The sequence below is a fragment of the Aliidiomarina indica genome (genome assembly GCF_015354615.1).
GTDB lineage: Bacteria > Pseudomonadota > Gammaproteobacteria > Enterobacterales > Alteromonadaceae > Aliidiomarina > Aliidiomarina indica.
The window spans coordinates 173,015-230,685 of sequence record NZ_JACAVQ010000004.1; the positions used below are offsets into that span (position 1 = coordinate 173,015).

Below are 57,671 nucleotides of genomic sequence, written 5' to 3' on the forward strand. Positions count from 1 at the left end.
TTTGCTGCCATGTACAACGCGATTACTCCGTACCGTGAACTCAGCCATTTTAAATTGATATGCGCAGGAGAGAACGAGAAAGTAGTTGGCTTGCATGGCATTGGCGAGGGCATGGATGAAATATTGCAAGGATTCGCTGTGGCTATGAAAATGGGCGCAACGAAAGCGGATTTCGATGCCACGGTAGCGCTCCACCCGACGAGCGCAGAAGAATTTGTTACCTTACGCTAAACCTTACGCCCCGCAGAAAAGAACCCAGTGGCGTCCGCCGCTGGGTTCTCACACGTCCCTGCTATTGCCGAGTTCTCGGGTCGTCGCCTGCATGGATATAATGAATTAACCAAGGCCCCTGAGACGTTAATTGAATGATCGTCTGCCCTTCTGCAATGGCATAGTGGCGCATTTCGGGAGGCATAGAGATATAGGATCCCGCGGTAAACGCGTGCGTTGATTCAGTATCAATAGTGTCTCCTTGACCTAACTTAAAGGTGCCCGACAGCACGGTAACTCGCTCCACGTTTGGGTGCCAGTGTGGGGCGATAATAAAGCCATCGGGTAGCTTCAAGCGCATTGTAAATATGCCTGTTTGCGATGGGTCACCTTCGAGTACGGCGTATTTAGCACCTTGTTCTAACGATGCCGGTCCCTCTAGCCATTGAACAGATTCCGTTGTAAATGTGATGTGATGTTGCGCATCGTTACCGCTATTTTCATGGTGGTCGTTTGCATAACTCGTGAACGCCAACATGAGTAGGGCAATCGCAACTGAGCTTATGCTAGGTTTCATGCTTGTTTCTCCACTGTGTTTTGAACACGCAGGACATGTGTATTCCCTGTTGCAAAACAGCCTGTTTGAAACTACGCAGGATCTAAAATTTAGTTATACAAACCGCTTGCCGCAAGGTGAATACGGGGAATTTGCATTTCACTCGTGCGCCCTTATTCGGTTAGACTGGTGATAATCCCACGAGCTATTCAAGGAAAATTCACATGGCAACGAAAACCAAAATAGAGGTGGTGGGATGGGAGCGTGAACAGCACTTTGCCTTTTTTAATGCTTTTGAAGAACCCTTTTTTGGGCTCACAGCGGAGGTTGAGTGCACCGGGCTATATATCAGTGCCAAACAGAAAAAGCAGTCATTTTATCTGCGCTATTTACATGCAGTGATGACGGTGGTGAATGCCATTGATGCGTTTAAACTTAGAATTGAGGACGGAGATGTTTATCGATATGAGCGCATTGATGTCAGTGCCACGGTATTGCGCAGCAACCATACCTTTGGCTTCTCATATATTCCTTACCATGAACACTTCGAACAATTCGCAGAGGCAGCTAAACGGGAGATTGAGCGAGTTCGTACTAGTGAGGCGTTACTTCCATCGAATGGCACGGATAACGTCGTGCACTTCTCCGCTATACCTTGGGTGAAGTTTACTAGCCTGTCTCACGCCCGCCCGTTTTCACGACTCGACAGCTGTCCGAAAATTAGTGTGGGTAAGTTATTTAAACGAGATGGTCGTTGGTTTCTGCCGGTGGCACTGCATGCGCATCATGCGTTAGCGGATGGATATCATGCGGGGCAGTTTTTTCAGCGCTTAGAAGCGTTACTCTCGGCAGCATAACAAAAACGTCCTTCGAAAAGGACGTTTTTGTTTGGTCAACTTATTCCGGCAGGATGGCGTTGTGGAAGACGCGCTGAACGTCGTCACAATCTTCTAGCATATCCAACAATCGCGTCATCATCGGCATATCGTCGGCGCTGATTTCCATCGTGGTTTGTGGGATGAACTGAATCTCTTGCACCTCAAACTCTAATTCTTGGCCAAAGGCTTCGGTTAACGCATGTTGCGTTTTTGCGTATTCGGTATGTGGCGCGAAGACAGTGATCAGCCCATTCTCAGACTCGACATCAGTGACATCGACGTCGGCTTCCATTAAGGCTTCAAGTACCGCGTCTTCATCGTCTCCGGCAAAACTAAAAATCGCACAGTGATCGAACATATGTGCAACCGAGCCAGGGGCACCTAGTTTGCATTTACTTTTTGTAAAGCAGTTGCGTACTTCGCCGATGGTACGATTCGGATTGTCGGTTAAGCACTCTACAAGCACCATGCAGTTGCCGGGGCCAAAGCCCTCATAACGGGCCGTGGAGTAATCCTCGCCGCCCACACCACTGGCTTTATCAAGGGCATTTTGAATGACATGTGCAGGCACTTGGTCTTTGCGCGCGCTATCGATAAGTCCACGTAAAGAAAGATTCGCGCCAGGGTCGGTGCCTCCTTGCTTGGCAACAACATAAATTTGCCGACCATATTTGCTATAAATCTTACTTTTTGTGGCGGCGGTTTTTGCGATCGATTCTTTACGGTTTTGATAAGCGCGACCCATAATTTCGATTCCATGTCATCTAAGATTGAGAGTAGATGCAGGATTTTACCCGTGCGCGCGAAAGATTCCTACGGTTTCTATAAAATTACTTCTCAAACCAATATTGGTTAAATTATAATCCGCCAACTTCAACGCCACAGCCTTGTGGCAGCTTGATGTTCAATGGGGTCTTCTTAAGTTCCGTACTGACCGATTCGGTCGTCGTTGAGTGTTGAGTAATTGCATGACTACGTTTAATCCATGTGTAACGTGCGGCGCCTGCTGCGCAAGTTTTCGGGTGTCTTTTTATTGGGCAGAAGGAGATGATGCACCAGCGGGTTTCGTGCCCCATGAACTCACAGAGCAGGTGAATTCATTCTACCGGTGTATGCAGGGCACCAATAGTCCGACGCCCCGATGCGTCGCACTCGAGGGTACGATTGGCGAGTCTGTTGGATGCCGGATCTATCATAATCGACCGACCCCTTGTCGGGAGTTTGATGCAAGTATTGATCACTCAAACTTGCGCTGCGACCAAGCGCGGGCAAGATTTGGCATGTTACCGATAATTCAAGTGCAGGAAGTGGCATAATAGGCAGAAACTCGCGCTTTTTACTGTTGTGATAATTCATTACTGCTAGTATGATTTTTGTTCATCCGAGAAACTGTGCTGTTAGTCGTAAACTGAGGGGATTCCCCTTGTTGTCCGACCAGTATGTTTGTAGGCTAGACTGATCATTTTTCGCATTTTGAAGCAACGGACACTGTCCATGTTGCCCAGATAGGGACGGATAGCCCGTTGTACATATATAGCCCACACCTTATGAATCGATTTTGTCGCGTTTCGCTACATTTGATGGCACTTTGCTGTGTTGTCGTGAGCATTACCTTCACATCGGTGCAGGCCAAAGCTAATCCAAACGCGGAAAATCGCGATATAGCGATTGAGCAAGCGCTTGACCAGTTGCTCGGTCCGGGCATGCATCCGTTAGAGTCCGATGAATTTCACCGTCTACTTGCAACCGTTTCCGATTCAACCCCTGTACTAACCTATGTGCGGGCTTGGGGCTACCGAGCTCTTGAATTAGTGCACGCGGAACGTGATTCAGAAGCAGCGCTTGCCTTAGCAGAACATATTCTCGAGCGTGCCTTACCGACAAATAGCAGCGTTGCCATTGCCGAGGCCTACGCCATTAAAGCGGAAGTATTAGCTGAAAGTAACCAGCGCCAACGGGCGATTTCCGCCATTGTCGATTTAGATCAATGGTTGCCAGAGGTTACCGACGAACGTGTATTATTTTTCGCCCACAATGTCGCTGCCCGTATTCTGCATCAGGCCCAGCAATTTGAAGATGCGCTGGTGCATTATCTAGCGGCACAAGATGCTATTGCTCTGAACGATGGCGCTCAAACATTACGTCGAAGACAGTTTCTTAATCTTCATATCGCCCGTTTACAAACGGAGCTTGAGCATTTCGATTCAGCCATGGAACTCGTTGAGGCAACTCTTGAAGAAGCGAAACGAGAGCGCGTATTCCACCGTATTCCTGAATTATTACTATTAAAAGGCTACTTGCAAGGCAACTTGCCAAACCATGGTGCGCGCGCGAGTTTAGCTACCTATGGGCAAACAATTGAATGGGCGGAGCGTTTGGGTGATAGTCGTCGACAAGTGGTTGCTCGCAACAATATGGGCTCGGTGCACATTCAACTGGAAGAATACGAGGAAGCGCGAGCGGTGTTACTTGAAGGGTTAGCTCTGGCTCAGGCGCATGGCTATGTGACGGAAATCTATTTTATAGAATTTAACCTAGCCGATATTGATGTAAAACGAGGCAATTATAGCTACGGCATCGAGCGCATGCAGAGTTTGATTGCCACCATGAAGCAAGCCGATCGTCCTCGAGATTATGCGGAGATGTTGAGCTATTTAGCGACAGCGTACCGCTTAGCAGGCCGCTATCGCGAGCAAGCAGAGGCACTAGAGGAATTACTGCAAATACGTCAGACAATTTTCAGGTCGGAACGTGACCAAGCTCTGTCAGAATTACAAACACGTTTTGAAGCGCAGGAAAAGGCCCAGCAAATCGTGTTGCTGCAACAAGAAAATGAAGTGCAATCACAACGCATCGCGAATGCCAGTTTGCAACGCCTCATTGTGTTCTTGTTTGCGCTGAGCGTTATTTTGGCTGCCCTGATGCTGTTCTTCGCCTACCGTGCGGCACAGCGTACGAATCGCGTTTTAAGCGAAACAAATCAAGATTTAAAAGAACAGAATTTGCGGGATCCACTAACCCAGTTGGCGAATCGCCGAGCATTACAACTGGCGTTGAGTGCGTATACTCAGAAGGCGCCTAGCGATGAATCTGCAGCGTTAATTCTGATCGATATTGATCATTTCAAAACCATTAATGATAGTTATGGACACGCAGCGGGTGATGCTGTGCTAACGTCCATTTCGCAGCGCTTGCTTCGCTTTATCCACAGTGATGATCTTGTGGTACGTTGGGGCGGCGAGGAATTTGTGATCTTTATTCCGAATACCCGCTCTCGGGATCTACAGGCGTTTACCCGAGATTTATTAGCGCTGTTTGCGTCCGAGCCGGTCACATTTGAACATCGAGATATTAAGGTAAGTGCTACCGCGGGTGTGGTTGATTTGCCACTGAGAGGTACCACGCTTGCCCATTGTAGTTGGGAGCAATCGCTCCGCCTTGCTGATTCCTTGCTCTATCTAGGAAAGCTACATGGCCGCAATCAGGCTCACTATCTGCGCGGACTCCATGTGCCTTTTGCAGAGGTCGAGGAGCAGCTATTTAATGATTTTGATGATGCGAACTCTCAAGGCTGGCTTGAAATTGAATCGATTCCAAGCCCCGTTCCAGTAAAACGTTAACTTCTATTCTTTTTCTTGACTCGGGCATAACCGACCAATTCACCCAATGATGGGATTGGCTGCATTGCGTAATTTGTGTTCAAGGCACATGCTAGAGTAATCCCTATCATGAACGAGGTATGCACGATGATAAAAAGAATAATCTGCTTAGTCGCGCTAATGGCGATATCGATTCCCCCCGCCTTTGCGGAAAAAGTGGCACTTGTCGGTGGACGTTTGATTGACGGCTATGTCAGCGCTCCTTTAGTTCGTAGCGTGATTCTAATTGACGATGGCATCATTCAAAAAGTTGGCACGGTAGACACACTACCGGTGCCTGAAGGCTATCGTGAAATCCCCATGTGGGGGCACGATGTTATGCCGGGTCTGTGGGAAAATCATGCGCACTTACAGCTCGTAGGCCACGCCGATTACATTCACTGGCAGGCTGAATACGCAGATCGATTTGTCGACGAAATTATGCCTGCGGCAGCGCTGCAATTATTGCTTGCCGGGGTGACAAGCGTCCGTGATTTAGGGGCGCCTTTAGACGATTCCGCTGAAATGAAGCGAAAAATTGCAAGCGGTGAAATTCCAGGGCCAAACCTATATGTGTCCGGGCCATTCTTGCAACATAAAGTTGATGACTGGCAGGCGAATTACCGCTGGCGCGTTACCAGTGTGAGCGATGCCCGTGCCAAAGTACAAAGGTTGCACGAAGCCGGCATGGATATCGTCAAATTAATTGAACACGATGAAATGGAGTTTGACGTCGCCCAAGCCATTGTTGATGAAGCCCATGAACGGGGAATGGTCGTGGTCGCGCACGCGCATCGACCAAATGAGATTCGCGTGGGCTTAGAGCTAGGTGTGGATAATTTCGAGCATACCGGACTGACAACAGCGCCAGGCTACCCGCAAGATATCTTGGATGCATTAAAAGAGCGCACCGCTCGCGGAATTTTCGACGGCTTGTTGTTCTGGACACCGACCGTTGAAGGTTTGTGGAACTACCAACATACCGTGGATAACCCCACACGTTTAGACGACCCCTGTTGGCATGAAGGACTTGCGGACGACACCATCGCTGATATTCGCGACTCCGTTCGGCACCCAGCTAAGCTAGGTTATACCCAGCTTACGCCGCTACGTCGCGGCACCTTAAAGAATAAAATTAACCAACTCAAAGAAACCGGCGTGGTGATGTTGGTAGGTACCGATTCCGGTATTCCGATGAAGTTTCACTGCCAATCGACCTGGCAGGAAATGGCGTTCTGGGTTGATGAAATGGGCTTTGATGCACAAGAAACGATTCGTGCAGCTACTTACTGGCCCGCAGTTATGATGGGCGTCGCCGACCGCTACGGTACGGTATCGGAAGGCAAGGTGGCGGATATTGTTGCCGTACGCGGTGATGTGTTGCGCTATATCAACCTACTACAACGGGTCGATTTTGTGATGAAAGATGGTGTGGTGTACAAGCAAGATGGACAAGTAAATCGAGCAGCGCTCACGCGATAGCTACACAATCACGCAATAATAATGGGATGTACAATGACGAAAGCGGCGATATTAATCGCCGCTTTTTGTTTGTGATTTCGCAAGCAACTCGTTCATTTTTTCGAGTGCTTGATCAGACACGGATTGCACATGCAGGTCGCGCTGCGGGAATGGAATGGTGATGTTATGTTCTTTCAGTGCACGCCAGATCGCAAGACGAATGGGCGAGCGCACATTCTCAAAGCCATTTTCCGGATCCGCAATCCAAACCCGTAACTCAATAGTAATACCGCTGTCGCCAAAGTCTGTGACCCAGGCGTTCGGCTCAGGCGTTGTGAGTACCCGGGGCGAAGCATGTGCGCATTCTTTAATAACTTCGGTGGCTTTATCGAGATCGGTACTATAGCTCACGTCAACCGGGATACGCAGACGAACATTGCGATCTGCGTAACTCCAGTTAATGACTTCGGATGTAATGAGATTTTCGTTCGGAATGAGAGTATCGACGCCATCTCGGTCGTGTAAAACGATATAGCGCGATTTGAGTTCCTGTACCCAACCGACTTTGTCGTTAATAGAAATGATATCGCCTGGCTTCACCGAGCGATCAAGGATAAGAATAAAGCCGCTAATAAAGTTGGCGGCAATACGTTGCAAACCAAAACCCAAACCGACCCCTAGTGCGCCTCCGAATACGGCTAAGGTTGATAGATCGAAACCAACGCTGCCAAGGACCATCAGGATGGCTATGGTAATTAAACCAAATTTCACGAACTTAATCAGGCCGACGCGGGTTGTCGCGGTAATAGCATTGCTCGCAGACAGACGTCGCTCAAGTAAATGGGTAAGCCAGCCACTGATCGTAAGTGCCACCACGATTAATGTCGCAATCTTGAGGCCTGACAACAGAGAAAGACGGAAATTACCGATATCGGCGCCTACAGCATCCAAGGCTGCGAGAGTATCGGGCAATAAACCAATTAAATGCAGTCCAACAATCAACCAAATTGTGCCTGCGATCACGCTCTCGGATGCCTTGAGGAGAGGACCACCACGAATACCTTTCCGTAAAAAGTAAACGACGAGTCGAATTGCGGCGAACGAGAGAAGTAGGGGAAGCAGAATATCTAATGCCGACGTTACATAATCGAGCGCACGTAGCACTAACTGTCCCAAGCCCAAGACAAGAACCATGCTAATGGGCCAGAGTAAACGCTCAATGGAACGGATAGCGATTCGCCGAAAGCCTTGACTCGCTTCTCCCCGCTGACCTAAGCCAGTACGCAAAATATTCCCAGTAATCAAAGCACTGACCAAGGCCAGTACAATAACCGCACCTTGCGGAATGTTATCAGTGGTAAGGATGACATTGTGAACAAAGCTCAAAACCGTGTCTGCAGGTTGAGATGCTGTCATAGGATACTCTCTTATTATCTATACAACTTTTGGTTATTTTTTTACATTAATTGTTTAATTTCTATGACGGTAACTGTAGTATTTCTGACCAAACATTGATACATCTTGTTACATAATAAAAATTGCCCATTACAATCACATAGCTTCACTACATAACAAAAAAGAAGTGACCATGACAAACGCATCGCAAGTTCGTTCTATTTGCTCCGATGTCCGGCATCGCTACTCTCTAGTATTGGGGCTGTGGATGCTGCTCATTGGGTCTATGCTGCCATTGGCTGTATGGGCTGATAGTACGCCGCTGACCTACCCCCCTTACGAAGAGAAACTCGATCGGTATTTGTCGATGTCGGATCGCGAGGAGCAGAATGCGCTTTTGCGTGAAGTGATCATTGATTTGAATTCGCGCTTTGCTCCCGTAACTTATGTGCGCGCATGGACATATCGCGCATTTGAGCTAGCCGAAGCTGGCGATGTAGAAGGCGCAACCCAAATTATTGAAGATTTAATTCGTTTTGCAGAGCGCAATTCGTACCCAGATGTATGGTGTGAAGTATTGGCGAATAAAGTGGCCTTGCTAACTTGGCAAGGGGAAACCACCGAAGCGCTGTTAGTGGCTGATCAACTAGCTGAACACCTGTTACATGCAAAGGATCCCCGCGTTCGTTATTACGGGAATGTGGTGATTACCGGTATGTTTCGCTCAAATAGTCAGTATGAGCGTGCTTTAACACACGCGCTGTACGCTCAGGATGCATTAAACGAGATAAATAACGAGCGCAGTGCTACGCGACGTTTGAGTTTAAATCGACAGATTGCATTGATTCAGTCTGATATGCGCAATTATGCGTCGGCACTCGATATTGTAAATCGCGCAATTCGTGAAGCCAGAGACGATACCCGCTTGCATGAAGATATTCCGGCCCTGTTGCTGATGAAAGGCTACCTGCATGCGCAAATGGATGAACATCAGGCATCTATTGATGTGCATCATGAGGCGATAGAATGGGCGGAACGCACGAATCAGCCCGGTATCGTGCTGGTGAGCATGAACAATATTGGCAGCACGTTAATTCATCAGGAGCGCTACAGCGAGGCTGATGAAGTACTAAGTTTAGCATTACAACAAGCCATTGAGGCTGAGGATACCGGGACCGAGCACCTGATCCGCTTTAATCTCGGTTATATCCAAGTGATGCTTGGCAACGTACAAGAAGGGATCGCGGCGATTGAAGAATATTCGGATCTTCTATTGGAGAGATACTCAGCTTCAGAACAGGCAGACCTCTTGAATTATGTAGCCAAAGCATATCAACGTGCGCGTATGTTCGAACAACAAGCCGAAGTGCTCCTCGAACAGCGTCGTATCAGTGAAGAGGTATTTCAAAGCGAGCGCGAAAAAAGCATGTCCGAAATGCAGGCGCGCTATGAAGCGATTGAACAAGCACAGCAAATTGAATTACTTGAACAGCGCAATGCCTTACAAGAGCGTGTGATCGAAAATGCCCGTCTACAACGCACCATTTTTATCTTGTTTGGTGTGGTGGTGGTTTTTGGTTTAATTCTGGTAGCGCTGCTTTATCGCGCCGCTCGTCGGGCTAACTTACGCTTGAAGGATGCGAATAAGCAACTGGAATTCCATTCGTTGCGTGACCCGCTAACCCATCTGTTGAACCGCCGTGCATTGCAAGAGCAAATGGCCAAACGGGCCCTTGACGAGCGCCGTGCGCAACCGGGGCAACATCCCGATGCGATGATTTTGCTTGATATCGATTTCTTCAAAAAAATCAACGACCAATATGGGCATGCAGCGGGTGATCAAGTACTCAAAGATATTAGTGAACGTCTGGCAGCGCTGGCGCGCTCATCGGATATGGTGATTCGTTGGGGCGGGGAAGAGTTTTTGATTTTCTTACGCAATAGCGATCCAAACAAACTGGCGGATATTACGGAACGGGTGTTAAACACCATTGGTGAAGAACCTGTTCAGTTTGAAGACATGACGATTCCGGTGACCGCCACTGCAGGTTTCGTATCCTTACCCTTTGCCGGCATTTCCGAAAAAGACCTCAATTGGGAACGGGCATTGCAAATTGCGGATATGGCGTTATATATCGGCAAAGTGCATGGTCGGAACAAGGCTTACGGGATTATGGGCTTGAATGCACCCTATGAGCAGGTGCAGCCGCTCCTTGAACGCGATTTATCGAAAGCTATCGACCAAAACAAAGTTGATTATATTATCGTCAAGGGGCCGCAAAAATAACCGCGTGCCCCTTGAAATCCGGTCTATTCTCCCTCACGTACTATATCATTATGGACAGAATAGGCCGGAATCATGCAAGCAACTGAAAACCCACTGTTAACTCCTTTTTTTCATCCGCCATTTCAATCGATTAAGGCTGAACACGTTCGTCCTGCGGTAGAGAAGGCGATTGCCCATTGCCGCGAAACCATTGCCAAGGTGGTCGCTGAAGAGCAACCCTCGTGGGAAAACTTGGTTGCGCCTCTTGAACAAGCCGACGATGTCCTTTCACGTATTTGGTCGCCCATATCCCATATGAATGCGGTGGTAAGCGAGGAGGGGCTACGTGAGGCCCACGACAGCTGTTTAGAGTTGCTGTCAGAATATGCTACTTGGGTTGGGCAGCACGAAGGGTTATACCAAGCCTACCAAAAGCTCGCCGCATCAACTGAGTTCAACCGATTATCCCAAGCGCAACAACGGGTAATTAGCGAAACGATTCGAGATTTTAAATTATCGGGTGTGGGTTTGCCGGATGATAAAAAGCAGCGTTACGGTGAAATTCAAAACCGACTCTCGCAATTAAGTTCCCAGTTTAGCAATCAGGTGTTGGATGCCACGCATCATTGGTATTGCCACGTAAATGACGAAGCGCGTTTGGCCGGACTCCCAGAGAGTGCAGTGGCCTCGGCGCGTGAGGCGGCTCAAGAGAAGTCGCTCGAAGGATGGGTATTCACGCTAGATATTCCGTCGTATTTGCCGGTGATGATGTATAGCGACGATCGCGAACTGCGCCAAGACATGTATAAAGCCTACACAACTCGAGCTTCTGATGAAGGGCCAAACGCCGGACAGTTTGATAACTCAGTGGTGATTGATGAGACCCTCGCATTGCGTCATGAGCTCGCGAATCTGCTTGATTTCGATACCTACGCCGATGTGTCTTTAGCAACTAAAATGGCGGATAGCCCAGCGCAAGTCATTGCTTTCCTTGAAGATCTCGCTGATCGCTCGCGGGATCAAGCCAAGGCCGAGTTTGACGAGATTAAAGCCTTTGCGAAGTCGAAACACGGGATTGAGCAGCTGGAAGCCTGGGATATTCCCTACTATGCAGAGAAATTGAAACAAGCATCGTTTGCTATTTCCGATGAGCAGTTGCGCCCCTATTTCCCTGAAAACCGAGTCATACAGGGATTGTTTACCGTTGCCCAACGCTTATTCGGAATTCGTATTGAAGAGGCTGAAGCGGAAACTTGGCATCCTCACGTCCGGTATTTCGAAATTTATGATGAAGCGGACAACAAGCGTGCCGGATTCTATTTGGATTTATATGCGCGTGGGAAGAAACGAGGTGGGGCGTGGATGGCCGACTGTGCTGTGCGTCGTCGTTTGCCCGATGGCCAACTGCAATTACCCCTCGCGTATCTCACCTGCAATTTCAATAAGCCTGTAGGCGACAAGCCGGCGTTATTTACGCACGATGAAGTGATCACCTTGTTCCATGAGTTTGGCCATGGCCTGCACCATATGCTGACACAGATGGACGTGGCAGGGGTGTCGGGCATTAACGGTGTTGAGTGGGACGCGGTTGAGCTACCGAGTCAGTTTCTTGAGAACTGGTGTTGGGAACCGGAAGCCCTGGCGTTTATTTCGGGGCACTACGAGACGGGTGAACCGCTTCCTCAAGACTTGCTAGATAAAATGCTTGCGGCAAAGAACTTCCAGGCTGCCATGCAGATGGTAAGGCAGCTAGAGTTTTCATTGTTTGATATGGCGATCCATCAAGATAAGGATGCAGGCAAGCCGGGGCGCGTGCAGCAGATACTTAATCAGGTGCGAGCGCAGGTGGCGGTCGTGCAACCGCCTTCATATAATCGATTCCAACATAGCTTTGGTCATATTTTTGCCGGCGGTTATGCGGCGGGGTACTACAGTTATAAATGGGCTGAGGTATTATCTGCCGATGCATACGCGCGGTTTGAGGAAGAGGGGATTTTTAATCCAGAAACCGGTCGCGATTTTCTAACCAAGATTTTGGAAAAAGGTGGAAGCCGAGATGCAAAGGCATTGTTTGTTGATTTTCGCGGGAGAGAACCGGAGATCGCCGCACTCTTGCGACACTCAGGAATTGCGGCTTAAAGCTGTCTAGTTTAGCTGGTGATAGCCATCACCAGCTTTACAACACCAGCAACGCTCAACACAAAAGCCGCTAAAATAATGATAAAAACGATAATGTAAGCAAGTGGATTGCCGGCGGAAAAATCACGCCGCCGGTTAGCCTCTGTTTGCACACCAAACATCGCCGCTAACACACTCACAACAATCGCAAATAATCCTGGGCGTTCGCTTTGTTCGGACATGGTGTGGTTGTCTTTCCTTTAGCGGGAAGGGCTAGAGCCGCCCTGTTGTTTATTTTTATCATTCGATTTACCGAGCGTGAGCTCAAGTAAATCTAGAAAATGGAATTGCGCTGAACGGCTTTTGCCACTCACCCACGCAAACCAATTCACGCTCCCTGTACATGTTTGGCTAACCGCTCGCGGATCCTTATTGCGAACGTCTGTGCGGCAATCTTCCTGATCGTGAAACGCGGAAGTGTACTGTAATGAAAGTACGCCTACGACTGCCAATGCACACAGGCCCATGGATGTTTTCAACATAGTGAACCCCGGAGCGCTCTTTTCCATAAAAAATACTCGAACAGCTAACTTTATCAGGTAAGAGAAAACCAATCCAGCGTTGTTTTTGGGTGCTTGGTCGCTCAGGTATTGATAGAATGGAAGAAATTCCTATACGTAAGGCTAAAGGATACCCGTATGCGTGATTATCTTATTGCTCCATCTATTTTGTCTGCAGATTTCGCCCGTCTGGGTGAAGAAGTCGAGACGGTCCTGTCTGCAGGAGCCGATGTGGTGCATTTCGACGTCATGGATAACCACTTTGTGCCGAACTTAACTATTGGCCCTATGGTGTGCCAAGCCTTGCGGGATTATGGGGTGTCAGCGCCAATTGATGTGCACCTGATGGTGCAGCCGGTAGATTCACTTATACCGCAATTTGCCAAAGCCGGTGCAACCATGATTACGTTTCATCCGGAAGCCTCAACCCATATTGATCGTACCTTGCAGCTTATCCGAGACCATGGCTGTAAAGCAGGATTGGTGTTTAATCCAGCCACGCCCCTGCACTACCTCGACTACGTCATGGATAAATTAGACATGATTTTGTTGATGTCGGTGAATCCAGGTTTTGGTGGGCAATCGTTTATTCCAACCACCTTGGACAAATTACGCCAAGTGCGCACGCTGATTGATAACAGCGGCCGTGATATTATTCTGGAAGTGGATGGTGGCGTGAAAACAGACAACATTCGTGAAATAGCCGAGGCAGGCGCCGATATGTTTGTTGCGGGGTCGGCAATTTTTAATCAACCAGATTATAAAAAAGTGATTGATCAGATGCGTGACCAGCTTGCGCAGGTGACGGCCAAATAAGCCAAGTACTTATCTTCTTCATTTTTACACGTGTGATTTAAAAAGATTAACAAGGGAAATGCACATGACCAAACCTGTTGTACTAAGTGGCTGCCAGCCGTCGGGACAATTAACCATTGGCAACTATATGGGCGCCTTACGGCAGTGGGTTACGATGCAGGATACCCATCAGTGCCACTTTATGTTGGTCGATTTGCATGCCATTACCGTACGGCAGAATCCAGCCGATTTGCGCGCCGCAACTCTCGATGGCCTCGCGCTTTACATGGCCTGCGGTTTAGATCCTGAGAGAAGTACTCTGTTTTTGCAATCCCACGTACCGCAGCATGCCGAGCTTGCTTGGATCCTCAATTGCTACACGCAAATGGGGGAACTGAATCGGATGACGCAATACAAGGACAAATCGCAGAAACAAGAATCGAATATGAATGCGGGCTTATTTACCTATCCGGTTTTGATGGCGGCAGACATTCTTTTGTATAACGCGAATCAAGTCCCGGTTGGTAATGATCAGAAGCAGCACCTCGAACTTGCCCGCGATGTGGCCACTCGCTTTAACAATATTTATGGTGATGTGTTCGTCGTTCCTGAGCCTTTTATCCCGCAACACGGTGCGCGCATTATGAGCTTGCAGGATGCTAGCAAGAAGATGTCAAAGTCTGACGATAATGCGAAAAACTATATCGGCTTATTGGAAGATCCGAAGAAAATTGCCAAGAAGATTAAAAGTGCCGTAACGGACTCTGAAGATCCGCCGCGGGTTGCCTACGATCCTGAAAACAAAGCCGGCGTTGCGAATTTACTAACATTGTTAAGTGGGGCAACAGGCCGCTCTATCGATTCGCTCGTGGCGGAGTACGAAGGCAAGATGTATGGGCATCTGAAAGGCGATGTCGCCGATGCTGTGGTGGCGTTACTGGAACCTATTCAACAGCGCTACCACGAGTTGCGTGAGGATCAAGACACCTTGGCAGCCGTGATGGAAAAAGGTGCCGCAAAAGCGTCGGCAGAGGCGCAAGCCACACTTCGTCGTGTTTACGACGCCGTTGGTTTTGTGTTGCCCCGATAAATCACGACATAGTCAATCTAGGGTGCGTTTATTGTGATTCTCCTGATCGATAATTACGACTCATTTACGCACAACCTAGCTCGTTATTTTCAAGAGCTAGGGCAACAGGTTCGGGTGGTGCGCAACGATGAGATTGACGTGGCGGACATTGACCGGCTGGCCCCGAGTGCCCTCGTTATCTCACCCGGACCTTGTACGCCGAATGAAGCGGGCATTTCCTTGGCCGCCATTGAGGCATGCGCAGGGAAAATCCCAATTCTTGGTGTGTGTCTTGGTCATCAAGCTATTGGTCAGGTGTTTGGCGGGCGCGTTGTGCGCGCCCAACAAGTCATGCATGGAAAGCGCTCGCTGATACAGCATTTTGGCAGCCCACTGTTTTCGGGCCTACCGGAGACGTTTTCGGTGGTCCGTTACCATTCTCTGGTGGTCGATGCGGGGTCTTTCCCTGATTGTCTACAAATCGACGCCCGGGTGGTCGGTAAACCTATGGACGGTCATGCTGCCGGAGAAATTATGGGCCTTTCCCATCGCGAGTTACCCATTATGGGCGTGCAATTTCATCCAGAGTCGGTATTGAGCAGCTATGGCCATGATATCCTTGAGAACTTTTGTAAGCTCATCGACATAAATTCGGTCGAAAACGGTGCAAAATCACGCATAAGAACGCAGCGAGAACCCCTTCCTTCTGCATAGTTATGCGGCCTATCTGCAATTCTAAATTATCTTTAAAACTCTTTATTTTATAATCACTTAAGAAGTAAGACATTTGATCCGCTTCATGTCATAATACAGCCAAATATGCACTTGTCTGTACAAATTGCTCGTGCGCAAAGAACACACTTAGGAGATCAGTCGATATGTCAGAAGTAATGTCAGTCACTCGCGCTATGTTTGATGAGGTGATGGTTCCCAATTACAACCCCGCCAATATTATCCCCGTGCGTGGTGAGGGTTCGCGGATTTGGGATCAGGAAGGTCGCGAGTACATTGATTTTGCCGGTGGTATCGCCGTAAGTTGTTTGGGCCATTGCCATCCCGCCATGGTGAACGCCTTAACTGAGCAAGCTAATAAACTTTGGCACCTTAGTAACGTGTTAACCAATGAACCTGCACTGCGCTTAGCAAAGAAACTGGTCGATGCGACCTTCGCCGAACGTGTTTACTTTGCCAACTCAGGGGCAGAAGCGAACGAAGCAGCGTTGAAGCTGGCAAGACGTTGGGCGCTAGAAGAGCATGGTGAAGACAAGCAAGAAATTATCGCATTCCATAAAGGTTTCCATGGTCGTACCTTCTTTACCGTAACCGTCGGCGGCCAACCTGCCTATTCGGACGGTTTTGGTCCTAAGCCTGGCGGCGTTTCTCATGTGGAGTTTAATAACTTAGCCAGCCTTGAAGCAGTCATGAATGATCGTACGTGTGCGGTCATGATCGAACCTCTGCAAGGTGAGGGTGGCGTTGTTCCTGGTGATGATGACTTCTTAAAAGGCGTGCGTGAGCTATGTAATCGCCACAATGCACTGCTTATTTTTGATGAAGTTCAAACAGGCTTTGGTCGCACCGGCAGCTTATATGCCTACGAGCAAACCAGTGTGGTGCCAGATATTCTTACCACCGCAAAAGCGTTGGGCGGTGGCTTCCCGATTGGAGCCATGTTAACTACCCAAGCTATCGCAGCGCATTTGAAGCCGGGTACGCACGGCAGCACCTATGGTGGCAACCCACTGGGCTGTGCTGTAGCGGAAGCGGTGATGGACGTGGTGAACACGCCTGAAGTACTGCATGGGGTGAAAGAACGTGAGCAATGGTTCCGCGACGCGCTGACAAAAATTAATGAAAAATACGACGTGTTCAGTGAGGTTCGCGGCCGTGGATTACTCCTCGGTGCTGCGCTGAACGACAAGTTTAAAGGTAAAGCTCGTGAATTCTTAACGGCGGGTGCCGAAGAAGGTGTGATGATCCTTGTCGCGGGCATGGATGTGTTGCGATTTACACCGTCATTAGTGATTTCTGACACGGACATTCAACAAGGCATGGCTCGATTAGAAAAAGCCGTTGCGCGTGTTGTTGCCGCGAATCAATAGGAACAGGCTATGTTAGTCGTAAGGCCAATTGAGGCTCGAGATTACGAGTCGTTGCATGCGTGCGCGGTGGAGTCGGGACACGGCTTCACCTCCTTGCCCGTGGATGAAGGCTTGTTGAAGCGTCGTATTGCACGTGCTGAGCAGGCATTCGCACTGGAAACTATCAAGCAACCTGGAGAAGAGGGGTACCTCTTCGTCATGGAAGACACCGAGACCCAAGAGATTGTTGGGGTCAGTGGCATTGAAGCGGCGGTCGGCTTGTCATCGGCGTTTTATCATTATCACGTCGGTCGAGTGGTGCATCACTCTGCCAAGCATAATGTTTACAATGATTTGCAAACACTCACCTTGTGTAATGATTACACAGGCGTAAGCGAACTTTGCACCTTGTTTCTGAGAGAGCCCTATCGGAAGGGGCGCAATGGCCGTGTATTGAGTAAGTTTCGGTTGCTGTTTATGGCGCAGTTTCGCCAGCGTTTCGCTGAGACAGTCATTGCTGAAATGCGTGGCATTTCAGATGCAGATGGGCGTTCGCCATTTTGGGCCTGGTTAGAAAAGCATTTTTTTACTATGGATTTCCCAAGTGCTGATTACCTCACGGGCATTGGTGAGAAGACCTTTATTGCAGAGTTAATGCCTAAATTTCCGATCTATGTGAACTTGCTTGATAAAAGTGCACAAGAGGTGGTGGGTAAAGTGCATCAAAATACCGTGCCAGCACTCAAACTATTAACTTCAGAAGGCTTTCGATATCGCGGATACATCGATATTTTCGATGCTGGGCCGACGGTTGAAGCGGAAGTAAAACAATTACGGACGGTGCGCAATAGTCGCTTACTGCAAGTGCGCATCGGACGCCCTGAAGTGGCAGAAAATGTGCTCTTATGTAATACCAAACTAAAAGATTTTCGTGCCTGTCAGGCTGATGTGACCTGCACCGGTGATGAGGTGGTCATCACCGAGAACACTGCCTCTGCGCTTGGTGTTGTGGCCGGTGATCACGTTCGTTTAGCTGCATTATAGGCAGCCACACTTAAAAAATTACGAGGAATGAAGTATGTCGGAACAAGTACGTACACACTTTATTAATGGTCAATGGCTCGACGGTGAGGGTGATACCTTTACGTCGATTGATCCAGCAAAGAACCGCGTGGTCTGGCAAGGCAAAAGCGCAACTGCAGCGCAGGTAGACCTCGCGATGCAAGCTGCGAGAGCCGCATTCCCGGCATGGGCGCTGTCGACGTTTGAAGAGCGACTTAAGATTGCCCAGCGGTTTTGCCAATTACTCGAAGAAAATAAAGAAAAAATGGCGCTAATTATGGCCCAGGAAACTGGAAAGCCATTGTGGGAAACACGCACCGAGGTTGGTGCTATGATTGGCAAAGTCGCTATTTCTGAGCGCGCGTACCATGAGCGTACTGGCACGGTTGAAAATGCGATGCCCGGTGCCAAGGCCTTCATTCGGCACAAACCGCATGGAGTAGTGGCGGTATTTGGCCCCTATAACTTCCCCGGTCATTTACCGAATGGCCACATTGTTCCGGCATTATTGGCGGGCAACGTCGTGGTGTTTAAACCTAGCGAGATGACGCCTTGGGTAGCCCAATTTACTATCGAATTGTGGCAGCAGGCGGGTATTCCTGCCGGCGTGATTAATCTTGTACAAGGCTTAGTGGAGACAGGTAAGGCGCTCGCCGCGCATCCTGAAATGGACGGGCTTTTCTTTACCGGTTCATCCACCACAGGCAAGCTTTTACATGAGCAATTTGGTGGCCGTCCCGACAAAATTCTGGCGTTGGAGATGGGCGGAAACAATGCGCTTATCGTGAAAGATGTCGCAGATATCGATGCTGCGGTGCACAACATCGTGCAATCGGCCTTTATTACATCGGGACAACGCTGCACTTGTTCGCGCCGCCTATTTCTGAAAGACGATGACAACGGCAATGCGATCTTAAAGCGCTTGCTTGAAGTGACCAAGAACATTCAAGTGGGCGAATATGATGCGGACGATCAGCCATTTATGGGGGCGATGATTTCAGCAAAAGCAGCCGCGGGCATGGTCAGTGCGCAACGTGATCTTCAGCAGCGCGGGGCGAAAGCGCTCGTGGAAATGACCCAAGCAAATCCAGAATTGGGTTTTGTGACCCCTGGTATTTTGGATGTCACCGATGTCGTCGACATGCCTGATGAGGAGCACTTTGGTCCTTTGCTTAAGGTATATCGTTATACAGACTTTGATGATGCCATTGACGCAGCCAATGCCACGCGCTTTGGATTGTCGGCAGGCTTGTTGTCAGATGCACGCGCCGATTGGGAGCATTTCTTCACTCGTATTCGTGCAGGTATCGTGAACTGGAATAAACCCATCACCGGTGCTAGCAGTGCGGCGCCGTTCGGTGGTATTGGTGACAGCGGTAATCATCGCCCAAGTGCCTATTATGCGGCCGATTACTGTGCCTATCCGGTTGCTTCGGTAGAGGCTGAAACCATTGATTTTCCAGCCACGTTGAATCCGGGACTTAAATTCTAAGGAGTGAACCATGGCTAAGCCGATGTCTGCGAAGGTTCGTTGGCTCGAAGATCTGAAATTCGTCGCTACCTCAGGTAGCGGCCATTCGGTAGTAATGGATGGTGATGGTGGTGCGCACGCGCCAAGCCCCATGGAAATGGTGCTCATGGCGGTGGGAAGCTGCTCTTCCGTTGATGTCGTGGGTATATTACAAAAAGCAAAGCAAAATGTGCGCAGTGTTGAGGTTCTGCTTGATGGGCAGCGCGCGGAAGGAACTCCTGCCGTGTTTACCGATATTCATGTGACCTTTAGGGTATATGGACACGACGTATCAGAAAAGCATGTCGAGCGGGCGGTTCAGCTGAGCGCAGAAAAATATTGCTCAGTGTCTATCATGCTGGGTAAAAGCGTAAACATTACCCACAGCTTCGAGATCGTGAACGACGCACCGTAAATCTAAACGTTACAGCGGGTTTGTTTCAACAAGCTCGCTGTAAGTGCCCACAAACTACCCTTCCTGTGATTGAATGATGGCGCGCTGCTTGCGATCCATCAGGCGTTCAATCAGCGGTGAAAGAATCAGCTCCATGGCCAATCCCATTTTGCCCCCCGGCACCACCAGCGTATTAATGCGCGACATAAAAGAACCGTCGATCATCTGCAAGTAATAAGTGAAGTCGGGACTTGGAATGCCGCGAAAGCGGATGACAACAAAACTTTCATCCATCGATGGAATGTCTTTTGCGCTAAATGGGTTCGAGGTGTCTACCGTAGGTACCCGTTGAAAATTAATATGGGTGCGAGAAAATTGCGGCACGATATGATGAATGTAATCATCCATGCTGCGAACAATGCTCTGAGCAACGCTTTCGCGCGAGTGCCCGCGCTCTGACGTGTCGCGAATAATCTTTTGAATCCATTCTAAGTTCACAATAGGCACCATGCCGATCATAAGGTCAACATGGGATGCCACATCGTAATCGTCTGCGGCAACGGCACCGTGCAACCCTTCATAAAACAATAAATCGGTATCCGTTGGCAGATTTTCCCAGGGCGTAAAGGTTCCTGGCATTTGATTATATGGCACAGCGTCATCGAAGCTATGAAGATAACGACGATGGCGCCCAGAGCCGGTATTTCCATAGGTTTTAAATAAGGATTCAAGGGCCTTAAAATCGTTTGCCTCTGGACCGAAATAACTAATATGCTTTCCCTGTTCTTGCGCTTTGCGAATGGCGACATCCATTTCCGGACGGGTATAACGATGGAAGCTATCGCCTTCAACAAAGGCCGCGTTCAGGCGCAAACTGCGAAAAATATGACGGACAGCTTGGCTCGTGGTCGTGGTGCCAGAACCAGACGACCCTGTTACGGCAATAATCGGATGGCGATCGGACATGAAAAACTCCCTTTCGAACTTATTTTAATAATGTGGTGGACGCTCATCGACCGGCGCGTCTTTTTGATCGTCGTCTAGCTGTTGTACACGTTCGACCATCAAAATCATATGTTTATGTAACCGATGCAACTCGCTATTTTGAACTGTGACAAGGTCATTGAGCTCTGCGATGGTGTCCTCTTGAAAGGCAAGTTGCGTTTCAAGTCGCTCGATGCGCTCGATTAATTCAGCTAGCGAATAGTCGGGCTTTGGTGAATCTTTACTCATTCTTACTTTATCCATTAGTCATTTGCGCGTATTTACGTATATGATAGGCGCCAGATTTTAGTGTGCCTGATACTCCAATTGTACACGACCAAACCAACATAATAGCGGAGAATTCCATGAAGTTGATGACAAAATTGTTCCTTGTAGTGGCAGGAACAGCATTATTGGCCGCCTGTGGCCCAGCCCCCGATCGCATTAATTTAGATCAAGAGCATGATGCCCGCTCTTATGCAGTAGGTGCCGCGTCGTTGCGCGAAGCGCAGCAGTTAATCGCATTAATTGCCGAAGAGAATCCAGAGTTTGGTCGTGAAGAGAAGAACGAATTGTTGCATGTGGGCTTCGTTGACATTCTAAACCGTAAACCGCGCATGGAAGAGCAGATGCTCTCTCTTGAGCTGATGGTGCGTGGATTGCAAGATGCGCCAGCTATGGCTGACTTACCTGCGATCGTCGAGACCACATTAGATGAGGACGATACAACATCTCAGGTGTACATGCTTGGTGCCTACATGGGCCTGCAAGTGCTGATGGTGGATAACTTGCTGCAAGATTACGATAAAGGCATTAGCGGACGCATTGCTGCCATCGCCTTTCGCGAGTCTCTGAAGGAAGAAGGCCGCATGACCGAAGAAGAGATTACGGTGCAGTGGGAAGCGATTCGCGACATTCTTACTTCACCTGCGCCAGGTGTGGACGGAATCATGTCGGAAAACCATGCTTTAGGCCTTGCTTACTTAGAAGAAAACGCAAAACGTGATGGCGTGATAATCACGGATTCAGGATTACAGTACGAAGTGCTTGAGGAAGGTGATGGTGTATCTCCTACGGCGTCGGATATCGTTATTGTGCATTACCAAGGTTGGTTAGTTACCGGTGAGCTGTTCGATAGCTCGGTTGAACGCAACCAAACAGCAAGTTTCCCGTTGAATCGCGTTATTGCTGGTTGGACTGAAGGTATTCAACTGATGCAAGTGGGTGCCAAATATCGCTTTGTGATTCCTCATGAGTTGGCTTATGCAGATACGCAACGTGGCCCTATGATCGCTCCCTACTCGGCGCTGATTTTTGAAGTTGAATTAATCGACGTGGTGTCGACCCAAGCAAATTAGGCTGTATTTTCCACAGCGGTAATCGTTTGTTCTGAAGCCCTTGCGCTGAAAAGCGTGGGGGCTTTTTTATGCGGTCAACGACGCACTTTTAGCTGCTAACTGGTTTGACCTTTGAGTCTCCCTCGTAAATACTCAAGGATTCCCATCTGCCGAGTTCGTGGTCCGGTGTGTATATTTGGATAACAATAAAAAGGACATCACCATGTTTGTATCGCCATCTTCTTTGCGTGCAGCCAATCAGCGAGGGTTGCGCCAATATGCACTGCTTCGCAAAGGCATCATCGCATCAGCCTGCGCGCTGGCACTAACAGGTTGCTTTAGCTCATCGGAACCGGTTACCCAAACGCCGCCTCCGGCCACGCCACCACCCACGTCTGGCCCTGAACCCACTGGCGTAACGACCTATGCGCCGGGCGAGGTGAATGCCACTATTACCCGCACTGATTTTGGTGTTCCTTACATCGAAAGCGATAGTCTTGAAGGGATTGCCTTTGGTACTGCTTACGCATTTGCTGAAGATAACATCTGTATCTTGGCGGATCAGTTCGTGCGCTTTAACTCCTTGCGTTCACGATTTTTTGGTCCTGACAGCACCCCAGGCTCCGGTGATAGCGCCCATATCATTAACGATTTTACCTATAAGGCATTAGGGATTCGCGCGCTGGCAGAAGAAAACATTGACCAGCTGAGCGAAGAAAGCCAAGCCTTGTTGCAAGGTTACGCGGCAGGATATAACTATTATTTGGAGGATGTGGGGGTTAATAATATTGCCCCGCCATGCGCAGGAATGCCGTGGGTTCAACCCATTGAGCCGGTCGATATGCTGACGTACGCCTTGGGTGTCGCTTTGTTGCCTGGTGCAGCGAATTTCCTGCAGCCTTTGTTCATCGCGACCCCTCCCGGAACCAGCTTTGCCCCAACACCCGTGGGTGTGAGTGGCGATGACGTTGGCTTCTCATTTGACCTAGATGTGTCATCCATCGATATTCCGGATCCAAATCCAGAAGAGCTCGGCTCGAATGGATGGGCACTGGGTCGCGATATGACGGAAAATGGAATGGGCATGGTGTTAGCTAATCCGCACTTTCCACACGTTGGCAACCAACGGTTTTGGCAATTCGGTATCGAAATTCCGGGTGAAATGAAGGTCGTCGGCGGCTCGCTGTCGGGCATGCCGGGTGTGGTGAACATTGGTTTCAACGAGAATATTGCGTGGACCCATACGTTCTCAACCGCGGAACGCTTTGTTGTTTACCAACTGCATCTCGACCCGAATGACGAGTCGGGCATGACGTATTTGGTGGATGGTGAAGCGCACACGATAGAGGAAAACACCTATCAAATTGAAGTGGCGACTGGGCCTACAAGTACCATCACCTTGGAAAAAACATTCTATCAAAGCTCGTTTGGGCCCATGATGACTATTCCTGGTGCGTTCGAATGGGGTGGTGACCTTGCCGGAACCCGTTCAGCTTTTGTGTTGCATGATGCCAACTTGCCCAACTTTGATATTCTCGACCATTGGCTGGCGCTCAATCTAGCGGAAAATATAGATGATGTGGAGGAATCTTTTGAGAACTTCACCGGCCTTATCTTCAACAATATTATGGCGGCGGATAAGCACGGTGACGTGTTCTTCACCGATGGCTCATCGGTTCCTGATCTGTTGCCTGAGGCCTTACAAGAATTACGCACCAACTTGGTTCTGTTAGCGGTTCGTGGGCAGGCGCCTTTTACTTTAGTACCAGGGCATCGTGAGATGTTCCGACCGCAAGGACGGGTTCCTTTTGACCGAGCGCCCCAGTTACGTCGCTCAGACTTCGTGCAAAACTCCAATGATAGTTATTGGCTAACAAACCCTAATGCACCCATTGTAAGTACTGGCGACCCCGACTATTACCTGTTCGGGCCTTATAACAATCAGCAAACTCTGCGCTCGCGTATGGGGCAGCAAAAACTCACCGAACTGTCTGATGTTACATTGACAGAAATGGAAGAATCCTTGTTGAGCAATCGCGCGTTCTTGGGCGAAGAGATTCATGCTGATCTGGTGGCAATGTGTACGGCTCAAGGTGATACGCCTGTGGATATTGGCACGCGTACGGTTGATGTGTCTCAGGCCTGTGCCGCTCTTGCGTTGTGGGATGGCCGGATGGATAGACACAGCATAGGCGCCTTTGTGCTGCGGGAGTTCGCGGAGCGCTTTAGTCGCAATCCACAATGGGCAACCCCATACGATTTCCGCCGCCCGTTAGAAACACCCGCCGGTTTAGCCAACTCACCTGAAGTGATGCGTTTACTCGCACAAGCAGTGGAGCGCATTGAGCAAAGTATTCATCCGGTCCATGCGCCCTTAGGTGATGTACAGTTTGTAGAGCGCAGCCTGCCCAATGGGGAAGCAAGTGGAAATCGCTTACCTTGGTCTGGAGCCAATAACATTGAGGGTGGCTTTAATGTGTTTCGCTCGCAGGGGGCTGATGACGGTACCTTGTTGCCGCGCCATCGTTATCCTTCAATGGCGGGTACTCAGCTATCTGAGCAGGGGTATCATATTACCAGTGGTTCGAGCTGGATGTTTGTCATGCGTTTTACCGAAGAGGGACCTGAAGCGCGCGGTTTGCTGACATACTCTCAGTCGAATGATGTGCGTTCGCCTCATTATATTGATCAAACGGAATTCTACTCCGATTTACCGCAATTACGCCCGATTTGGTTTACGGCTGAGGATATAAGCGCCAATGCCATATCCACGCGGATGATTGGTGCAGGTGCGAGCGATTAAGCGTTTGCTTGCAGATACGAAAAAGGCCAGCAATTGCTGGCCTTTCTTTTTACGCGTTACTTTACGTAAAAAATGCGATTAGGTTTCCGGTAACACCTCATGGGCTGCGAGCAGCGCGATGAGTTGGTCTTCTAACTCAAGACGGTTTTGCAGGGATTCGCCTAACAGAGATAAATCATGGGTAAACTTGGGAAGAGGATCTGTATCTGTCACTTCTGCGTAATCATCATTGAAGCGCAATGCAACTTCTGTGGTCGTGGCAATAAGGGGGTATATTTGCTTAGAAAGGGCATCCGTGTGTTGATTGTGAGCTTTTGCCTCTTCAAGAATATGGTCATAGAGTTCAAAATGACCGGCAGAAATGTAATCCACTAAAACTTCGCAAAATTCCCGAATATCTGATGCAGCCGGTAACTGTTCTGCGTGTTCATCATAAGGGGGTAGTCCGGCTAGTTTGAAGTAGCGCACGAGTAAATCTTGGCGTTCATCGAGCCATCGATCCAACGCCGAGTGCAATCCCGCCCATTGTTGTTTGGCTTCTGTGTTCCGGCGTAACATAATATAACTCCTTGCAAGCTTCCTGCGGACCGGGTGTGTAACTCCACTGTACTGTGTGAACGTAGCGAAGATCAACTTTATTCATCGGCACCTTTCGTTTTCTTAACATCGGGCTGATTCTAAGGATAAATCATGATTCAACCAGCAGACACGCCCCAGCGCGACGATGCCGTAAATTGGTTTATTGTGCAGGGCAACCAATTACTCACCGACCATGATGGGAAAATTCCGATTGCGGATATCACCCGTTTTCCGCTCGCGGAGCTCGAGTATACGGCAAAAATTGGTGAGCTAGAGGGTATGCCTGCGTACGTATTGGTGTGGCCAAAAGATGTGACCGTTCCTGACGGATTGCAATGGACACCCTTGCGCCAATTGTTATTGGTTTCCGATAGCGAAACTTTTGCGCTAGCGGGCAAGGCCTGCCAAGTGCATCACTTCTTACAGACCCATCAGTACTGCGGCCGCTGCGGAAGCGAAACTGTCCAGATGGAAACGGAGTTGGCGGTTCTGTGTCCGCAATGTGATTTTCTCTGTTATCCAAGAATCTCGCCGTGCATTATTGTCGCGATTTATAAAGGCAGCGACATACTGTTGGCGCGCGGGAGTCGTCATCCCGAGGGACTATTCTCAATTCTCGCAGGCTTTGTGGAAAGCGGTGAGTCACTTGAACAAGCGGTACATCGGGAAGTGCTGGAGGAAGCGGGTATTCAGATCAAAGATGTTCGCTACCGTTTTAGTCAACCGTGGCCATTTCCACATTCGCTGATGGCCGGATTCACTGCCCAGTGGCATTCAGGCACGTTAGTGTTGGATCCAAGTGAGCTGATCGAAGGCAATTGGTTTGCTTTAACCGATTTGCCGAAAACGCCCCCTGAGGGCACGATAGCGGCCCGTTTAATCGCGACAGTAAAAGCTGAAGTTTTGGATGCTTCCTGATAGAATTCGGCCCATAAATTTAAAGGATCAGGATGCTATGAGTACTGAGTTAAAGAATGACCGCTATTTGCGCGCCTTGGCGAAACAGCCTGTAGACCGAACGCCCATTTGGATGATGCGCCAAGCTGGCCGCTATCTGCCGGAGTATCGCGAAGTTCGCTCGCAAGCGGGTGACTTTATGAGCCTCTGTCGAAATGCAGAACTCGCCTGCGAAGTCACCTTACAGCCGCTGCGCCGCTACCCACTTGATGCCGCCATATTATTCTCAGATATTCTCACCATTCCTGATGCAATGGGTTTGGGGCTGTATTTCGAGCAGGGAGAAGGTCCTCGCTTTCAGCGTCCTTTGCGGGATGCACGCGCCGTGGCCGCATTAGCTGTGCCAGATCCTGAAGATGAGCTAGGCTATGTGATGAACGCGGTGCGCACGATTCGCCGCGAGTTAAAAGGTGAGGTTCCCCTCATCGGCTTCTCGGGTAGCCCGTGGACACTGGCCACCTACATGGTTGAAGGCGGCAGCACAAAGAACTTCTCCATTGTGAAAAAAATGATGTTTCAAGAGCCTGCGGTGATGCATCAGCTTTTAGATAAGTTAGCGCAATCGGTTACTTCTTATTTGAATGCGCAAATCGCAAATGGTGCGCAATCAGTGATGATCTTCGATACTTGGGGTGGTGTGCTGTCACCGCGGGATTACCAAGAGTTTAGTTTGCGTTATATGGCGCAAATTGTAGATGGCTTAACGCGTGAGAACGAAGGCCGTAAAGTGCCCGTCACGCTATTTACAAAAAATGGCGGTCAATGGCTTGAACTAATGGCTGCCACGGGTTGTGATGCCTTAGGAGTCGATTGGACGACGAATCTAGGGGATGCACGTGCTCGGGTTGGTGAGCAGGTGGCGTTGCAAGGTAATATGGATCCGAGTGTGCTTTATGCACCTCCGGAGCGTATTCGCGAAGAAGTTCAAACCATCTTAACAAGCTTCGGGAATGGTACGGGTCATGTATTTAACTTGGGGCATGGTATTCACCCAGAAGTGGATCCAGCCCATGCAGAAGCTTTCATTAAAGCGGTTACAGAACTGAGTCCGGCTTTCCATAAGTGATCGTTTTTGCGACCAATCCCGATATATAAGCGTTGAAGGTGTCAGGATGGCTGGCACCTTTGCGTTACAATGCTCGTATATAGTTAAAGAGCTGTTTATAAGGGACGCTGGGAGCATATGTCGAATCGTTCATATTTTACACCGTTAACCGTGATCGCAGTTATTTTGGCTGTGGTTGTTGGCGTGTTGTACTTTTCTGATGATGAAGATACAACAAATCAGCGTGGCATGGGCGCTGCATCCGTGATTGGCGCGCCGGCGCGTGTCATGGAATTTCGCGATATCATTGAAGGACTAGGCACCGCCCAAGCGCGCGAGTCGGTCGACATAATGGCGCGCGTTTCGCAAACCGTCAGTGGCATTCACTTCTCCGATGGAGACGATGTTGAGGAAGGCCAACTTCTCGTGAGCTTGTCAGACCGAGAAGAACAAGCGCGGGTGCAGGAATTGGAGTTTCGGCTTGCCGAAAACCGCCGTCAGTTAGCTCGTTTACGGGAACTCGCTCAAGAAAATGCAGCATCGCGCAGTATGATCGATGAGCAAGAAGTGCGCGTAGAACAAACCAGTGCAGAATTAGAAGTGGCTCGCTCGCGTCTCGCCGAAATGACGATTTATGCCCCCTTCAGTGGCAAACTAGGGCTGCGCAAAGTGAGTCAAGGCCAGTTAGTGCGCTCAGGTGACGTCATTACCACGCTCGATGCGATTTCTCCCATCTTTGTTGATTTCAGCGTGCCGGAACTCTACCTTCCCAGTCTTAATCCAGGCCAGCGTGTTATTGCCATGTCAGCGGCTTATCCAGAGCGCGAGTTTATTGGCGAAATTGTTAGTTTAGCGTCGCGTGTTGATCCCGTAACCCGCTCAATTTTGGTCCGTGCGTCGATTGACAATGAAGGCCGCGAACTGCGCGCCGGTATGTTGTTGCGTATTCAACTCGAGCGTCGCGTCGATCATACCTTGATGGTGCCTGAAAGTGCTGTTATTCCAATTCGTAACGAGCAATTCGTTTACGTGGTGAACGATGAAGATCGCGCGGTTCGCACACTTGTGGAAACCGGCCGCCGGCTGCCGGGTTGGGTTGAAATCCTCGATGGCATTGAAGAAGGCGATATGATTATCGTCGAAGGCACAATCCGTGTGCGTGATGGGTTACCCGTCAGTGTCACTGAACGCTAATTGGAGGCAGTGCGATGTTTCTTTCTGATACGTCGGTTAAGCGTCCAGTTTTTGCGACGGTTATTAATATTCTTCTTATTATTTTCGGGGTGGTTGCGTTTACATCGCTGCCACTGCGGGAATACCCAAACATTGAGCCCCCGGTTGTTTCTGTAAACACCAACTATCCGGGCGCCAACGCTGAAATCGTTGAAACTCAGATCACGCAAGTGATTGAGGAACGCATCAGTGGAATCGATGGAATTAAAACCATCACCTCACGCAGCCGCGATGGCAACTCACGCATTACCATTGAGTTTGAACAAAGTCGAAATATCGATTCTGCGGCAAATGATGTGCGTGAGCGTGTGCAACGGGTTCTACGCAATCTTCCTGAGCAAGTGATGCCTCCGGAAGTCACCAAAGCGAATGCCGACGAAGACACTGTGGTTTGGTACAACTTGCGCAGCGAGAACATGACCACCTTGGAGTTAACGGATTTCGCGAACCGCTATATTGTCGATCGGCTTTCGGTTGTGGATGGCGTGGCCCGCGTTAATATTGGTGGCGAACGTCGCTATGCCATGAAGCTTTGGCTCGATCGTAACGCCATGGCGGCGCGCGGCATTACCGTTACCGATCTTGAGAATCGTTTGCGCGCGGAGAATGTCGAGTTACCGGCAGGGCGCATTGAGTCGCGGGATCGCGAGTTCTCGGTGCGCGTTGCTCGCAGCTATCTAACACCTCAAGACTTTGCGAATCTTTCGATTGTATCGGGCTCCGATGGCTACTTGGTGCGATTGGGCGAAGTCGCACGAGTGTCGTTAGAAGCAGAAGACGATCGCTCGGAATTCCGTGGCAACGGAATAAATATGATTGGCTTGGGGATCATTCGCCAATCGGACGCGAATACCTTGGAAGTTGTTGATAACGTCGAACGCGAGATTGAGCGTTTACGGGCCACCTTACCAGCAAGCATGATATTGGTGCCTTCGTACGATTCGTCGATCTTTATTCGCGACTCCATTCAAGAAGTGTACAACACCCTGTTTATTGCGATGGCGATGGTTGTCATTGTGATCTACCTCTTCCTGGGCAATATTCGTGTCACCCTGATTCCGGCTATCACGGTGCCGGTGGCACTGATGTCTTCGTATATTGTGCTCTATGCCATGGGATTCTCGATTAACCTGCTCACCCTATTGGCGTTGGTGCTTGCCATCGGGTTGGTGGTGGACGACTCCATCGTGGTTCTGGAGAACATTTATCGACGGGTTGAGGCGGGCGACCCGCCCCTTCTGGCCGCTTATCGAGGCGCCCGCGAAGTAGGTTTCGCTGTTGTTGCGACAACCTTAGTGCTGATTTCGGTGTTCATCCCCCTCATCTTCCTTGATGGCAATATCGGTATGTTATTTACCGAATTTGCGCTCGCCTTGGCGGCTGCCGTCGCCTTCTCGAGTATCACGGCGCTAACACTCTCGCCGATGTTGTGCTCAAAGATACTCAAAAAGCAGGAGCGCAATAAAGGTTTTGGTAAGTTTCTTGATCGTGGCTTTAAGCGCATTGAAGAAAAATATGAAACCCTGGTGCGTAAAACAATTAGTGTTCCAATTATGGCATTCGTTGTTGTGGCCTTGGCTGCCGGCGCCGGTTACCTCATGTTTGACCGTATTGGCCAAGAATTCGTGCCGCCGGAAGATCGCGGCAATTTCTTCGTCATGATACGTGCGGCTGAAGGTGCGAGTCAGGAATCGAACGCCCGTAATATGCGCGAAATTGAGAATATTTTGCTGCCCTACATTGACGAAGGCAAAGTTGATCGACTGATCATTCGTACGCCGGGTTGGGGCAATAGCGCGGGTATAGCCATCGTGGGAACTATTCCATTTAGTGAGCGGGATTGGAGTTCATTTGAATTAATGAACGAGATTCGCGTGAAGCTCCAAGAGGTTCCTGACGTTATTGCCTTTGCCAATATGCGCAGTGGTATTGGCGGTGGCGGCGGCGGTGGCCGACCAGTTGAATTTGTATTGCAAGGAAACACCTTCGAAGATTTGGCACGCTATCGCGATATCGTGTTGGAAAAGGCAGCGGAAAATCCGGGCTTGATCCAGCTGGATAGCGATTACAATGAAACGGTTCCGCAGTTGATGATTCAAATTGATCAGGAGCGCGCGGCAGATCTTGGGGTGTCGGTGGGTGATATCGGTCGTACCCTAGAAAGTATGCTTGGGCAACGACGGGTAACCCGTTATCAAGATCGCGGTGAAGAATACAACGTGATTCTTGAGGGTGAGCGTGATGACTATCGCACGCCACAGTCGATTAACAATATTTATGTGCGTTCCCAGCGCACCGGGCAGCTTGTGCCTATGTCGAACTTAGTCACGGTGACAGAAGGCGCGACGGCATCCCAGTTAAATCGATATAACCGGATGCGTTCGATCACTATCACTGCCAACCTTGCCGATGGCTATTCGCTGGGTGAAGCCCTCAACTATCTAGAAAACATCGTGGCGGAACATTTGCCTGATGACGTGATGATTGATTACAAAGGGCAATCTCTGCTGTACCAAGAAGGTGGCAATACCATCATCTTTATTTTTGGTTTGGCGTTGGCGATTACCTTCTTGGTGTTGGCCGCACAGTTTGAGAGCTTTGTGCATCCGTTCGTGATTATTCTCACGGTTCCGCTCGCAATATTTGGGGCGCTGTTCGGACTTTGGGTCACCGGCATGACGATTAATATTTACTCCCAGATTGGTCTGGTGATGTTGATCGGGTTGGCGGCGAAGAACGGTATCTTGATCGTGGAGTTTGCGAATCAGTTGCGCGACGCAGGGATGAAATTCGAGGATGCTTTAGCGCGTGCCTCGCGTTTACGCTTACGTCCGATCATTATGACGGCTTTTACCACCCTGATGAGTGCTTTGCCGCTGGTGCTTGCCTCTGGGCCAGGTGCCGAAAGCCGTATGGTTATTGGTACCGTCATTTTTGCCGGTGTCGCGTTCTCGGCCTTTATGACGATATTCTTAGTGCCAGCGCTTTATATGGGACTAGCGAAGAATACGCGTTCTCCACGCCAGCTAGAGCGTGACCTCGAGCGTATGGAAGAAGAACACCCGGATCGACGGGGTGAAGTTGAAGTGCTTAAAGAAGTGGAACAAGCGCTGAAATAAAACGGATATAGGTTAGAAAAAACTCCCGTCGCTTTGTCGCGCGGGAGTTTTTTTATGCGGAAATTTCAAAAATTAAACGGTGACGCAGAGGTGAGGCCGTCGATAACATTGCGGGTATGACGTGGGTGATTGGTAAAGAGTCCGCCAACTCCCCAACGCTTTAGCAGCAAAATATCTTCCGGTTCATCCACCGTATACACAAATACCTTCAGGCCGCGCTGATGGGCGTCTTGAATAAGCTCAAAGGTGACAAAGTCGATGTCGATATGCAGTGAATAGGCGTCGAGTTCATTGGCAAAGCGGGCGTAATCTAACAGGCAACTGGCGCTCAGTGCACCAATGCGAGTTTTCGGCCGGCTTTGTTTTAATGCGTGGATCCAATGATGATTAAAGGCGGAAACGATTAATTGGTCTGAGCTGAACCCCAATGTTTGTTCCGCCTGGTTGAGAACTTCAACGAGGGCAGCCTGACTGACCTGAGATTTTAGCTCAATATTCACGAAACAACGCCCCTGAATAAACTCAAGTGCTTCGAGAAGTGTTGGGATGGGGTGCTGACTAAATATGCGTAACGCACGAACTTGCGCACTCGTCAGATCTTGAAAGCGACCGGGTTGCGCTGCCAGACGTCGTAAATACCGGTCATGAAACACAAAGAGCTCGCCATCGACTTCCATGACGTCTAATTCAATACCATCGGCATGGGCATCAATTGCGCGCTCAAAGGCCACCAGGGTGTTCTCTGGGGCCTCAAAACTTGCGCCACGGTGTGCGATCACGAGCATTCATCGCTCCTTCCCTACGATTGACCTCTGGAACGGTCTAGTCAGTGTTTTTTCTGCTAAGCGTCCCCATGACGGTTCCCATTCGGGTAATGGTGCCAGCAGATAGATTGTCTGAGAATTCCATCATCCCTTCAGGGAAGGTAAGCACCACCGTAGAACCTAGCTTAAAACGACCCATCTCTTCGCCTTGGCGCAGATGAATCGCGTTCAGGCCTTCCGCGGGGTAATCCCACGTATGTACACGCGGGCCTGTCGGAGGCGTGACGGTTCCGGCCCAAACAGTTTCGATACTGGCAACGATAGTGGCGCCCACTAGCACCATGGTAAAAGGTCCGTGTTCGCTATCGAAAACGGCAACAACGCGCTCATTACGCGCAAATAAGTTAGGGACGTTAGCCGCAGTAAGAGGATTGACCGAAAATAAATCGCCGGGCACGTAAATCATTTGCCGCAATGTGCCGTCGAGGGGCATGTGGATACGATGGTAATCGCGCGGGGCGAGGTAAATTGTCGCAAATTGACCATTCTCAAATTCAGCGGCTAGTGCATCGTCACCACCGAGCAGCGCCCGAGTGGAATAGTTGTGGTTCTTCGCTTGCACAATGCTATCGCCGTGAATCGGACCTAGCTGGCTGACCGTTCCGTCTACCGGGTGGGCAAGCTCGCCTGCTTTAGATTGTAACGGACGTACTTCGGGCTTAAGCGGACGTGTAAAAAACTCATTAAATGTAGGATAAGCTCGGTAATCTTCTTGCTGCGCCTCGTTCATATCCACGTTGTATTTGTTAATAAACCAACGGGTAAACGCCCGCGTCAGCCAACCTGCGCGCGCACTGGCAAATTTGCCCATAGCACGGGACAACAAATGCTTGGGCATGATGTACTGGGCGATAATCTTGAATCGATCTAAAGCGGACACTGAACTACCTCTCAACGAATGTTAATTCTAATAAACATTTACGCATGTTCTTTGACAATACGATGATAATTCTCAAGACGCTTGGCGTCGAGCGCGCCTTCTGCAACTGCTAATTGCATTGCGCAGCCTGGGTCACTGCCATGTTTGCAATCGCGAAATTTACAAGCGCCCAAAAACGAGCGCATATCTTTAAAGCAGTATGCAACGCGCTCAGGATCGATGTGCCACAGGCCGAATTCACGAATTCCGGGGGAATCCAATAATGCGCCTCCTTGCTCTAGAGCATACCAACGGGCAACGGTTGTCGTATGTTGGCCCAACCCAGAATTATCGGAGATGGCGCCAATGGCCAGATCAACTTCGGGCAATAGTGCTTTAATCAACGATGATTTACCCACACCGGATTGCCCTACTAAGACTGAAATATGATCAGGGAATTGCGCGCGTAACGTTTCAATCCCTTCCTCTGTTTGCGCACTGACACGAATTACGGGGTATCCGATGGACTCATAGACGCTTAGGCGAGATTCAATAAAATCGGACTCTTCAGGGGTAATCAGGTCGATTTTATTCATCACGATAATGGCATCAATACCTGCATCCTCGCAGGCCACTAAATAGCGATCGATAATTTGGTCAGAAAAGGCAGGCTGGGAAGACGACACAATAAAAATCTGATCTACGTTCGCCGCGATAGGTTTAATACCATCATACTGATCGGGGCGGCAGAGTACCGATGTGCGTTCTTCTACAGCTTCAATCACACCCTGTAAGCCTTGTTCAGAGCTCGCTGCGCGGCGCCATGCAACGATATCGCCAGTGACCAATGAACTTACCGTACGACGTATATTACAACGCAAAATATCGCCTTCGGCGGTGAGGATATCCGCATGTTGACCAAAGCGGCTTACCACGCGACCATGTTCAAGCTGTCCGAGCTGCTCATCAAGCCATTCAGTTTCTTGCTTCATGTGGCGTTTCGCGAGGCGCTTCTCTTGATTTGCACGCACACGCCTGAGTTGCCCTTTGGTGAGTTTCGACCGTTTTGCCAATGCCTATTCCAACTTTAAAAAACGCTGTGCTTATGGTAGCAAAATATTTGTTGATGAGTTACATAAAGCGTCGGTAATAGCATGTTTTTCAATGCCGAACGGCTTAATTCCGTGTTAGCATGACAGCTCAAGAGGGAAGGAGAAACGGATGAGTGACGCAGCATCAACTGAAAACACTGGGCGTTTGATTTGGATCGATCTGGAAATGACGGGATTAAGCCCAGAAGAAGATGTGATTATTGAAATTGCGACCATAGTGACCGACGACCAATTGAACGTTATAGCCGAAGGCCCAGTACTTGCAGTGCATCAGAGTGATGCGCGAATGGCGGCGATGGATGATTGGAACACGCGGACTCACACGGGCTCAGGGCTCGTTGCAAGGGTTCAGCAAAGCAAGTTGCGCGAAGCCGAGGCGGAAGCCGCAACCATCGAGTTTTTACAACAACATGTTGCGCCAGGGAAGTCACCGATGTGTGGCAACAGTATATGCCAAGACCGCCGATTTTTAGCGCGCTACATGCCAACCCTTGAGGCATTCTTTCATTATCGTAATCTTGATGTCAGTACCGTAAAGGAACTTGCGAAGCGCTGGAAACCAGAGATTCTCCCGGGCTTTGCTAAGCATAATAAGCATGAAGCGCTGGCCGATATCCTTGAGTCGATTGAAGAATTAAGATACTACCGCGAACATTTTTTCGACGAACAGAAAAAATCTTAAAGAAAGGGGGTTGCATTGGCCCCCGAATTCAGTAAAATGCGCTCCGCACTGACGCAATAGCGGTGCGACAAAAGATGCGGGAATAGCTCAGTGGTAGAGCACAACCTTGCCAAGGTTGGGGTCGCGAGTTCGAATCTCGTTTCCCGCTCCAAATTTGATGATAAAGCCACCTTCGGGTGGCTTTATTGTTTTTGTCCGCGATGAAACGAGATTACATCTCGATTGTTCAGGCCATCCATGGCCTGAACCCTGCGGGCTCCCTGCGGTCGCGCTCACGCGCATCCTGCGCTTAGAGTCCCGCTCCAAATTTGATGATAAAGCCACCTTCGGGTGGCTTTATTGTTTTTGTCCGCGATGAAACGAGATTACATCTCGATTGTTCAGGCCATCACCGAATAATTTCGAAAAAGATTGACAAAACCAAACAAGACCTCTATATCGTGTCCTGAACGCGACAGTTCGCTGTCGTTTAGGATGGTTGTCTGAATGGTGGAAATGATATGGCGACTGCAAATAGAGAAACGTTGCTTCGGAAACCGTTTAACGATTTTCGGAATTATCCTTATGGATTCGCCCGCTCTGGTGATTTCTCGATTCGTGAAAGTGATGCGTTGCTTCACTATGGTTGCTTAATAACAGCCATGTTGAATGGTGATTTTGCACCAGAAACAAAGGAAGATAAATCTTTGTTGGCGGTAGCGAAAGGCGAGAAGGCGCCAGAAACTCCGGTAGAGAAAGCGTGGAGTAAATACCAAGCCCGTATCAACCGGCCGAAAGTAGGCAGCATGTATGGTCGTTCAAAAGTGGTCGACGATGAATCTGATTTTGATTCAACTACCGCAGACGACGATCTGGTTGTTGAAGACTAATTAAAAAAATGGCTCCCTCGGGAGCCATTTTTGTTAGTGAGAGTTGCTTTGTTCGCGAGATATAGCGCGATGGCCGATATCGGTGCGGAAATAAGCGTCGTTCCAGTGAATTTGTTTTACCAATTCATAGGCAGCTTTTTGTGCTGCGGTTACCGAGTCAGCTAATGCGGTACAGCAAAGCACTCGCCCACCCGATGTCACCGTCTTACCGTCTTTTAGGCTGGTGCCTGCGTGGAAGGTTTTGCCGTGTTGAGTCGGCGCTGGGATGCCTTCAATCACATCACCCTTGCGATAGCTATCTGGATAACCACCCGCGGCCATTACGACACCCACTGCAGCGCGTGGATCAAACTCAATGGGCGTAGACCCTAATCGTGCTGCTAACGCATCTAAACACAACTCAACTAGGTCGGATTGTAATCGCATCATAATCGGCTGCGTTTCCGGATCGCCAAAACGGCAGTTGTATTCTAATACCTTGGCAGAACCGTCGGGTGCAATCATTAAGCCGGCGTATAGAAACCCCACATAGGTGTTCCCTTCAGCTTTCATGCCCTCTACGGTTGGACGCATCACATGCTCCATCACCCAATCGTTGACTGCTTGGGTAACCACAGGAGCAGGGGAGTAAGCGCCCATGCCACCGGTATTGGGACCTTTATCACCGTTATCACGCGCTTTGTGATCTTGGCTAGAGGCAAATGGCAGAATCGTATCGCCATCAACCATGGCGATAAAGCTCGCTTCTTCACCTACCAAAAACTCTTCGATAACAACACGGCTACCGGCATCACCAAACTTGTTGCCCGCAAGCATATCGTCGATTGCTGCGTCCGCCTGCTCTAGCGTTTCGGCGATGATCACACCTTTACCTGCGGCGAGGCCGTCGGCCTTAATAACAATAGGTAACGCGTGTTCGCGCACAAAAGCTTTGGCGGGCGCGATCTCACTAAAGTTTTGATAGGCTGCTGTTGGGATCTGGTGACGGGCAAGGAAATCTTTACAGAACGCCTTTGACCCTTCTAACTGGGCGGCTCCTTTGGTGGGGCCGAAAATTGCTAATCCATGTGCTTGGAATGTATTCACCACGCCCAACACAAGGGGAGCTTCAGGACCCACGATAGTGAGTTCTATACGCTCTTTTTGCGCAAACGCGAGTAAGCGATCAATATCATCGGCGGCAATGTCCACATTGGAAATATGGGGCTCATTAGCCGTACCTGCGTTCCCTGGGGCAACGAATACATGTTCCACGCGGCTCGACTGCGCCGCTTTCCAAGCAAGGGCGTGCTCACGACCACCCCCACCAATCACCAGTACCTTCATGCTTTTTTCCTACGCTTCAGGTTTTCTAAATTTCAGGGTAAAGCGATCACTTTCCCCAATACGTTGATAATGCTCTCGGTCTGAATCACCGTGACGCAATGTAGGTGGCAATGCCCATACACCGCCTTCGTGGTCAGCAGTATCCTCTGGGTTTGCATTTACATCGCTACTGCCGATGTATTCAAATCCTGCTGCTTCAGCAAATGCGCGGGCCCAGCTTTCCTTCATATAACCAGAGGAGCGCATCGCATCGTCTTCTTTATCTTCCGGTAAACGATGGTCAACGATGCCCAGAATGCCACCGGGCTTTAATGCGTCATAAAACGCCGTAAAAGCTGCGGTGATACCTTCTTCTTGGCCTTGCATAAACCAGTTGTGCAGGTTGCGGAAGGTAAGTACGCGGTCGGCTGTGCCAGCGGGCGCAATATCATGGGCTTCGCCCGGTGCAAATGATGTGATCACCACGTTCTCGTATACGCTATCGCTTGCCATCTTCTCTTCGAAGCGGGTGCGCGAGTTACGATACATTTCGCGTGGATGCTCCGGTGAGAAATGGGCTGCATACAGCGTGCCTTCTTCGTGCAGATACGGGGCAAGAATCTCTGTGTACCAACCACCACCGGGCCAAATTTCAACCACAGTCATGTCTGGCTTCACCTCGAAAAAACTCAAGGTTTCATAAGGGTTGCGAAAGGAATCGCGTTCAACAAAAGCGGGTGTGCGGTGCTCACCGGCAATGGCTTCTTTGAGTGCCTGATTTCCGCCGTGGTTATGGGCGAAGGCATGGCTGCTTAGTGTGAGAGCACAAACTGCTGCCACACTGCCGAGCAGGTATTTAGCTTGGATGTTCATAGTCGCTCCTTGCATACGTTGTTGTCGTGCGTATGTGTGATAAAAACACGTGCTATTAAGCGTAGCAGGGATTCGGATACCTGGTGAATCCCTGCGCGCATCAGTGACAATACGTTCCGGCTCTGTTTTGGGTTTAGTGGCGGAAATGGCGCATGCCGGTGAATACCATGGCAATACCATGCTCATCGGCGGCCGCTATAATTTCCTCATCTCGAATTGAACCGCCAGGCTGGATAATAGCCTTAATTCCCGCTGCTGCTGCGGCGTCGATGCCATCGCGGAACGGAAAGAAGGCGTCAGAAGCCATCACCGAGCCGGGCACTTCTAATCCCTCATCAGCGGCTTTGATTCCGGCGATTTTGGCACTATACACTCGGCTCATTTGGCCTGCGCCAACGCCAATGGTCATGCCATCTTTAGCGTATACGATGGCATTGGATTTAACGTACTTGGCCACTTTCCAAGCAAAGCGTAAATCACTTAATTGTTGCTCGCTTGGTGCAATTTTCGTGACTACTTTTAAATCCGCATCGGCAACAATGCCATGATCGATATCTTGTACAAGCAAGCCACCTTGAACTCGTTTAAAATCAAGCTGGGCCTGACGTTTGGTGAAGGCCTCGGTGATGAGCAAGCGCACGTTTTTCTTCGCTGCGACGATACTTTGTGCCTTTTTGCTGGCACCGGGTGCAATAATCACTTCAACGAATTGGCGGTTAATAATGGCATGCGCAGTATTTTCATCAAGCGGCTGGTTAAACGCGATAATGCCACCGAATGCGGAAGTAGGATCGGTTTTAAACGCGCGCTCATAAGCATCTAGAATGTTACTTCCGACTGCTACGCCACACGGATTCGCATGCTTCACGATGACACAAGCAGGCTCTTCAAATGTTTTCACACACTCGAGAGCAGCATCCGTATCAGCGATATTATTAAAGGATAACTCTTTCCCCTGTAGCTGCGTAGAACTCGCTACCGAAGGCTCCTGATGGCTTGGATCGATATAAAAAGCAGCCTGTTGATGCGCGTTCTCGCCGTAGCGAAGGTCTTGTTTCTTATGAAATTGGAAGTTCAGGGTGCGCGGGAAGCGTTCTGGTGCTTGCACGTCTTGAATGCGCTGACCAAAGTAATTCGCAATCATACCATCGTAGGCGGCAGTGTGTTCGAAAGCGCGAATGGCCAAGTCAAAACGGGTTTCGTCGGTTACACCATCAAGGTCGGCGAGTTCTCCGAGAATACGGTCATAGTCACTCGCATTCACAACGATAGTAACATCCCGATGGTTTTTAGCCGCTGCGCGCACCATAGTCGGGCCGCCAATATCAATATTCTCTATGGCATCTTCAAGCGTGCAACCGGGCTTTTTGACTGTGTCGGCGAATGGATACAGGTTTACTGCAACTAAATCGATTGGGTCGATACCGTGCTCATCCATGACCCCTTGATCTTTATCTCGGCGTGCAAGAATACCGCCATGGATTTTCGGGTGGAGCGTCTTTACTCGACCATCCATTATTTCTGGTTGACCCGTGTGTGCAGACACTTCAATAACAGGCACACCGGCTTCTTCTAGCATTTTAGCGGTGCCACCGGTAGACAGGATTTCGACACCCCGAGCGTGCAGGGCTTCGGCGAATTCAACAATGCCGGTTTTATCGGAAACGCTCAGTAGCGCGCGACGAATAGGACGAATCTGGCTCATGGTCAGTTCTCGTAATTTGCAAGCGTGAAGGGAACATCACGGGCACACCGAGGAGGAGAAGCCGCATGATGGATGCGGCTGTGCATTATACGCGAAAACCTGAGTGAAGCGAAGTCAATCACGACCGCAATAACGGACGCGAGTTAGCCCTCTTGTCGTAGTCGCTGAATGATTTGTTGCGCAGGTTGATAACCGTTAATCACGGTACCAGTGGAGAGAACGATAAAGGGGGTACCGGTAACACCGATGCGCTGGCCTAATTGATAGCCTTCCCGAATAATATTCTGGCAGGCTGCCGTTTTTGCAACGCTGTCGTAGGTATTACCCTGGGTGCCCGCTTTAAAATCATCCATAGCGGCACGTTGATCGTCGGCGCAGTAGATAGTCGTTAATTGGTCGAAGTCACGACCGCCTTGCAAGCCTGTACGGGGATAAGGTAGATAGTGAACACTCACACCTGCACTCGTGTACATATCAATTTCTTCATGCAAACGACGGCAATAGCCACAGGTGGGGTCGGTAAACACGTAGATAGAGCCTACCGCATCAACGCCAGTGCTTGCTGGATACGTCACTAACATATCTTGGGATAGGTTTGGAATTTCCGTCGAGGCAATCTCGGCCATGCGTTGTGCACGATACTCTTGGCTTAAATTAGTAATGCTGGTGAGGTCGAAAAAATCACCCACAAATGCAAACTGGCCGTCACGACTGACAACCATGTTTTGGCCACCTAAATTTATTTCATAAAGATTATTAAACCCAAACTCTCCGAGATTTCGATGTACAACAATACTGGCATTGGCAAAGCGCGGATTGCCTTCACGAATGCTGCTGACAAGGGCACTGTGGTTATCGGTGTCTATTTCGGCAACATCATTACCATTACTGGAACTGAGGAAAATACCAAGCGCGAGAAGGATGGCGAATATAGGGATCAATAGTTTAGTCATCAGGTGACATCCGTTACAGCAAGAAAAAAGAAAACTCACTCTACCCGAAGTAAGTTAAGAGCGCAAAGCCATGCGCTTTGAAATGCGTATGTGACAGTTACGGCAATAAAAAAGCGCTGTTTTGTTAAGACAGCGCTTTTTTGCATTAGTTTGCGGAGTGAACGCTTAGTTCATGCCGTACTTTTTCAGTTTCTTACGTAGAGTACCGCGGTTAATACCAAGCATAGTCGCTGCCCGAGTCTGGTTACCACGGGTGTATGTCATTACTTCTTCGAGTAATGGCGCTTCAACTTCTGCGAGAACTAACTCATAAAGCTCTTCTGGATCTTGACCATCCAATTGCTTTAGAAAGTTATTCAGCGCCTGCTTTACCGAATTGCGTAATGGTTTCGGATTTGAATTCTGGCCAATGGTAGTCAAAGGTGTCGATACTGCTTCACGATTTCCGTTTTGGTCAAACATAATAGCGCTCTTATTTCTCGTCTAAGTTAACAAAATATTCTTCAAGTGCCTGCAATTGGGCGGGTGCACTTTCTAACGCATTAAATTGACGTTTGAAATCTGCTGCACCGGGCTTATCCGCCAGATTACCCTGCAAGTACCAACCGATATGCTTTCGGGCAATGCGTAGACCACGTTGTTCGCCGTAAAAGTCGTGCAACGCATTTAAATGTGTGCGCATTACCTCTGTGATTTCTTGACCCGTGGGCGGTGTATGTTCCGAACCGGTTTTCAAAAAATGCACTATTTCCCGAAAAATCCAAGGATTCCCTTGGGCTCCCCGGCCCACCATGACCGCATCAGCTTCTGTGTACAAAAGTACATCGCGAGCTTGCTGAGGTGTTGTGATGTCGCCATTTGCGACTACAGGAATGGATATAGCCTGTTTAATCGCCTTAATGGTGTCGTACTCTGCATGACCTTTATACATGCAGCTACGGGTGCGTCCATGAACTGCGAGCGATTGAATCCCTTCCTGCTCTGCAATTTTCGCAATTAATACGCCGTTGCGATTCTCCGGATCCCATCCGGTACGAATCTTTAATGTAACGGGCACATCAACTGCTCGTACAACCGCGTGAATAATGCGTTGTACTAGTTCAGGATCTTGCAACAATGCAGAGCCTGCTAATTTTTTATTCACTTTCTTTGCCGGACAGCCCATATTGATATCAATGATTTGAGCACCTTCACGCACGTTGTGCTGAGCTGCTCGCGCCATCAGTTCCGGATCAGAGCCGGCAATTTGGACCGCACGAATACCGGGTTCCATCGAATGCACCATACGTGCACGTGATTTGTCGGTATCCCATACTTCCGGATTACTCGAGAGCATCTCGGATACCGCCATCCCTGCACCTAGCTGCATACACAACCGACGAAATGGCAGGTCAGTCACTCCAGCCATAGGTGCGAGTAGCACATTGTTTGTCAGTTGATAGGAACCTATCCGCATCGGTTATTTTCTGTTCAGCGAAAGGGACGAGAATTTTAGGGAATTTACCGCGGAAAGAAAAGGCTAGAAAGTGACCAAATTTGAATAAAATTGCAATTTTTACACTTGACTTTAGCGTCCGAAAGACTCTCTTGCGGACGCCTGTTAAAGAGATGTTACTTTTGTCGTGTTCCATGCAGGAAGCACCACTCATCCACATATTGTACTGGGGCAAATTCGACGTCTGGGGCATAGGCTGCCATGACATCGTCCGCTTGCCTCGCAAGTATCCCTGATAGCGCCAACTGACCACCCGGTTTGAGGTAGTTCAAAAGGGTTGGTGCGAGTTCCTGCAAAGGGCCGGCGAGAATATTGGCAATGACAATATCCACAGGCTCGCTCGGTGCAAATTCAGGTAAAAATGCATCAAACTTTTCGGCAACGCCATTTAAGGCAGCATTTTCGTGGGTTGCAAGAATGGCTTGCTGATCGATATCAGTGCCCACACAATGGCGGGCGCCCCGCTTCAGTGCGGCGATGCCGAGAATCCCTGAGCCGCAGCCGAAATCAACGACGGTTTTATCTTGCATATCGGTTTGCGCAACCCAACGCAGGCACATGGACGTTGTGGGGTGTGTTCCGGTGCCAAATGCCATGCCCGGATCGAGCAGAATGTTGGTCGCGTCTGCATGGGGCGGCTGATGCCATGAAGGAACAATCCATAAACCATTGCCAAAATCCATTGGCTTAAAGTTATCCATCCATTCACGTTCCCAATCTTTATCTTCTAGCTGATCGGTTTTATAACGAAGTGGTTTTTGCAGGAAACTCACTTTCGCTAGATTGCTCACCACCGGGGTCATGTTAGTTTCGGCAGGGAACAGTCCGGTCACTTGGGTGAGCTCCCAAAGGGGAACTTCGCCGGGACCTGGCTCGAAGATAGGGGCGTCTTTGGCATCGCGATAGGTAACGGCTTGTGCGCCATTGGCCATTAGAATATCGCCAAGTTGCCGTCCGTAATCTTCTTTCGTGGTAAGTGTCAGTTGTATCCAAGCCATGAGAATCTCGTTGTGAATGATGCATCTAAATTGGTCATGGGCGCCAATAAAAAAGCTCAGGAGGAACCTGAGCTTTATTGCGTTGGCGGAACCCGATTACGCCGCCTAGTTTAGCACAATCGGATTTAGCTCATCCCGAGCTTTTTCTCCAAGTAGTGGATATTCGTACCACCGTGCTGGAAGTTCTCGTCTGCCATAATATCTTTTTGCAGCGGAACATTCGTTTTAATGCCTTCGATGATCAGCTCGTTTAAGGCATTGCGCATGCGTGCAATAGCCACATCACGGTTTTCACCATAGGTGATTAGCTTACCAATCATTGAGTCGTAGTTAGGCGGAACGCGATACTCTGTGTAGATATGCGAATCCCACCGCACGCCCATACCACCGGGTGAATGGAAACGATTGATGGTTCCCGGAGAAGGAATGAAATTCTTCGGATCTTCCGCATTGATACGACATTCAATAGCATGACCACGCACAATGATGTCTTCTTGGCTGATCGACAGTGGACGGCCCGCAGCAATACGCAGCTGCTCCTTCACCAAATCGATCCCTGTCACCATCTCTGTCACCGGATGCTCAACTTGTATCCGTGTATTCATTTCGATGAAATAGAACTCACCATTCTCATACAAGAACTCGAAGGTACCGGCACCGCGATAGCCAATCTCGACACAGGCACGGGCACAGCGCTCACCGATGCTCTTACGCATTTCGTTGGTGATGCCTGGCGCTGGCGCCTCTTCCACAACTTTTTGGTGGCGACGCTGCATTGAGCAATCACGTTCACCTAAATGAATCGCATTACCTTGACCATCAGCCAGCACCTGAATTTCGATATGGCGAGGGTTCTCTAAGAACTTCTCCATATACACAACGGGATTTCCGAAGGCAGAGCGGGCTTCGCTTTGAGTTGCCTGAATGGATTTGAGAAGATCTTTTTCTTCACGAACCACACGCATCCCACGACCACCACCGCCACCTGCAGCTTTAATAATGACAGGGTAACCGATGCGCTTAGCAACTTTCTTGTTCTTCTCGTCATCATCATCGAGAGGACCGCCGGAGCCAGGTACGCAAGGTACCCCTGCTTTCTTCATCGCTTCAATTGCAGAAACTTTATCGCCCATGATGCGGATCACATCAGGTGTTGGGCCAACAAAGATAAATCCCGAGTTTTCAACTTGCTCGGCGAAATCCGCATTTTCGGCCAGAAAGCCGTAGCCTGGATGAATCGCAGCTGCGTCTGTGACTTCCGCAGCACTAATAATGCGCGGAATGTTCAAATAGCTTTCAGTTGCTGAAGGAGGTCCAATACAAATGGACTCGTCTGCCAACAGCACGTGTTTTAAATTTTTATCGACCGTGGAATGGATTGCTACCGTTTTAATGCCCAGCTCTTTACAAGCGCGCAAAATACGCAGTGCAATCTCGCCCCGGTTCGCAATCACTACTTTATCTAGCATAACAAGTGCCTTTTTTGCGTACGCGTGGCTTACTCGATCACGAATAATGGCTGATCGAACTCTACGGGTGCTTCGTTATCTACCAGAATCTGCTTCACGACACCGGAAACATCAGCTTCAATGTGATTCATCATCTTCATGGCTTCGACGATGCATAACGTATCGCCGACATTAACGCGCTGACCTACAGTGATAAATGCCTTGGCGCCTGGTGCTGGAGACTCATAGTACGTACCCACCATCGGTGATTTTACAATGTGACCAGAGATCTCTTCCGCTTTTGGCTCTGCAGCCGGTGCCGGAGCAGCTGCAGCAGGAGCTGCTTGCGGTGCAGGCATCTGCATGTGCGCCATTTGCGGATATGCAGGGGCTGCCGAGTGGCGGCTGATGCGCACCGACTCTTCGCCTTCGGTGATTTCTAACTCAGAGATGCCAGACTCTTCGAGCAATTCGATCAGTTTCTTAATTTTACGAATATCCATTAGCTGAATAACCTTTCACTAGTTTATTTAGAATTCGAAAGCTGCGTTGCCGCCGCAGCCAATGCAAAGCTGTATCCTTGTGCGCCTAATCCGCAGATCACGGCTTTAGCACAGTCGGAGAAATAGGAGTGACGTCGGAATGGTTCTCGCGCATGCACATTGGAGAGGTGTACCTCAATAAATGGAATGCCGGTCCCAAGCAGGGCGTCGCGTAGCGCCACACTGGTGTGCGTAAACGCTGCGGGATTGATAATGATGAAATCGGCTTGACCACGAACCTGATGAATCGCATCAATTAATTCATGCTCGGCGTTACTCTGGATAAAACTTACCGAGAGTCCGAGTTGGCTGGCTTCCGTGCGCAGCGTTGATTCGATGTCACTCAACGTGGTGGTTCCGTAAACTTCTGGCTCCCGTGTGCCGAGCAAGTTTAGATTAGGGCCGTTCACCACAAAAATATGTTTTTTATCTGTCATCGTGTCGCTATCTGCTGCGAAATTGAAAAATTCCGTCATACAATAAAAATGACCCGAAACTTTCAACAAGGTTCGGGTCATTATAAATAATAATTTCGTTTTAGCAGCAAAATACTGGTCTTATCAGCGAAATTCGGCACAATGTTTATCTCTTCTGAGGTGGCGGCCTTGTTTTGCTCACCCCAAAAAGAGACATGTGCTCGTTACTCGCTCATCATGGCGCGTAAATGGGTATTGAACTGCTCTGCGTTAACAAAGCCAGTCACCCGCCATTGCGTCATTTCATCGCCGTCAGTGTTGAAGAACAGCACAGTGGGCAAGCCCAATACTTGGTAATGACTGAGCAACTCGGTATTGGCAGCGCTAATCGAGGTAACGTCCGCTTGTAGAACGCGGAACTGCTGCAAGGTTGCTTGCACCTCAGGATCAGCGAAGGTGTAGCGTTCTAGCTCAAGACACGCGACACACCAATCGGCATACAGATCGAGCATCACCCATTGGCCTTGTTCATTGGCTTCGATCACTTGGTCATGCAAGGTGTCTAAATCGCTTACCATGGTGAACTGCAACTTACGCTCAGCAAAGGAGCCATCCACATAAGGCAATTGCCATTTCACGCCCGAGCCGGCTAAAGCAACCAGCACAACCACACTCACGGCTCGGCCGGTGGCGCCAAACTGCTGCCAGAGCTCACGTAGTAGAATCCCCGCACTACCGATGAAAAATGCAATCCAGATCCAGCCCGCAACCGAGTAATGAAGCAGTCTTTCGATTAAGAAAATGGCAACAGCGAGCATTAAAATGCCAAACAGAATCTTCACTGTATTCATCCACTGCCCACTCTTCGGCAACAGTTTGCCCCCGGACATGCCAATGAGAATCAGCGGGATACCCATACCCAGACTCAGCGCGTAAAGCACAAAACCACCAACAACGACATCACCGGATTGGGCAATGAAAAGTAGGGCCCCAGATAACGGCGCTGTGGTACAGGGGGATGCAATTAAACCGGATAATACCCCCATCATAAATACACTGGGGTAAACGCCACCTTTCTGTTTTGAACTCAGTTCAGTGAGCTTTTGCTTGAGTCCACTGGGCATATCTATGCGAATGGCACCAAACATCGCCAGAGCAAAAAGCAGGAACAGTGCTGCCAGTATTCCAAGGAGAACCGGATGCTGCAAATAGGCTTGATATTGCATACCTGCTAACGCGACGAGAATGCCAAGTAGTGTGTAGGTAATGGCCATACCCTGAACATACACAAATGACAGCCAGAAACCGCGGCGAATACTTAAGGTGCGGCCCCCTTGCTGCTGGTTAATAATGATCCCAGATATAATCGGATACATGGGGAACACACAGGGAGTAAAAGCAAGGCCTAAACCCAGTAACAGAAAGATTCCGGCGGTGAGCCAGATACGATCGGGTTGCAACAGGCTAAATACGCCGGTTGCAGGGACAGGCGAGGTACTGGAAAAGTCTTCCAGTTGATAACTCCCACTTGGGCCTGCGCCGAGCGTCCCATCAAGAAACACATCCACGGTGGCTGGGGCATAACAAAGTCCTGCGTCCGCACAGCCTTGGAAGCGAACCGTTAGTACATCACCGGTTTGTGCTTGGGCGAGGTCAACGGTGAGCGTGACGAAATCACGGTAAATAATGGAGTCGCCAAAGAACTCATCGTTATGGGCGATGCCTTCGGGTAATGGATGCAGCTCATTCACTAAGGTTTCTGGCGTTAACCCAAAGCGATGTTGATAAAGGTAGTAACCCTCGGTAATTTCGAAGTTTAAATATAAGCGGTCGCCGTCTTGGGTGTAGGAAAATGGAAAAGCCTGATGCACAGGCAGGAATTCGCCCTCTGCATTAGAGAAAAACGACGGTTGCGCTTGCGCGACAGCGTTGACGAAAAAGAAGATGACAAGCCAGTGAAACCAACGGCTATATCGTTTACTACTTCGTATACCCACAGTGTTTATTACCTCATGTACGGGCTGTAACGTCAGCAACCCATTGTATATAACTCGGCAAGCCTTTCGTAACGGGAATCGCTAGAATTTCTGGCGTGTCATAGGGGTGCCATGCTTGCAGCTTCTGTTCAAGTTCCGGATAGCGCGCATCAGTCGTTTTCAATATGAGCAAAGCTTCACTACTATGCTCTACCTCTCCTTCCCATTCGTATACGGACTCAATTCCCGACTGAATGTTCACACAGGCCACCAATTTTTCTTTCACCAAGCGCTGCGCTAAATCGCGTGCAGTATCGGTAGATGGTACGGTACAAAACACCATGAGGGTCATTTGAACCTCCAATTCTTCGTATGAGAGTACTTGAAATCAGAGGTATGATGCCCCATGTATGGCAGATAACCAAGACAAGGTGACTTATGTTCCCCGTAATTTTGTTTTTATTTATTGTTGTGCCCCTCGTTGAGATATTCGTGTTGATACAAGTGGGGCAAGTAATTGGTGGTTTAAATACTATCCTGTTGCTCATTGTCACGGCTGTCGTGGGTGCTTCTTTGGTGAAAAGCCAAGGATTGCGTGCCTGGTCACAAGCCCAGCAGCGAATGGCCATGGGCGAGATGCCGGGACAGCAGTTGGCTGAAGGCATGATCATCTTTATGGCGGGCGTTATGTTCGTTACGCCAGGTTTTCTAACCGATATTGTGGCGTTAGTGTTTCTGTTGCCTGGATTTCGCCAAGCCTTCGCTCGCAAGTTAATGCAGCGCATGCAAGTGCATACGGTGCAAGGGCATCACTCCATGCATGGCTCATTTCGCTCAGGGCCGCGTGGCCCGGGTGAAGAACCACGTGGGGGCCGTACCTTTGAAGGCGAATATAAAGATGAAGAGAATGAGCGTGACCGGATCGATCGGGATGATCGTCAGGATAAGTAATTTTTTGCGGGTAGCCCCTTGTAATCTTTTCGGCTGCCCCCATTTTCACAACACCCAAGTGCAATGATGCACGTAACGATTTTAAACCGAGGGGAGCTCGCATAGGCTCACCTCATCAAAACCCAAACAAACTATCATTGAGTAGGAGTAACTCGAATGAAACTTCGTCCATTACATGATCGTGTGATTGTTAAACGCGCTGAATCTGAGAGCAAATCGCCGGGCGGTATCGTACTAACTGGTTCTGCTGCAGAAAAATCAACGCGCGGTGAGGTGGTTGCCGTAGGTAACGGTCGCATTCTCGACAATGGCGATGTGAAGCCATTGGATGTGAAGGTTGGCGACGTTGTGCTGTTCAGTGAAGGCTACAGTGTGAAGACTGAGAAAATTGACGGTGAAGAATATTTAATCATGAGCGAATCCGACATTTTGGCGATTGCTGAGTAAATGTCTCGTAAGTGAATTGAACAACGTTTTTAGAGAGAAGGAATTAGAAAGATGGCAGCTAAAGAAGTGAAATTTGGCAACAGTGCGCGTCAGAAGATGCTAAAAGGCGTGAACGTTTTAGCAGACGCGGTAAAAGTAACCTTGGGCCCGAAAGGCCGTAATGTTGTGCTTGAGAAGTCATTCGGCGCGCCAACAATCACCAAAGATGGTGTGAGCGTTGCTAAGGAAATCGAACTAGAAGATAAGTTCGAGAACATGGGCGCGCAGATGGTGAAAGAAGTTGCTTCAAAAGCGAACGACGAAGCGGGTGACGGCACCACGACAGCGACTGTGTTGGCCCAGTCTATCGTGACCGAAGGTTTAAAAGCAGTTGCCGCTGGTATGAATCCAATGGATCTTAAGCGCGGTATCGACAAGGCTGTTATTGCGGCAGTTGAAGAGTTGAAGAAAATTTCTCAACCATGCGCAGACGGCAAAGCTATCGCTCAAGTAGGTACAATTTCTGCAAACTCGGATAGCACCATCGGTGAAATCATCGCCAAAGCCATGGATAAAGTGGGTAAAGAGGGCGTGATTACCGTTGAAGAAGGTCAGGGTCTGCAAGATGAGCTCGACGTTGTTGAGGGTATGCAATTTGATCGCGGTTACCTGTCTCCTTACTTCATCAACAATCAAGAGTCAGGCTCTGTTGAATTAGACAATCCACTGATTCTGTTGGTTGATAAGAAGATCAGCAACATCCGTGAATTGTTACCGGTACTCGAAGGCACAGCGAAGTCTGGCAAGCCGTTGTTACTGATTGCTGAAGATGTTGAAGGCGAAGCGTTAGCAACGCTGGTTGTGAACAACATGCGTGGCATCGTGAAAGTCGCGGCAGTGAAAGCGCCAGGATTCGGCGACCGTCGTAAAGCGATGTTGCAAGATATCGCAGCACTGACAGGCGGTACTGTTATTTCTGAAGAAATCGGCATGGAGCTAGAAAAAGCCACCTTGCAAGAGCTCGGTAGTGCAAAACGTGTCGTCATCAACAAAGACAGCACCACTATCGTTGATGGTGCCGGCGATGAAAAAGCAATTGAAGGCCGCGTGACGCAAATTCGTCAACAAATCGAAGAAACATCGTCTGACTACGACCGTGAAAAACTGCAAGAGCGTTTAGCGAAGCTTGCAGGCGGTGTGGCTGTAATTAAAGTAGGCGCAGCGACTGAAGTAGAAATGAAAGAGAAGAAAGATCGCGTTGAAGACGCCTTACATGCCACGCGCGCAGCGGTTGAAGAAGGTGTTGTGCCTGGTGGCGGTGTTGCGCTTGTACGCGCGGCAAGCAAGTTGGCGGAGCTGACGGGCGATAACGAAGATCAGAACGTGGGTATCCGTTTGGCATTACGCGCAATGGAATCACCTCTGCGTCAAATCGCAGCGAACGCGGGTGCTGAAGGCTCTGTAGTGGCCAATAACGTGAAAGCTGGCGAAGGTAACTACGGTTACAACGCGGGTAATGATACCTACGGCGACATGCTGGAGATGGGTATTTTGGATCCGACCAAAGTAACCCGCTCTGCATTACAGTTTGCTGGCTCAATCGCAGGCTTAATGATCACCACTGAGGCGATGGTGGCTGAGCTTCCAAAGGAAGACGCACCAGCCATGCCTGGCGGTGACATGGGCATGGGCGGCATGATGTAAGCCGATTCGGCCATCTGCTAGTGACAAGAAAGGGGCGGTGCTTGGGTACCGCCCCTTTTTCTTTGACAATTCTTTACGAAGTTTAGCGGCGCATCCACTTGTGGTCGTCTCGCGTATTGACTATATCTTAAGTGGAGTAAGTCACCTATTGAGGAGGGTTTTATGAAAGCATTGTGGATCGCTTTGATCACTAGCACGATGTTTGTTTCTATGGGGCTTCAGGCTGCAGACGTGAAAGTTACTTGGGAAGAGCCCAACAAGTATCGCGATATTCAAGCGTCTGATATGCATCAAGGACGTTTTCAAGAGCAATTATTCGCTGCCTTTGAGGACAAATTTGCGGCGTTAGCGGCTGAACTGCCGGATGATCAAACGTTATCAATTACGGTAACGGATGTGGTACTCGCCGGACTTATTGAAATGCGTGATTTGCAGGGTCAACCGCGGCAAATGCGTGTTATTCGTCCGGGTTATTATCCAGAAATGAAACTGTCTTATTCGCTGGTTGATGCGGAAGGCAATGAAATCCAGTCGGGTGAGGAGCATATTCGTGGCCGAGAACTGCCGGGTCAAGGGCGCTTGGAATCTCAGCAACGTCGCCGTGGCGTTGAGCTGATTGAGTATGAAGCTGCGATGCTTGATCGGTGGTTCAAAAACACATTCAAATCGAATGGTGAATAGGCAAAAGGCCGATACCAAATCGCGTGATTTATCGTGCTGAATTAAAACCACCGCCCTGAGATAGCGGTGGTTTTTTTATGCGGGTGATTCAGCCGGTATTCTATTTATCGCAAGGGTGTTTTACTGGTAGCGCCCGCATGCTCACGAACAAGGCTAGGAACCAAGAATCCAGGCAGTTGCGCTAACAGGTGTTGATGGAGCTCAAGCGCTTTTGAATCGTCAACGGCAAAATGAGCCGCACCTTCAACCCGATCTAGCTGGTGTAAGTAGTAAGGCAGAATACCGGCATTGAAAACAGTTTCTTGTAATTGTATTTGCTCGGGAACACTATCATTCACGCCACGCAGTAACACACTTTGATTTAAAAAATGGATGCCGCGTGCTCGCCATTGTTGAACGCCATCCTGCAACGCGGAAGACACTTCGTGAGCATGGTTGATATGTAAAACCATAATCACGGGGACTGGAAGCGCGCTGAGTGCTTCCCCGAGCTCCCGTGTTAATCGTTGTGGAATCACCACCGGAAGGCGAGTGTGAATTCGCACCCGCTGAATCTGGGAAAGTGTGCTAAAGCGTTTCAGCGCTTTGATCACGTGTTCATCGCTAGCCATCAAGGGATCGCCACCACTGAGGATAACTTCATTCACTTCAGGGTGCTGGGCAATGTAGTCGCACATGGCCTCTAAGTCGCGCTGATTAATATGATGTTCTTGATACGGGAAGTGACGGCGAAAACAATAGCGGCAATTCACCGCGCAACCACCACGAAAAATTACGAGCACCCGGCTTTGATATTTGTGCAGAAGCCCTGGGATTTGGCTGGCGCTTTTTTCCTCTAATGGGTCTGCTGTGTATCCTGGTGTTTGCTCGAACTCGGCAGCGTGGGGCAATACTTGGAGCAATAATGGGTCTTGGGTGTTACCCGGCTCCATTAATGCTGCGAATGGCTTAGGAACACGCATTTGAAAGAGTGAGCGCGCAGACTCATGCTCTGCAACCCATGCAGCGGGCAGACCGAGAAACGCCGCCAATTCTGAGGGCGACGTAAATGCCTGCGCAAGCTCTCGTTGCCAGCTTGTTTGCAGCTGAATATTTAATGCGTGATCTGCCATGGGTGCGTTGCCGTGTTCCCAATAAATAGTGTGTTCGCTACTTGAGTGAACTATTTTACCTGAAATACAATTCGCTTTGGTTTATTATTAGGCCGTTTTTCAAATTCGTTAGTGAAGGCACGAGGGGCGCATGGCCAATTACAGTACAAATGAATTCAAGCAGGGCTTAAAAATCATGCAGGACGGCGAGCCGTGCGTGATTCTTGAGAACGAAATGGTTAAGCCGGGGAAAGGTCAGGCTTTTAGCCGTGTACGTATCCGTAAATTGCTGTCAGGTAAGGTGGTCGAGAAGACTTTCAAATCTGGTGACAGTGTTGAAGGTGCAGATGTTGTGGATATCGAACTGGCTTATCTTTACGAAGATGGCGAGTTCTGGCACTTCATGAACAATGAAACCTTTGAGCAAATTGCGGCTGATGAAGCGGCAGTAAGCGATAGTAAAAAGTGGTTAGTAGAACAAGACGTTTGTACGTTAACCCTTTGGAACGGTAAGCCTATCAACGTGGCACCACCTAATTTTGTTGAACTTGAGATTACGGAAACGGATCCTGGTTTGAAAGGTGATACTGCCGGAACCGGTGGTAAGCCAGCGACATTAAGTACCGGAGCGGTTGTACGTGTTCCATTATTCGTGCAAATTGGCGAAGTAATTAAAGTGGATACCCGTTCTGGCGAATATGTGTCGCGAGTAAAATAAGCGATTTATGAATAGCGGGACATGGCGGCCTACGGCATCGTGGGACGTACTGAAACAACGTGCGGATATGTTAAGGCATATTCGCACTTTTTTTGCAGAACGTGATGTACTCGAAGTAGAAACACCGCTGCTCGCGCAAGCGGGGGTAACCGATGTGCACTTGCACAATGCGACGACCCAATTGCGAGGGCCAGGGATGCCTGCACCGACAACCTTCTATCTGCAAACCTCGCCAGAGTACGCCATGAAGCGGTTGCTTGCCGCCGGAAGCGGCTCGATTTATCAAATCAGCAAAGTGGTACGTGATGATGAAATCAGCTCGCGCCACAACCCTGAATTCACCATGCTTGAATGGTATCGTCCTGGCTTCTCAGACCGTGAACTCATGGCAGAGTCGGAAGCTCTGGTAAGGTCACTACTTAACTGCCCCGCCGCCGAGTACCTGACTTATCAAGAAGCCTTTATCCGCACGCTAAACATTGATCCACTCAGCGATGAAGGTGTGGCTGCGCTGCGGCAGCGTTTGGTAGCCGATGGTTACGATGGCGCGGTTGACGAGACGGATTCTGCCGAGACCGTGCTACAACTGGCCATGAGTGTCTATGTGGAACCAACTATTGGGCGCGAACGTCCGTGTTTTGTGACTCACTTTCCCGCCAATCAAGCAGCGCTGGCGCGTTTAAACAAAGACGATCCGCGCGTATCGCATCGGTTTGAGTTGTTTTATCAAGGTTTGGAACTAGCCAATGGCTTTTGGGAGTTAACCGATCCCAAACAACAACAGCAACGGTTTGAGTCAGACAATCAAGAGCGCCGGTTGCGGGGATTACCAGAGCAACCGGTCGACCAATATTTTTTAGCCGCCCTTAAAGCGGGCTTGCCTGATTGTGCGGGCATTGCGATGGGATTTGATCGCATGCTGATGCTTAAAGTAAAGGCGCAACATATTCATGAAGTTCTGACGTTTCCGATCGAACGTGCTTGACGATTAAATGAGCAGTCTTTCAATTTTCCGCGCTTTGTTATATTATTACAAACTAGGTTTTACGCAGGCCCCAAGGTATTCAATTACTCATGCACCACAAGCCACTAGATAAAGCAGGAATTTTTGTCGCCGTTATTTGCGCGCTGCACTGCATTTTCGTTCCCGTTATTTTACCGACGCTTGCGTTGGTAGGCTTGTCATTTCTTGGCTTTGAGTTGTTTGAACGCATCATCTTGGCAATCAGTTTACTGATTGGTGGTATCGCGGTGGTCATGGGTATGCGTCACCATCGCAGTTGGGTCCCGTTTATCTTTTTGGGACTCGGTGGTGTGATGTACTTTGGCAAAAACACCTTCGGCAGTGCGTGGGAGCCTTTACTTATTGTAACGGGCGCCTCTTTTATTGTCGTCGCCCATTCACTGAACTTGCATCTTTGTCGCGTGAAAAACAAAAACAAAGCATGTGAGGAGGTTGAGGCTATCCAGCAGGATATCGCAGAACCGAGTGAGCAAGCGAAAGAAGGTGTTGTTTAAACCTTCTTCTGCAAGTACACACCTGCTTCAATATGATGAGTAAACGGAAACTGATCGAATAGGGCCGCATGCGTTATCTCGTGGGTTTTGCTCAACACCTCTAAATTCTCGGCCAGCGTTTCTGGATTACAAGAAACGTAAATAATCGCCGGAAACTCAGCGATCATAGCAACCGTCATGTCATCAAGCCCTGCGCGTGGCGGATCAACCAACACGGTTGAAAATTTATAACGACTTAAATCCATATCCTGTAATCGTGACGGCAGTGCATCGCCTTTCATGGCCGCTGAACACTCTTCTGCGGATAGCCGCTCAATACGCACATTTTCAATACCATTCAGGGCAATATTCTTTTTGGCTGAATTCACAGAACTGCGACTTATTTCGGTGCCAAGAACGTGACGAAACTGACTGGCTAACGGCAAGCTGAAGTTACCATTCCCACAATAGAGCTCGAGCAAATCACCCGGCGCGTTTTTAGCGACATTACATGCCCATTCGATCATGTGAGTATTTACCGCAGCATTTGGCTGGGTGAAGCTATTCTCAATGTGCTCAAACTGATAATTGCGCTCATGGATTGTTAGATTTTCTATCACATAGTCCCGTTGCAGGGTTTCTTTTTGTTTGCGAGCGCGACCAATGAGATCAACCGTTGCAAACTGCTGTAAAAAAGTACGCATTTGCTCAGCAGCACTTTTCCACTCGTCATCTAATTGGCGATGATAAAGGAGTGAGATTAAGGCTTCGTTGGTTGTGGTGGTGAGAAAATCCACTTGAAACAACTTGCGCCGAAGCAAGGGTTTGTCACGAACGTAATCTAACACCTCATGCATGAGCGTATTGATCAGTTGGTTTGCTGCGGCAAACTGGTCGACGCGATACTTTTCTTTGGTGTCTGGATTGAACATCACATAGTAGAGATCGTCACCATCATGCCACACGCGAAATTCTGCGCGCATGCGGTAATGCTCAGGGGGAGATGGGTATACCTCGAGTGCAGGTGCCGAAAACGGAGCGAGCAAGGTTGTGAGGCGATCCGATTTCTCCGCCAATTGAGCCTGATAAGCCGCACCTAATTCGATTCTATCTTGCATGAAAAACACCTGTGTTCATTCGACATTTTGTAGGTCGCGCATTCTACCTGTTTTTAATTTATTCCGCACTTTTACCAAATTAGGGGGTAAACCCCTATTTTTTTGTACCGATGGTTCAGTTACTAATAGGAATCCCTAAACGCTGTTCACAAAATAATAACAACTTGAACAGAGTTGTACTGCTTTACAAAGCTAAGTGGTTACAAGGAGCTTTAGGGCACTTCGTTCGGAAGGATAAAAATAATATTCAGGACAACAAGGTAATTTATCTATGTCAAAGGCTAAACATTTTACACGCGGCGCTATCGCCGCTGCAGTCGCTTCACTGCTGGCTGCACCAACCGTTATTGCTAACGATGAAGAACGCGTCATTGTTGCATTCCAGCCGGGTGCGAAAGCAGCGGTTCAACAGGCTGTAGAGCGAGCCGGTGGTCGCACTGTCGTTGATCTATCAAGCGATAATGCGATGGCAATCAAGGTTCCAGCCCAAGCATTGCGTGGCCTCGAACGCAATCCTAACGTTCTTTACATCGAAGAAGATGTAAAGCGTGAATTGTACAGCACAGAATTCGAACCGAACCTGCCATACGGAATTATTATGGTGCAGGCGGATCAAGTAAGCGCAGCACTGGCGGGAAATCGCAAAGTATGCGTTATCGACTCGGGCTACGACTTAGGCCACCCAGATCTGCAAACTTCAGGTGTTGATGGTGTCTTTGATAGTGGAACGGGTAACTGGTTTACGGATGAGAACGGTCACGGTACTCATGTAACTGGTACTATTGCCGCGCTTGCCAACGGCTTAGGCGTTGTCGGTGTTGTACCAAATGGTCAACTTAACATTCACGTTGTAAAAGTATTCAGTGAAAGTGGTTGGGCGTATTCATCAAACCTAATTGCCGCAGCTGATCAGTGTGCGAACTACGGTTCTCAAGTCATCAATATGAGTTTAGGCGGTTCGTTCTCAAGCACCACTGAGCGCAACGCGTTTCAACGTCTGAACGATGATGGTGTATTGAGTGTGGCAGCTGCCGGTAACGGTGGTAACAACCGTCACTCATATCCTGCGTCATACCCTGCGGTATATTCTGTTGCAGCCGTCGATCGTGATGGTAATCACGCGTCTTTCTCGCAATATAATAATGAAGTAGAAATTGCCGCCCCGGGCGTTGACGTTATGTCTACCGTTCCTCGTGGTATGGGGCAACTGTCTTTATTCAGCGCAGGTGGTGCGACTTATAGTGCTATCGCAATGGACGGTTCGCCTGAAGGTGAAGGCAATGGTTCGCTTATCGATTGCGGACTGGGTACGTCTACTTGCCAGGGTGCGCAAGGCAACGTCTGCTTGATGGAACGTGGCCAAATCAGCTTCGCGGAT

The 57,671-nt window shown here is 49.3% G+C and carries 55 protein-coding genes and 1 tRNA gene (2 of these 56 running past the window's edge); 31 read left to right on the top strand and 25 right to left on the bottom strand.

The window, feature by feature from the left end:
* Window positions 1-231: the 3' end of a glutathione-disulfide reductase gene (gene gorA, locus HXZ99_RS08035; RefSeq protein ID WP_194756772.1), read on the top strand. The gene continues 1,125 nt to the left of window position 1, outside the view; the window shows 231 of its 1,356 coding nt (coding positions 1,126-1,356); its start codon lies beyond the left edge, outside the window; its stop codon occupies window positions 229-231.
* 61 nt (window positions 232-292) lie between these two features.
* Here the strand turns inward: gorA and HXZ99_RS08040 are convergent, their stop codons facing one another.
* Entirely contained in the window at window positions 293-787 is a 495-nt protein-coding gene (locus tag HXZ99_RS08040; protein WP_228517797.1) for a cupin domain-containing protein, read from the bottom strand.
* A gap of 203 nt (window positions 788-990) precedes the next feature.
* On the opposite strand from HXZ99_RS08040, the gene HXZ99_RS08045 reads away from it, so the two are divergent.
* Window positions 991-1,623, top strand: a complete 633-nt coding sequence (locus HXZ99_RS08045; protein WP_194756773.1) for a chloramphenicol acetyltransferase — start codon at window positions 991-993, stop codon at window positions 1,621-1,623.
* A gap of 40 nt (window positions 1,624-1,663) precedes the next feature.
* On the opposite strand, the gene HXZ99_RS08050 is transcribed toward HXZ99_RS08045, so the two are convergent.
* Window positions 1,664-2,389: a YebC/PmpR family DNA-binding transcriptional regulator gene (locus tag HXZ99_RS08050; protein WP_194756774.1), complete on the bottom strand. Its 726-nt coding sequence runs from the start codon at window positions 2,387-2,389 to the stop codon at window positions 1,664-1,666.
* A 223-nt stretch (window positions 2,390-2,612) separates the two neighbouring features.
* On the opposite strand from HXZ99_RS08050, the gene HXZ99_RS08055 reads away from it, so the two are divergent.
* The 3 genes from HXZ99_RS08055 (at window position 2,613) to HXZ99_RS08065 (ending at window position 6,764) form a co-directional block, all read left to right on the top strand.
* Window positions 2,613-2,960, top strand: a complete 348-nt coding sequence (locus HXZ99_RS08055) for a YkgJ family cysteine cluster protein (protein ID WP_194756775.1) — start codon at window positions 2,613-2,615, stop codon at window positions 2,958-2,960.
* Between the two features lie 285 nt (window positions 2,961-3,245).
* On the top strand, window positions 3,246-5,264 hold the full coding sequence (locus tag HXZ99_RS12365; protein WP_194756776.1) for a GGDEF domain-containing protein: 2,019 nt from the start codon (window positions 3,246-3,248) through the stop codon (window positions 5,262-5,264).
* Window positions 5,265-5,390: 126 nt separating this feature from the next.
* The gene (locus HXZ99_RS08065; RefSeq protein ID WP_194756777.1) at window positions 5,391-6,764 is read left to right on the top strand and encodes an amidohydrolase family protein; all 1,374 of its coding nucleotides are present in this window, start codon (window positions 5,391-5,393) and stop codon (window positions 6,762-6,764) included.
* A 51-nt stretch (window positions 6,765-6,815) separates the two neighbouring features.
* On the opposite strand, the gene HXZ99_RS08070 is transcribed toward HXZ99_RS08065, so the two are convergent.
* Complete coding sequence (locus tag HXZ99_RS08070) at window positions 6,816-8,159, bottom strand: mechanosensitive ion channel family protein (RefSeq protein WP_194756778.1); 1,344 nt, start codon at window positions 8,157-8,159, stop codon at window positions 6,816-6,818.
* 172 nt (window positions 8,160-8,331) lie between these two features.
* On the opposite strand from HXZ99_RS08070, the gene HXZ99_RS08075 reads away from it, so the two are divergent.
* Window positions 8,332-10,425, top strand: a complete 2,094-nt coding sequence (locus HXZ99_RS08075; RefSeq protein WP_194756779.1) for a tetratricopeptide repeat-containing diguanylate cyclase — start codon at window positions 8,332-8,334, stop codon at window positions 10,423-10,425.
* A 72-nt stretch (window positions 10,426-10,497) separates the two neighbouring features.
* The gene (gene prlC / locus HXZ99_RS08080) at window positions 10,498-12,543 is read left to right on the top strand and encodes an oligopeptidase A (RefSeq protein ID WP_194756780.1); all 2,046 of its coding nucleotides are present in this window, start codon (window positions 10,498-10,500) and stop codon (window positions 12,541-12,543) included.
* 11 nt (window positions 12,544-12,554) lie between these two features.
* Here prlC and HXZ99_RS08085 read toward each other — a convergent pair whose 3' ends face one another.
* Both HXZ99_RS08085 and HXZ99_RS08090 read right to left on the bottom strand, forming a co-directional pair.
* On the bottom strand, window positions 12,555-12,764 hold the full coding sequence (locus tag HXZ99_RS08085; RefSeq protein ID WP_194756781.1) for a DUF2970 domain-containing protein: 210 nt from the start codon (window positions 12,762-12,764) through the stop codon (window positions 12,555-12,557).
* An 18-nt stretch (window positions 12,765-12,782) separates the two neighbouring features.
* Window positions 12,783-13,064, bottom strand: coding sequence for a hypothetical protein (locus tag HXZ99_RS08090; protein ID WP_194756782.1), 282 nt, complete (start codon window positions 13,062-13,064; stop codon window positions 12,783-12,785).
* Between the two features lie 156 nt (window positions 13,065-13,220).
* On the opposite strand from HXZ99_RS08090, the gene rpe reads away from it, so the two are divergent.
* The 7 genes from rpe (at window position 13,221) to HXZ99_RS08125 (ending at window position 20,014) form a co-directional block, all read left to right on the top strand.
* Window positions 13,221-13,898: a ribulose-phosphate 3-epimerase gene (gene rpe, locus HXZ99_RS08095; RefSeq protein ID WP_194756783.1), complete on the top strand. Its 678-nt coding sequence runs from the start codon at window positions 13,221-13,223 to the stop codon at window positions 13,896-13,898.
* 64 nt (window positions 13,899-13,962) lie between these two features.
* Window positions 13,963-14,967, top strand: a complete 1,005-nt coding sequence (gene trpS / locus HXZ99_RS08100; protein ID WP_194756784.1) for a tryptophan--tRNA ligase — start codon at window positions 13,963-13,965, stop codon at window positions 14,965-14,967.
* A 33-nt stretch (window positions 14,968-15,000) separates the two neighbouring features.
* Entirely contained in the window at window positions 15,001-15,660 is a 660-nt protein-coding gene (locus HXZ99_RS08105; protein ID WP_194756785.1) for an anthranilate synthase component II, read from the top strand.
* Between the two features lie 176 nt (window positions 15,661-15,836).
* Window positions 15,837-17,048: an aspartate aminotransferase family protein gene (locus tag HXZ99_RS08110; RefSeq protein WP_269434588.1), complete on the top strand. Its 1,212-nt coding sequence runs from the start codon at window positions 15,837-15,839 to the stop codon at window positions 17,046-17,048.
* Window positions 17,049-17,057: 9 nt separating this feature from the next.
* A complete protein-coding gene (astA, locus tag HXZ99_RS08115) occupies window positions 17,058-18,071 on the top strand; it encodes an arginine N-succinyltransferase (protein ID WP_194756787.1) in 1,014 nt (337 codons plus the stop codon).
* Between the two features lie 34 nt (window positions 18,072-18,105).
* Window positions 18,106-19,581 (top strand): succinylglutamate-semialdehyde dehydrogenase, encoded by a 1,476-nt coding sequence (gene astD / locus HXZ99_RS08120; RefSeq protein WP_194756788.1) that lies wholly within the window; start codon window positions 18,106-18,108, stop codon window positions 19,579-19,581.
* Between the two features lie 22 nt (window positions 19,582-19,603).
* On the top strand, window positions 19,604-20,014 hold the full coding sequence (locus HXZ99_RS08125) for an OsmC family protein (protein ID WP_194756834.1): 411 nt from the start codon (window positions 19,604-19,606) through the stop codon (window positions 20,012-20,014).
* 54 nt (window positions 20,015-20,068) lie between these two features.
* Here HXZ99_RS08125 and HXZ99_RS08130 read toward each other — a convergent pair whose 3' ends face one another.
* Together HXZ99_RS08130 and HXZ99_RS08135 are read right to left on the bottom strand one after the other, a co-directional pair.
* Window positions 20,069-20,959, bottom strand: a complete 891-nt coding sequence (locus HXZ99_RS08130; RefSeq protein ID WP_194756789.1) for a phosphoribulokinase — start codon at window positions 20,957-20,959, stop codon at window positions 20,069-20,071.
* 24 nt (window positions 20,960-20,983) lie between these two features.
* The gene (locus HXZ99_RS08135; protein WP_194756790.1) at window positions 20,984-21,226 is read right to left on the bottom strand and encodes a SlyX family protein; all 243 of its coding nucleotides are present in this window, start codon (window positions 21,224-21,226) and stop codon (window positions 20,984-20,986) included.
* A 116-nt stretch (window positions 21,227-21,342) separates the two neighbouring features.
* Between HXZ99_RS08135 and HXZ99_RS12370 the strand changes: the two genes are divergently transcribed.
* Window positions 21,343-22,335, top strand: coding sequence for an FKBP-type peptidyl-prolyl cis-trans isomerase (locus tag HXZ99_RS12370; protein WP_331458482.1), 993 nt, complete (start codon window positions 21,343-21,345; stop codon window positions 22,333-22,335).
* A 202-nt stretch (window positions 22,336-22,537) separates the two neighbouring features.
* Window positions 22,538-25,117, top strand: coding sequence for a penicillin acylase family protein (locus HXZ99_RS08145; RefSeq protein ID WP_194756791.1), 2,580 nt, complete (start codon window positions 22,538-22,540; stop codon window positions 25,115-25,117).
* A 78-nt stretch (window positions 25,118-25,195) separates the two neighbouring features.
* Here HXZ99_RS08145 and rsd read toward each other — a convergent pair whose 3' ends face one another.
* Window positions 25,196-25,675 carry a sigma D regulator gene (gene rsd, locus HXZ99_RS08150; RefSeq protein ID WP_194756792.1) on the bottom strand — a complete coding sequence of 160 codons (480 nt, stop codon included), beginning with the start codon at window positions 25,673-25,675 and terminating at the stop codon, window positions 25,196-25,198.
* Window positions 25,676-25,807: 132 nt separating this feature from the next.
* Between rsd and nudC the strand changes: the two genes are divergently transcribed.
* The 4 genes from nudC to HXZ99_RS08170 all read left to right on the top strand — a co-directional run bounded on the left by nudC (window position 25,808) and on the right by HXZ99_RS08170 (window position 32,050).
* Entirely contained in the window at window positions 25,808-26,614 is an 807-nt protein-coding gene (gene nudC, locus HXZ99_RS08155; RefSeq protein WP_194756793.1) for an NAD(+) diphosphatase, read from the top strand.
* Between the two features lie 37 nt (window positions 26,615-26,651).
* Window positions 26,652-27,719: a uroporphyrinogen decarboxylase gene (gene hemE, locus HXZ99_RS08160; RefSeq protein WP_194756794.1), complete on the top strand. Its 1,068-nt coding sequence runs from the start codon at window positions 26,652-26,654 to the stop codon at window positions 27,717-27,719.
* A gap of 117 nt (window positions 27,720-27,836) precedes the next feature.
* Window positions 27,837-28,892 (top strand): efflux RND transporter periplasmic adaptor subunit, encoded by a 1,056-nt coding sequence (locus HXZ99_RS08165; RefSeq protein ID WP_194756795.1) that lies wholly within the window; start codon window positions 27,837-27,839, stop codon window positions 28,890-28,892.
* 14 nt (window positions 28,893-28,906) lie between these two features.
* Complete coding sequence (locus HXZ99_RS08170) at window positions 28,907-32,050, top strand: efflux RND transporter permease subunit (protein WP_194756796.1); 3,144 nt, start codon at window positions 28,907-28,909, stop codon at window positions 32,048-32,050.
* Between the two features lie 65 nt (window positions 32,051-32,115).
* Here HXZ99_RS08170 and HXZ99_RS08175 read toward each other — a convergent pair whose 3' ends face one another.
* Genes HXZ99_RS08175 through rsgA form a run of 3 tightly spaced genes read right to left on the bottom strand, consistent with a single transcriptional unit; the run spans window position 32,116 to window position 34,806 of the window.
* Window positions 32,116-32,835 (bottom strand): glycerophosphodiester phosphodiesterase, encoded by a 720-nt coding sequence (locus tag HXZ99_RS08175; RefSeq protein WP_194756797.1) that lies wholly within the window; start codon window positions 32,833-32,835, stop codon window positions 32,116-32,118.
* A gap of 37 nt (window positions 32,836-32,872) precedes the next feature.
* On the bottom strand, window positions 32,873-33,754 hold the full coding sequence (gene asd / locus HXZ99_RS08180) for an archaetidylserine decarboxylase (protein WP_194756798.1): 882 nt from the start codon (window positions 33,752-33,754) through the stop codon (window positions 32,873-32,875).
* 38 nt (window positions 33,755-33,792) lie between these two features.
* Window positions 33,793-34,806, bottom strand: coding sequence for a small ribosomal subunit biogenesis GTPase RsgA (gene rsgA / locus HXZ99_RS08185; protein WP_194756799.1), 1,014 nt, complete (start codon window positions 34,804-34,806; stop codon window positions 33,793-33,795).
* A gap of 148 nt (window positions 34,807-34,954) precedes the next feature.
* Here rsgA and orn point away from each other — a divergent pair, with 148 nt between their 5' ends.
* The 3 genes from orn to maoP all read left to right on the top strand — a co-directional run bounded on the left by orn (window position 34,955) and on the right by maoP (window position 36,396).
* Entirely contained in the window at window positions 34,955-35,527 is a 573-nt protein-coding gene (gene orn / locus HXZ99_RS08190) for an oligoribonuclease (protein ID WP_194756800.1), read from the top strand.
* A 76-nt stretch (window positions 35,528-35,603) separates the two neighbouring features.
* A tRNA-Gly gene (locus HXZ99_RS08195) sits at window positions 35,604-35,678 on the top strand.
* 349 nt (window positions 35,679-36,027) lie between these two features.
* Entirely contained in the window at window positions 36,028-36,396 is a 369-nt protein-coding gene (maoP, locus tag HXZ99_RS08200; protein WP_194756801.1) for a DUF413 domain-containing protein, read from the top strand.
* Between the two features lie 33 nt (window positions 36,397-36,429).
* Here the strand turns inward: maoP and purD are convergent, their stop codons facing one another.
* The 12 genes from purD to cutA all read right to left on the bottom strand — a co-directional run bounded on the left by purD (window position 36,430) and on the right by cutA (window position 48,459).
* Window positions 36,430-37,722, bottom strand: a complete 1,293-nt coding sequence (gene purD / locus HXZ99_RS08205) for a phosphoribosylamine--glycine ligase (RefSeq protein ID WP_194756802.1) — start codon at window positions 37,720-37,722, stop codon at window positions 36,430-36,432.
* Window positions 37,723-37,731: 9 nt separating this feature from the next.
* Window positions 37,732-38,574 carry a class I SAM-dependent methyltransferase gene (locus HXZ99_RS08210; RefSeq protein WP_194756803.1) on the bottom strand — a complete coding sequence of 281 codons (843 nt, stop codon included), beginning with the start codon at window positions 38,572-38,574 and terminating at the stop codon, window positions 37,732-37,734.
* A gap of 133 nt (window positions 38,575-38,707) precedes the next feature.
* Window positions 38,708-40,279: a bifunctional phosphoribosylaminoimidazolecarboxamide formyltransferase/IMP cyclohydrolase gene (purH, locus tag HXZ99_RS08215; protein WP_194756804.1), complete on the bottom strand. Its 1,572-nt coding sequence runs from the start codon at window positions 40,277-40,279 to the stop codon at window positions 38,708-38,710.
* 143 nt (window positions 40,280-40,422) lie between these two features.
* Window positions 40,423-41,232, bottom strand: coding sequence for a DsbC family protein (locus tag HXZ99_RS08220; RefSeq protein WP_194756805.1), 810 nt, complete (start codon window positions 41,230-41,232; stop codon window positions 40,423-40,425).
* Window positions 41,233-41,397: 165 nt separating this feature from the next.
* Window positions 41,398-41,694: a DNA-binding transcriptional regulator Fis gene (gene fis / locus HXZ99_RS08225; protein ID WP_194756806.1), complete on the bottom strand. Its 297-nt coding sequence runs from the start codon at window positions 41,692-41,694 to the stop codon at window positions 41,398-41,400.
* Window positions 41,695-41,704: 10 nt separating this feature from the next.
* Window positions 41,705-42,688, bottom strand: coding sequence for a tRNA dihydrouridine synthase DusB (gene dusB, locus HXZ99_RS08230; protein WP_194756807.1), 984 nt, complete (start codon window positions 42,686-42,688; stop codon window positions 41,705-41,707).
* A 155-nt stretch (window positions 42,689-42,843) separates the two neighbouring features.
* Window positions 42,844-43,725 carry a 50S ribosomal protein L11 methyltransferase gene (gene prmA / locus HXZ99_RS08235; protein ID WP_194756808.1) on the bottom strand — a complete coding sequence of 294 codons (882 nt, stop codon included), beginning with the start codon at window positions 43,723-43,725 and terminating at the stop codon, window positions 42,844-42,846.
* A gap of 125 nt (window positions 43,726-43,850) precedes the next feature.
* Complete coding sequence (accC, locus tag HXZ99_RS08240; RefSeq protein WP_194756809.1) at window positions 43,851-45,194, bottom strand: acetyl-CoA carboxylase biotin carboxylase subunit; 1,344 nt, start codon at window positions 45,192-45,194, stop codon at window positions 43,851-43,853.
* A 29-nt stretch (window positions 45,195-45,223) separates the two neighbouring features.
* Complete coding sequence (accB, locus tag HXZ99_RS08245; RefSeq protein ID WP_194756810.1) at window positions 45,224-45,676, bottom strand: acetyl-CoA carboxylase biotin carboxyl carrier protein; 453 nt, start codon at window positions 45,674-45,676, stop codon at window positions 45,224-45,226.
* A gap of 23 nt (window positions 45,677-45,699) precedes the next feature.
* Window positions 45,700-46,152, bottom strand: coding sequence for a type II 3-dehydroquinate dehydratase (gene aroQ / locus HXZ99_RS08250; protein ID WP_194756811.1), 453 nt, complete (start codon window positions 46,150-46,152; stop codon window positions 45,700-45,702).
* A gap of 203 nt (window positions 46,153-46,355) precedes the next feature.
* A complete protein-coding gene (locus HXZ99_RS08255) occupies window positions 46,356-48,128 on the bottom strand; it encodes a protein-disulfide reductase DsbD (protein ID WP_331458483.1) in 1,773 nt (590 codons plus the stop codon).
* Window positions 48,129-48,141: 13 nt separating this feature from the next.
* Window positions 48,142-48,459 carry a divalent-cation tolerance protein CutA gene (gene cutA, locus HXZ99_RS08260; RefSeq protein ID WP_194756812.1) on the bottom strand — a complete coding sequence of 106 codons (318 nt, stop codon included), beginning with the start codon at window positions 48,457-48,459 and terminating at the stop codon, window positions 48,142-48,144.
* An 86-nt stretch (window positions 48,460-48,545) separates the two neighbouring features.
* Here cutA and HXZ99_RS08265 point away from each other — a divergent pair, with 86 nt between their 5' ends.
* The 4 genes from HXZ99_RS08265 (at window position 48,546) to HXZ99_RS08280 (ending at window position 51,869) form a co-directional block, all read left to right on the top strand.
* Window positions 48,546-49,058, top strand: coding sequence for an FxsA family protein (locus tag HXZ99_RS08265; protein ID WP_194756813.1), 513 nt, complete (start codon window positions 48,546-48,548; stop codon window positions 49,056-49,058).
* Between the two features lie 156 nt (window positions 49,059-49,214).
* Window positions 49,215-49,505, top strand: a complete 291-nt coding sequence (locus HXZ99_RS08270) for a co-chaperone GroES (protein ID WP_194756814.1) — start codon at window positions 49,215-49,217, stop codon at window positions 49,503-49,505.
* 51 nt (window positions 49,506-49,556) lie between these two features.
* The gene (gene groL / locus HXZ99_RS08275) at window positions 49,557-51,188 is read left to right on the top strand and encodes a chaperonin GroEL (protein WP_194756815.1); all 1,632 of its coding nucleotides are present in this window, start codon (window positions 49,557-49,559) and stop codon (window positions 51,186-51,188) included.
* 162 nt (window positions 51,189-51,350) lie between these two features.
* The gene (locus tag HXZ99_RS08280; RefSeq protein ID WP_194756816.1) at window positions 51,351-51,869 is read left to right on the top strand and encodes a DUF3016 domain-containing protein; all 519 of its coding nucleotides are present in this window, start codon (window positions 51,351-51,353) and stop codon (window positions 51,867-51,869) included.
* A 104-nt stretch (window positions 51,870-51,973) separates the two neighbouring features.
* Here the strand turns inward: HXZ99_RS08280 and epmB are convergent, their stop codons facing one another.
* Window positions 51,974-52,981, bottom strand: coding sequence for an EF-P beta-lysylation protein EpmB (gene epmB / locus HXZ99_RS08285; protein ID WP_194756817.1), 1,008 nt, complete (start codon window positions 52,979-52,981; stop codon window positions 51,974-51,976).
* A gap of 130 nt (window positions 52,982-53,111) precedes the next feature.
* On the opposite strand from epmB, the gene efp reads away from it, so the two are divergent.
* The 3 genes from efp (at window position 53,112) to HXZ99_RS08300 (ending at window position 55,196) form a co-directional block, all read left to right on the top strand.
* Complete coding sequence (gene efp, locus HXZ99_RS08290) at window positions 53,112-53,678, top strand: elongation factor P (RefSeq protein WP_194756818.1); 567 nt, start codon at window positions 53,112-53,114, stop codon at window positions 53,676-53,678.
* Between the two features lie 7 nt (window positions 53,679-53,685).
* Complete coding sequence (gene epmA / locus HXZ99_RS08295) at window positions 53,686-54,663, top strand: elongation factor P--(R)-beta-lysine ligase (RefSeq protein WP_194756819.1); 978 nt, start codon at window positions 53,686-53,688, stop codon at window positions 54,661-54,663.
* A gap of 89 nt (window positions 54,664-54,752) precedes the next feature.
* Window positions 54,753-55,196 carry a MerC domain-containing protein gene (locus HXZ99_RS08300; RefSeq protein WP_194756820.1) on the top strand — a complete coding sequence of 148 codons (444 nt, stop codon included), beginning with the start codon at window positions 54,753-54,755 and terminating at the stop codon, window positions 55,194-55,196.
* Here the strand turns inward: HXZ99_RS08300 and trmA are convergent.
* A complete protein-coding gene (trmA, locus tag HXZ99_RS08305) occupies window positions 55,193-56,293 on the bottom strand; it encodes a tRNA (uridine(54)-C5)-methyltransferase TrmA (protein ID WP_194756821.1) in 1,101 nt (366 codons plus the stop codon). The two genes, HXZ99_RS08300 and trmA, sit on opposite strands and share 4 nt — an antisense overlap.
* Before the next feature lie 271 nt (window positions 56,294-56,564).
* Here trmA and HXZ99_RS08310 point away from each other — a divergent pair, with 271 nt between their 5' ends.
* Window positions 56,565-57,671 carry the 5' portion of a S8 family serine peptidase gene (locus HXZ99_RS08310; protein WP_194756822.1) on the top strand. The gene runs 735 nt beyond the window's last position, so the window shows 1,107 of its 1,842 coding nt (coding positions 1-1,107); it begins with the start codon at window positions 56,565-56,567; the stop codon falls past the right edge of the window.

Bases quoted from the DNA above. Each gene is read 5' to 3' on its own strand.
- epmA (WP_194756819.1), top strand. From the start codon at position 53,686: ATGAATAGCGGGACATGGCGGCCTACGGCATCGTGGGACGTACTGAAA.
- HXZ99_RS08265 (WP_194756813.1), top strand. From the start codon at position 48,546: ATGTTCCCCGTAATTTTGTTTTTATTTATTGTTGTGCCCCTCGTTGAG.
- prmA (WP_194756808.1), bottom strand. From the start codon at position 43,725: ATGGCTTGGATACAACTGACACTTACCACGAAAGAAGATTACGGACGG.
- orn (WP_194756800.1), top strand. From the start codon at position 34,955: ATGAGTGACGCAGCATCAACTGAAAACACTGGGCGTTTGATTTGGATC.
- fis (WP_194756806.1), bottom strand. From the start codon at position 41,694: ATGTTTGACCAAAACGGAAATCGTGAAGCAGTATCGACACCTTTGACT.
- aroQ (WP_194756811.1), bottom strand. From the start codon at position 46,152: ATGACAGATAAAAAACATATTTTTGTGGTGAACGGCCCTAATCTAAAC.
- hemE (WP_194756794.1), top strand. From the start codon at position 26,652: ATGAGTACTGAGTTAAAGAATGACCGCTATTTGCGCGCCTTGGCGAAA.
- HXZ99_RS08045 (WP_194756773.1), top strand. From the start codon at position 991: ATGGCAACGAAAACCAAAATAGAGGTGGTGGGATGGGAGCGTGAACAG.
- HXZ99_RS08055 (WP_194756775.1), top strand. From the start codon at position 2,613: ATGACTACGTTTAATCCATGTGTAACGTGCGGCGCCTGCTGCGCAAGT.
- trpS (WP_194756784.1), top strand. From the start codon at position 13,963: ATGACCAAACCTGTTGTACTAAGTGGCTGCCAGCCGTCGGGACAATTA.
- prlC (WP_194756780.1), top strand. From the start codon at position 10,498: ATGCAAGCAACTGAAAACCCACTGTTAACTCCTTTTTTTCATCCGCCA.
- astA (WP_194756787.1), top strand. From the start codon at position 17,058: ATGTTAGTCGTAAGGCCAATTGAGGCTCGAGATTACGAGTCGTTGCAT.
- HXZ99_RS08065 (WP_194756777.1), top strand. From the start codon at position 5,391: ATGATAAAAAGAATAATCTGCTTAGTCGCGCTAATGGCGATATCGATT.
- purD (WP_194756802.1), bottom strand. From the start codon at position 37,722: ATGAAGGTACTGGTGATTGGTGGGGGTGGTCGTGAGCACGCCCTTGCT.
- efp (WP_194756818.1), top strand. From the start codon at position 53,112: ATGGCCAATTACAGTACAAATGAATTCAAGCAGGGCTTAAAAATCATG.
- HXZ99_RS08110 (WP_269434588.1), top strand. From the start codon at position 15,837: ATGTCAGTCACTCGCGCTATGTTTGATGAGGTGATGGTTCCCAATTAC.
- rsd (WP_194756792.1), bottom strand. From the start codon at position 25,675: ATGTTACGCCGGAACACAGAAGCCAAACAACAATGGGCGGGATTGCAC.
- HXZ99_RS08050 (WP_194756774.1), bottom strand. From the start codon at position 2,389: ATGGGTCGCGCTTATCAAAACCGTAAAGAATCGATCGCAAAAACCGCC.
- HXZ99_RS08280 (WP_194756816.1), top strand. From the start codon at position 51,351: ATGAAAGCATTGTGGATCGCTTTGATCACTAGCACGATGTTTGTTTCT.
- HXZ99_RS08300 (WP_194756820.1), top strand. From the start codon at position 54,753: ATGCACCACAAGCCACTAGATAAAGCAGGAATTTTTGTCGCCGTTATT.
- trmA (WP_194756821.1), bottom strand. From the start codon at position 56,293: ATGCAAGATAGAATCGAATTAGGTGCGGCTTATCAGGCTCAATTGGCG.
- HXZ99_RS08145 (WP_194756791.1), top strand. From the start codon at position 22,538: ATGTTTGTATCGCCATCTTCTTTGCGTGCAGCCAATCAGCGAGGGTTG.
- astD (WP_194756788.1), top strand. From the start codon at position 18,106: ATGTCGGAACAAGTACGTACACACTTTATTAATGGTCAATGGCTCGAC.
- HXZ99_RS08040 (WP_228517797.1), bottom strand. From the start codon at position 787: ATGAAACCTAGCATAAGCTCAGTTGCGATTGCCCTACTCATGTTGGCG.
- HXZ99_RS08085 (WP_194756781.1), bottom strand. From the start codon at position 12,764: ATGTCCGAACAAAGCGAACGCCCAGGATTATTTGCGATTGTTGTGAGT.
- HXZ99_RS12370 (WP_331458482.1), top strand. From the start codon at position 21,343: ATGAAGTTGATGACAAAATTGTTCCTTGTAGTGGCAGGAACAGCATTA.
- HXZ99_RS08075 (WP_194756779.1), top strand. From the start codon at position 8,332: ATGACAAACGCATCGCAAGTTCGTTCTATTTGCTCCGATGTCCGGCAT.
- rpe (WP_194756783.1), top strand. From the start codon at position 13,221: ATGCGTGATTATCTTATTGCTCCATCTATTTTGTCTGCAGATTTCGCC.
- accC (WP_194756809.1), bottom strand. From the start codon at position 45,194: ATGCTAGATAAAGTAGTGATTGCGAACCGGGGCGAGATTGCACTGCGT.
- nudC (WP_194756793.1), top strand. From the start codon at position 25,808: ATGATTCAACCAGCAGACACGCCCCAGCGCGACGATGCCGTAAATTGG.
- HXZ99_RS08165 (WP_194756795.1), top strand. From the start codon at position 27,837: ATGTCGAATCGTTCATATTTTACACCGTTAACCGTGATCGCAGTTATT.
- HXZ99_RS08135 (WP_194756790.1), bottom strand. From the start codon at position 21,226: ATGAGTAAAGATTCACCAAAGCCCGACTATTCGCTAGCTGAATTAATC.
- HXZ99_RS08220 (WP_194756805.1), bottom strand. From the start codon at position 41,232: ATGACTAAACTATTGATCCCTATATTCGCCATCCTTCTCGCGCTTGGT.
- HXZ99_RS08070 (WP_194756778.1), bottom strand. From the start codon at position 8,159: ATGACAGCATCTCAACCTGCAGACACGGTTTTGAGCTTTGTTCACAAT.
- groL (WP_194756815.1), top strand. From the start codon at position 49,557: ATGGCAGCTAAAGAAGTGAAATTTGGCAACAGTGCGCGTCAGAAGATG.
- HXZ99_RS08270 (WP_194756814.1), top strand. From the start codon at position 49,215: ATGAAACTTCGTCCATTACATGATCGTGTGATTGTTAAACGCGCTGAA.
- accB (WP_194756810.1), bottom strand. From the start codon at position 45,676: ATGGATATTCGTAAAATTAAGAAACTGATCGAATTGCTCGAAGAGTCT.
- HXZ99_RS08090 (WP_194756782.1), bottom strand. From the start codon at position 13,064: ATGTTGAAAACATCCATGGGCCTGTGTGCATTGGCAGTCGTAGGCGTA.
- purH (WP_194756804.1), bottom strand. From the start codon at position 40,279: ATGAGCCAGATTCGTCCTATTCGTCGCGCGCTACTGAGCGTTTCCGAT.
- maoP (WP_194756801.1), top strand. From the start codon at position 36,028: ATGGCGACTGCAAATAGAGAAACGTTGCTTCGGAAACCGTTTAACGAT.
- HXZ99_RS08210 (WP_194756803.1), bottom strand. From the start codon at position 38,574: ATGAACATCCAAGCTAAATACCTGCTCGGCAGTGTGGCAGCAGTTTGT.
- HXZ99_RS08125 (WP_194756834.1), top strand. From the start codon at position 19,604: ATGTCTGCGAAGGTTCGTTGGCTCGAAGATCTGAAATTCGTCGCTACC.
- cutA (WP_194756812.1), bottom strand. From the start codon at position 48,459: ATGACCCTCATGGTGTTTTGTACCGTACCATCTACCGATACTGCACGC.
- epmB (WP_194756817.1), bottom strand. From the start codon at position 52,981: ATGGCAGATCACGCATTAAATATTCAGCTGCAAACAAGCTGGCAACGA.
- HXZ99_RS08170 (WP_194756796.1), top strand. From the start codon at position 28,907: ATGTTTCTTTCTGATACGTCGGTTAAGCGTCCAGTTTTTGCGACGGTT.
- HXZ99_RS08130 (WP_194756789.1), bottom strand. From the start codon at position 20,959: ATGTCCGATCGCCATCCGATTATTGCCGTAACAGGGTCGTCTGGTTCT.
- HXZ99_RS08175 (WP_194756797.1), bottom strand. From the start codon at position 32,835: ATGCTCGTGATCGCACACCGTGGCGCAAGTTTTGAGGCCCCAGAGAAC.
- dusB (WP_194756807.1), bottom strand. From the start codon at position 42,688: ATGCGGATAGGTTCCTATCAACTGACAAACAATGTGCTACTCGCACCT.